At 60.2% G+C, this 56,833-nt stretch carries 52 protein-coding genes, 3 tRNA genes, 2 pseudogenes and 1 riboswitch (1 of these 58 cut by a window edge); of the genes and pseudogenes, 29 read left to right on the top strand and 28 right to left on the bottom strand.

The genetic code is table 11. The annotated features are described in order from the left end of the window. The 3 genes from V7747_RS17630 to V7747_RS17620 all read left to right on the top strand — a co-directional run. On the top strand, positions 1-95 hold the 3' end of the coding sequence (locus V7747_RS17630) for a TonB-dependent receptor (protein WP_335617320.1). The gene continues 2,155 nt to the left of window position 1, outside the view; the window shows 95 of its 2,250 coding nt (coding positions 2,156-2,250); the start codon falls outside the window, past its left edge; the stop codon is at positions 93-95. A gap of 70 nt (positions 96-165) precedes the next feature. Further along, positions 166-852 carry a Fe2+-dependent dioxygenase gene (locus V7747_RS17625; RefSeq protein ID WP_092288421.1) on the top strand — a complete coding sequence of 229 codons (687 nt, stop codon included), beginning with the start codon at positions 166-168 and terminating at the stop codon, positions 850-852. Next, positions 852-1,967: an alpha-hydroxy acid oxidase gene (locus V7747_RS17620; protein ID WP_335617319.1), complete on the top strand. Its 1,116-nt coding sequence runs from the start codon at positions 852-854 to the stop codon at positions 1,965-1,967. The genes V7747_RS17625 and V7747_RS17620 overlap by 1 nt, the downstream gene beginning before the upstream one ends. 9 nt (positions 1,968-1,976) lie before the next feature. On the opposite strand, the gene V7747_RS17615 is transcribed toward V7747_RS17620, so the two are convergent. From V7747_RS17615 to V7747_RS17600, 4 genes are all read right to left on the bottom strand, one after another. Next, positions 1,977-2,819: an ABC transporter ATP-binding protein gene (locus V7747_RS17615; protein WP_335617337.1), complete on the bottom strand. Its 843-nt coding sequence runs from the start codon at positions 2,817-2,819 to the stop codon at positions 1,977-1,979. Positions 2,820-2,901: 82 nt separating this feature from the next. Continuing rightward, positions 2,902-3,921 carry an ABC transporter permease gene (locus V7747_RS17610; RefSeq protein WP_335617318.1) on the bottom strand — a complete coding sequence of 340 codons (1,020 nt, stop codon included), beginning with the start codon at positions 3,919-3,921 and terminating at the stop codon, positions 2,902-2,904. Positions 3,922-3,980: 59 nt separating this feature from the next. Next, complete coding sequence (locus V7747_RS17605) at positions 3,981-5,366, bottom strand: CmpA/NrtA family ABC transporter substrate-binding protein (protein ID WP_335617317.1); 1,386 nt, start codon at positions 5,364-5,366, stop codon at positions 3,981-3,983. A gap of 37 nt (positions 5,367-5,403) precedes the next feature. After that, positions 5,404-6,639, bottom strand: a complete 1,236-nt coding sequence (locus tag V7747_RS17600) for an alginate export family protein (RefSeq protein ID WP_335617316.1) — start codon at positions 6,637-6,639, stop codon at positions 5,404-5,406. 591 nt (positions 6,640-7,230) lie between these two features. Continuing rightward, positions 7,231-7,332: riboswitch (guanidine-I (ykkC/yxkD leader) on the top strand. Between the two features lie 53 nt (positions 7,333-7,385). On the opposite strand from V7747_RS17600, the gene V7747_RS17595 reads away from it, so the two are divergent. From V7747_RS17595 to V7747_RS17545, 11 genes are all read left to right on the top strand, one after another. After that, positions 7,386-8,414 carry a putative urea ABC transporter substrate-binding protein gene (locus V7747_RS17595; RefSeq protein WP_335617315.1) on the top strand — a complete coding sequence of 343 codons (1,029 nt, stop codon included), beginning with the start codon at positions 7,386-7,388 and terminating at the stop codon, positions 8,412-8,414. 57 nt (positions 8,415-8,471) lie between these two features. Next, positions 8,472-9,290, top strand: a complete 819-nt coding sequence (locus V7747_RS17590) for an ABC transporter permease (RefSeq protein WP_335617314.1) — start codon at positions 8,472-8,474, stop codon at positions 9,288-9,290. Continuing rightward, on the top strand, positions 9,290-10,072 hold the full coding sequence (locus V7747_RS17585) for an ABC transporter ATP-binding protein (RefSeq protein WP_335617313.1): 783 nt from the start codon (positions 9,290-9,292) through the stop codon (positions 10,070-10,072). Before V7747_RS17590 ends, V7747_RS17585 begins: the two co-directional genes overlap by 1 nt. 26 nt (positions 10,073-10,098) lie before the next feature. Continuing rightward, positions 10,099-10,815 carry an urea amidolyase associated protein UAAP1 gene (locus V7747_RS17580; protein ID WP_335617312.1) on the top strand — a complete coding sequence of 239 codons (717 nt, stop codon included), beginning with the start codon at positions 10,099-10,101 and terminating at the stop codon, positions 10,813-10,815. Between the two features lie 11 nt (positions 10,816-10,826). After that, positions 10,827-11,468, top strand: coding sequence for an urea amidolyase associated protein UAAP2 (locus V7747_RS17575; RefSeq protein WP_233049014.1), 642 nt, complete (start codon positions 10,827-10,829; stop codon positions 11,466-11,468). A gap of 85 nt (positions 11,469-11,553) precedes the next feature. Next, positions 11,554-15,168, top strand: a complete 3,615-nt coding sequence (uca, locus tag V7747_RS17570) for an urea carboxylase (protein WP_335617311.1) — start codon at positions 11,554-11,556, stop codon at positions 15,166-15,168. Beyond that, the gene (atzF, locus tag V7747_RS17565) at positions 15,165-16,967 is read left to right on the top strand and encodes an allophanate hydrolase (protein WP_335617310.1); all 1,803 of its coding nucleotides are present in this window, start codon (positions 15,165-15,167) and stop codon (positions 16,965-16,967) included. The genes uca and atzF overlap by 4 nt, the downstream gene beginning before the upstream one ends. 99 nt (positions 16,968-17,066) lie before the next feature. Next, on the top strand, positions 17,067-20,897 hold the full coding sequence (locus tag V7747_RS17560; protein WP_335617309.1) for a DUF1631 family protein: 3,831 nt from the start codon (positions 17,067-17,069) through the stop codon (positions 20,895-20,897). A gap of 175 nt (positions 20,898-21,072) precedes the next feature. Beyond that, positions 21,073-22,506 (top strand): alanine/glycine:cation symporter family protein, encoded by a 1,434-nt coding sequence (locus V7747_RS17555; protein WP_335617308.1) that lies wholly within the window; start codon positions 21,073-21,075, stop codon positions 22,504-22,506. 53 nt (positions 22,507-22,559) lie between these two features. Continuing rightward, positions 22,560-23,963 carry an aspartate ammonia-lyase gene (locus tag V7747_RS17550; protein WP_335617307.1) on the top strand — a complete coding sequence of 468 codons (1,404 nt, stop codon included), beginning with the start codon at positions 22,560-22,562 and terminating at the stop codon, positions 23,961-23,963. Next, a complete protein-coding gene (locus V7747_RS17545; protein ID WP_335617306.1) occupies positions 23,960-24,988 on the top strand; it encodes an asparaginase in 1,029 nt (342 codons plus the stop codon). The genes V7747_RS17550 and V7747_RS17545 overlap by 4 nt, the downstream gene beginning before the upstream one ends. A 4-nt stretch (positions 24,989-24,992) precedes the next feature. Here the strand turns inward: V7747_RS17545 and V7747_RS17540 are convergent, their stop codons facing one another. Beyond that, a complete protein-coding gene (locus V7747_RS17540) occupies positions 24,993-25,811 on the bottom strand; it encodes a helix-turn-helix transcriptional regulator (RefSeq protein ID WP_335617305.1) in 819 nt (272 codons plus the stop codon). Positions 25,812-26,026: 215 nt separating this feature from the next. Here V7747_RS17540 and V7747_RS17535 point away from each other — a divergent pair, with 215 nt between their 5' ends. The 4 genes from V7747_RS17535 to V7747_RS17520 all read left to right on the top strand — a co-directional run bounded on the left by V7747_RS17535 (position 26,027) and on the right by V7747_RS17520 (position 29,879). Beyond that, positions 26,027-27,616 (top strand): peptide chain release factor 3, encoded by a 1,590-nt coding sequence (locus V7747_RS17535; protein ID WP_335617304.1) that lies wholly within the window; start codon positions 26,027-26,029, stop codon positions 27,614-27,616. Between the two features lie 108 nt (positions 27,617-27,724). Further along, the gene (locus tag V7747_RS17530; protein ID WP_335617303.1) at positions 27,725-28,519 is read left to right on the top strand and encodes a TatD family hydrolase; all 795 of its coding nucleotides are present in this window, start codon (positions 27,725-27,727) and stop codon (positions 28,517-28,519) included. A gap of 58 nt (positions 28,520-28,577) precedes the next feature. Beyond that, complete coding sequence (locus V7747_RS17525) at positions 28,578-29,042, top strand: hypothetical protein (RefSeq protein WP_335617302.1); 465 nt, start codon at positions 28,578-28,580, stop codon at positions 29,040-29,042. 18 nt (positions 29,043-29,060) lie between these two features. After that, positions 29,061-29,879, top strand: coding sequence for an SDR family oxidoreductase (locus tag V7747_RS17520; protein ID WP_335617301.1), 819 nt, complete (start codon positions 29,061-29,063; stop codon positions 29,877-29,879). 16 nt (positions 29,880-29,895) lie between these two features. Here V7747_RS17520 and V7747_RS17515 read toward each other — a convergent pair whose 3' ends face one another. Next, positions 29,896-30,927, bottom strand: a complete 1,032-nt coding sequence (locus V7747_RS17515; RefSeq protein WP_335617300.1) for a Leu/Phe/Val dehydrogenase — start codon at positions 30,925-30,927, stop codon at positions 29,896-29,898. Between the two features lie 112 nt (positions 30,928-31,039). Between V7747_RS17515 and V7747_RS17510 the strand changes: the two genes are divergently transcribed. Then, positions 31,040-31,882, top strand: a complete 843-nt coding sequence (locus V7747_RS17510; protein WP_335617299.1) for a Tim44 domain-containing protein — start codon at positions 31,040-31,042, stop codon at positions 31,880-31,882. A gap of 75 nt (positions 31,883-31,957) precedes the next feature. Here V7747_RS17510 and V7747_RS17505 read toward each other — a convergent pair whose 3' ends face one another. After that, positions 31,958-32,512 carry a response regulator transcription factor gene (locus V7747_RS17505; RefSeq protein ID WP_335617298.1) on the bottom strand — a complete coding sequence of 185 codons (555 nt, stop codon included), beginning with the start codon at positions 32,510-32,512 and terminating at the stop codon, positions 31,958-31,960. Further along, positions 32,505-33,779 (bottom strand): ATP-binding protein, encoded by a 1,275-nt coding sequence (locus tag V7747_RS17500; RefSeq protein WP_442909295.1) that lies wholly within the window; start codon positions 33,777-33,779, stop codon positions 32,505-32,507. The genes V7747_RS17505 and V7747_RS17500 overlap by 8 nt, the downstream gene beginning before the upstream one ends. Before the next feature lie 151 nt (positions 33,780-33,930). Here V7747_RS17500 and V7747_RS17495 point away from each other — a divergent pair, with 151 nt between their 5' ends. Continuing rightward, the gene (locus tag V7747_RS17495; RefSeq protein WP_335617296.1) at positions 33,931-34,638 is read left to right on the top strand and encodes an SIMPL domain-containing protein; all 708 of its coding nucleotides are present in this window, start codon (positions 33,931-33,933) and stop codon (positions 34,636-34,638) included. A 21-nt stretch (positions 34,639-34,659) separates the two neighbouring features. On the opposite strand, the gene V7747_RS17490 is transcribed toward V7747_RS17495, so the two are convergent. Both V7747_RS17490 and V7747_RS17485 read right to left on the bottom strand, forming a co-directional pair. Continuing rightward, the gene (locus tag V7747_RS17490; RefSeq protein WP_335617295.1) at positions 34,660-34,875 is read right to left on the bottom strand and encodes a hypothetical protein; all 216 of its coding nucleotides are present in this window, start codon (positions 34,873-34,875) and stop codon (positions 34,660-34,662) included. A 67-nt stretch (positions 34,876-34,942) separates the two neighbouring features. Then, the gene (locus V7747_RS17485) at positions 34,943-35,629 is read right to left on the bottom strand and encodes an energy-coupling factor ABC transporter permease (RefSeq protein WP_335617294.1); all 687 of its coding nucleotides are present in this window, start codon (positions 35,627-35,629) and stop codon (positions 34,943-34,945) included. Positions 35,630-35,793: 164 nt separating this feature from the next. Between V7747_RS17485 and V7747_RS17480 the strand changes: the two genes are divergently transcribed. After that, positions 35,794-35,970, top strand: a complete 177-nt coding sequence (locus V7747_RS17480; protein ID WP_335617293.1) for a DUF3094 family protein — start codon at positions 35,794-35,796, stop codon at positions 35,968-35,970. 94 nt (positions 35,971-36,064) lie between these two features. Beyond that, complete coding sequence (locus V7747_RS17475) at positions 36,065-37,387, top strand: NAD(P)/FAD-dependent oxidoreductase (RefSeq protein WP_335617292.1); 1,323 nt, start codon at positions 36,065-36,067, stop codon at positions 37,385-37,387. A gap of 206 nt (positions 37,388-37,593) precedes the next feature. On the opposite strand, the gene V7747_RS17470 is transcribed toward V7747_RS17475, so the two are convergent. The 6 genes from V7747_RS17470 to V7747_RS17445 all read right to left on the bottom strand — a co-directional run bounded on the left by V7747_RS17470 (position 37,594) and on the right by V7747_RS17445 (position 41,103). Then, positions 37,594-37,669 (bottom strand) — tRNA-Lys (locus tag V7747_RS17470). 17 nt (positions 37,670-37,686) lie between these two features. Next, positions 37,687-37,763, bottom strand: a tRNA-Pro gene (locus V7747_RS17465). A 13-nt stretch (positions 37,764-37,776) separates the two neighbouring features. Further along, positions 37,777-37,852 (bottom strand) — tRNA-Asn (locus tag V7747_RS17460). Positions 37,853-38,052: 200 nt separating this feature from the next. Next, positions 38,053-39,600, bottom strand: coding sequence for a phosphoenolpyruvate carboxykinase (locus V7747_RS17455; protein WP_335617291.1), 1,548 nt, complete (start codon positions 39,598-39,600; stop codon positions 38,053-38,055). A gap of 178 nt (positions 39,601-39,778) precedes the next feature. Continuing rightward, positions 39,779-40,660, bottom strand: coding sequence for an Hsp33 family molecular chaperone HslO (gene hslO / locus V7747_RS17450; RefSeq protein WP_335617290.1), 882 nt, complete (start codon positions 40,658-40,660; stop codon positions 39,779-39,781). 35 nt (positions 40,661-40,695) lie between these two features. Then, positions 40,696-41,103 (bottom strand): RNA-binding S4 domain-containing protein, encoded by a 408-nt coding sequence (locus tag V7747_RS17445; RefSeq protein ID WP_335617289.1) that lies wholly within the window; start codon positions 41,101-41,103, stop codon positions 40,696-40,698. Positions 41,104-41,205: 102 nt separating this feature from the next. On the opposite strand from V7747_RS17445, the gene rimB reads away from it, so the two are divergent. Both rimB and rimK read left to right on the top strand, forming a co-directional pair. Beyond that, on the top strand, positions 41,206-41,667 hold the full coding sequence (gene rimB, locus V7747_RS17440) for a retropepsin-like aspartic endopeptidase RimB (protein ID WP_092285794.1): 462 nt from the start codon (positions 41,206-41,208) through the stop codon (positions 41,665-41,667). Positions 41,668-41,716: 49 nt separating this feature from the next. After that, complete coding sequence (gene rimK, locus V7747_RS17435) at positions 41,717-42,622, top strand: 30S ribosomal protein S6--L-glutamate ligase (protein ID WP_335617288.1); 906 nt, start codon at positions 41,717-41,719, stop codon at positions 42,620-42,622. A gap of 81 nt (positions 42,623-42,703) precedes the next feature. Here rimK and yrfG read toward each other — a convergent pair whose 3' ends face one another. Continuing rightward, the gene (gene yrfG / locus V7747_RS17430; protein WP_335617287.1) at positions 42,704-43,363 is read right to left on the bottom strand and encodes a GMP/IMP nucleotidase; all 660 of its coding nucleotides are present in this window, start codon (positions 43,361-43,363) and stop codon (positions 42,704-42,706) included. Between the two features lie 81 nt (positions 43,364-43,444). On the opposite strand from yrfG, the gene nudE reads away from it, so the two are divergent. Together nudE and msrA are read left to right on the top strand one after the other, a co-directional pair. Then, a complete protein-coding gene (gene nudE, locus V7747_RS17425) occupies positions 43,445-44,011 on the top strand; it encodes an ADP compounds hydrolase NudE (RefSeq protein WP_335617286.1) in 567 nt (188 codons plus the stop codon). A gap of 82 nt (positions 44,012-44,093) precedes the next feature. Next, complete coding sequence (msrA, locus tag V7747_RS17420) at positions 44,094-44,741, top strand: peptide-methionine (S)-S-oxide reductase MsrA (RefSeq protein WP_335617336.1); 648 nt, start codon at positions 44,094-44,096, stop codon at positions 44,739-44,741. Positions 44,742-44,756: 15 nt separating this feature from the next. Here the strand turns inward: msrA and V7747_RS17415 are convergent, their stop codons facing one another. Then, positions 44,757-46,244 (bottom strand): HDOD domain-containing protein, encoded by a 1,488-nt coding sequence (locus tag V7747_RS17415; RefSeq protein WP_335617285.1) that lies wholly within the window; start codon positions 46,242-46,244, stop codon positions 44,757-44,759. A 135-nt stretch (positions 46,245-46,379) separates the two neighbouring features. Here V7747_RS17415 and V7747_RS17410 point away from each other — a divergent pair, with 135 nt between their 5' ends. Together V7747_RS17410 and V7747_RS17405 are read left to right on the top strand one after the other, a co-directional pair. After that, a complete protein-coding gene (locus V7747_RS17410; RefSeq protein WP_335617284.1) occupies positions 46,380-47,138 on the top strand; it encodes a helix-turn-helix transcriptional regulator in 759 nt (252 codons plus the stop codon). A gap of 96 nt (positions 47,139-47,234) precedes the next feature. Next, positions 47,235-48,101, top strand: a complete 867-nt coding sequence (locus V7747_RS17405; protein WP_335617283.1) for a DMT family transporter — start codon at positions 47,235-47,237, stop codon at positions 48,099-48,101. A 7-nt stretch (positions 48,102-48,108) separates the two neighbouring features. Here the strand turns inward: V7747_RS17405 and V7747_RS17400 are convergent, their stop codons facing one another. The 4 genes from V7747_RS17400 to V7747_RS17385 are packed head-to-tail and all read right to left on the bottom strand — an operon-like array spanning position 48,109 to position 50,381. Continuing rightward, positions 48,109-49,353, bottom strand: a complete 1,245-nt coding sequence (locus V7747_RS17400; RefSeq protein ID WP_335617282.1) for an AI-2E family transporter — start codon at positions 49,351-49,353, stop codon at positions 48,109-48,111. Beyond that, positions 49,350-49,622, bottom strand: a complete 273-nt coding sequence (locus tag V7747_RS17395; protein WP_335617281.1) for a hypothetical protein — start codon at positions 49,620-49,622, stop codon at positions 49,350-49,352. Before V7747_RS17395 ends, V7747_RS17400 begins: the two co-directional genes overlap by 4 nt. After that, positions 49,600-50,073, bottom strand: coding sequence for a hypothetical protein (locus V7747_RS17390; protein ID WP_335617280.1), 474 nt, complete (start codon positions 50,071-50,073; stop codon positions 49,600-49,602). Before V7747_RS17390 ends, V7747_RS17395 begins: the two co-directional genes overlap by 23 nt. After that, positions 50,070-50,381, bottom strand: coding sequence for a hypothetical protein (locus V7747_RS17385; protein WP_335617279.1), 312 nt, complete (start codon positions 50,379-50,381; stop codon positions 50,070-50,072). Before V7747_RS17385 ends, V7747_RS17390 begins: the two co-directional genes overlap by 4 nt. Before the next feature lie 360 nt (positions 50,382-50,741). Between V7747_RS17385 and V7747_RS17380 the strand changes: the two genes are divergently transcribed. Further along, positions 50,742-51,920, top strand: coding sequence for a saccharopine dehydrogenase family protein (locus tag V7747_RS17380; RefSeq protein WP_335617278.1), 1,179 nt, complete (start codon positions 50,742-50,744; stop codon positions 51,918-51,920). Between the two features lie 42 nt (positions 51,921-51,962). Here the strand turns inward: V7747_RS17380 and V7747_RS17375 are convergent, their stop codons facing one another. The 6 genes and pseudogenes from V7747_RS17375 to V7747_RS17350 form a co-directional block, all read right to left on the bottom strand. After that, the gene (locus V7747_RS17375) at positions 51,963-52,805 is read right to left on the bottom strand and encodes a 23S rRNA (adenine(2030)-N(6))-methyltransferase RlmJ (protein WP_335617277.1); all 843 of its coding nucleotides are present in this window, start codon (positions 52,803-52,805) and stop codon (positions 51,963-51,965) included. Between the two features lie 212 nt (positions 52,806-53,017). Next, a pseudogene (locus tag V7747_RS17370) lies at positions 53,018-53,137 on the bottom strand (transposase); the annotation flags it as partial. A gap of 145 nt (positions 53,138-53,282) precedes the next feature. Next, on the bottom strand, positions 53,283-53,516 hold the full coding sequence (locus V7747_RS17365; protein WP_335617276.1) for a hypothetical protein: 234 nt from the start codon (positions 53,514-53,516) through the stop codon (positions 53,283-53,285). A 413-nt stretch (positions 53,517-53,929) separates the two neighbouring features. Then, positions 53,930-54,769: a DUF637 domain-containing protein gene (locus V7747_RS17360; protein ID WP_335617275.1), complete on the bottom strand. Its 840-nt coding sequence runs from the start codon at positions 54,767-54,769 to the stop codon at positions 53,930-53,932. A 15-nt stretch (positions 54,770-54,784) separates the two neighbouring features. Next, positions 54,785-55,479 (bottom strand): annotated as a pseudogene (locus V7747_RS17355) (transposase). Positions 55,480-55,541: 62 nt separating this feature from the next. Then, entirely contained in the window at positions 55,542-56,672 is a 1,131-nt protein-coding gene (locus V7747_RS17350; protein WP_335617274.1) for a hypothetical protein, read from the bottom strand. Positions 56,673-56,833 lie beyond the last annotated feature (161 nt).

The raw sequence follows: 56,833 nt of genomic DNA, 5'->3' as shown, positions 1-56,833 counted from the left end.
ACGAGGACTACTACACCGCGGTTTACCGTGGCGGCAGTATCGTCTACAAGGGTGATGCCCGTAACGCTCAGCTGACGGCACGCTACAAGTTCTAAGCGCACATCAGGCTGAAACCAGCGGCGGCGAGGACAACTTCGCCGCCGCTCTATTGTCAGGGGAATGAATGTGATTATTCCGATTGCAGGCGTATTCAGCGCCGAGGATGTCGGCAAGATCCGCAGCCATCTGGACAACTGCGCCGACTGGCAGGACGGCAACGCCACGGCCGGTGGCCAGGCCCGTCAGGTCAAGCAGAACCAGCAACTGCCGCTGGACAGCAAACTGGCGCAGCAGTTGGGCGACATCATTCTCAACACCCTCTCGCAACACCCCACTTTCATCTCGGCGGGCCTGCCGCTGAGACTCTTTCCGCCGATGTTCAATCGTTACCGCAGCGGCGAAACCTACGGGCTGCACGTGGACAACGCGATTCGCTATGTACCCGGCAACCCCAACCCGATTCGCACTGACCTGTCGGCCACCCTGTTTCTCTGCGACCCGCAGGAGTACGAGGGCGGCGAACTGGTCATTGAAGACAACTACGGCGCCCAGCGCGTGAAGCTCAACGCCGGTGACCTGGTGCTCTACCCGTCTACCAGCCTGCACAGCGTCACCCCGGTGACCACTGGGGCAAGAACCTGTGCGGTGTTCTGGTTGCAGAGCATGGTGCGCAACAACCAGCAGCGCGAGACCCTGTTCGAGCTGGACCAAAGCGTACAGGCGCTGACCAGCGAACTGGGCGCCCACCACGACGAGGTGGTGCGGCTATCCGGCATCTATCACAACCTGATTCGTCAATGGGCGGATACCTGATGTCTGCACCCGAGACCCCGCGTGCGCCGCTGAGCGCCATTCCCGCCGATCTGGTCAGCGTGGCCGATTACGCGCGCTACGCCCCGACGTTTATCCCGCACCCGGTAATGGAATACATCGCCGGCGGCGGCGCTGATGAACTCAGCCTGAAGCGCAATCGCAACGCGCTGGATGCATTGCAGATACTGCCGCGCGCCCTGGTCGACTGCACCGCAGGCGGCACCCATACCCAGGTACTGGGTGAGCGGCTGCGCCACCCGGTGCTGCTGGCCCCGGTGGCTTTTCAGACGCTGGTGCATCCCGAAGGTGAGCTGGCCACGGCCGAGGCGGCCAGCGTGCTGGAAACCGGCATGGTCGCCAGTACCCTGTCGAGTGTCAGCCTGGAGGCCATCGCCGCGCGCTGCAGCGCGCCCAAGTGGTTCCAGCTGTACATGCAACAGAGCCGAGACTTTACCCTGCAGCTGGTGCGTCGCGCCGAAGCGGCCGGTTATACCCAGTTAATGGTGACGGTAGACGCCCCCTTGCACGGCATTCGCAACCGCGCGCAGCGCGCGGGATATGTGCTGCCGCCCGGCGTGGAAGCAGTCAACCTGAAGGACCGTCCGCCGCTGCCGAGCGCCAGCTTCGAGCCAAGCCAGAGCATCGTTTTTCAGGGCATGATGAGCGAGGTGCCCAAGTGGGATGACATCGCCTGGCTACAGCAGCAAACCCGCCTGCCAATTACCCTCAAGGGGCTGCTGCACCCCGCCGACGTGCAGCGCGCACAGGACATGGGGCTGGCCGGTGCGGTAATTTCCAACCACGGCGGCCGCACGCTCGACTGCGTACCCAGCCCCATCGAGATGCTGCCGCAGATTCGCCAGCGTGTGGGCCAGGACTTTTGCCTGCTGCTGGACGGTGCCATCGAACGCGGTACCGATGTGTTCAAGGCACTGGCCCTGGGAGCAGACGCCGTGCTGCTCGGCCGCCCCCAGCTGTATGCACTAGCGGTGGCCGGCAAGCTGGGTGTGGCACACATGCTGCGCATCCTGCGCGAAGAGCTGGAAGTGACCATGGCGCTGGCCGGCACGCCGACCATTGCCGATATTACCGCCGAGGCCCTGTTGCCGCGCTGAGCACCAGGCTCAGGTGCCTTCCGGGCGCCGCTGACGTTCATACAGAAAAGTCAGCACCTCGGAGCGCAACTGGTTATAGCGTGGGTCACTGGCCAGCGCCAGACGATCACGCGGCCGCGCCAGATCCACTTCAAGTACCTCGCCCACAGTCGCCGACGGGCCGTTGGTCATCATCACGATCTTGTCGGACAGCAACACCGCCTCATCCACATCGTGGGTCACCATGATCACGGTGTTGTTCAGATCGCTCTGAATCTCCATGACCGAGTCCTGCAAATGCGCGCGGGTCAGGGCGTCCAGGGCGCCAAAGGGCTCATCCATGAGCAGTACAGAGGGCTCCATTGCCAACGCCCGCGCGATCCCTACACGTTGCTTCATCCCGCCGGAAATCTCGGAGGGATACTTGTGAATGGCATGGTCCATGTGTACCAGCTTGAGGTTGTACTCAATCCATTCACGCATCTCTTTCTTGTTCTTGCGGCCCTTGAATACGGCTTTAACCGCCAGTTCGACGTTCTGGTAACAGGTCAGCCAGGGCAGCAGCGCGTGGTTCTGGAACACCACGGCACGTTCCGGGCCCGGCTCGTTGACCTCCCGGCCGTTGAGAATGGCGCCGCCTTCGGTGGCCTGTGCCAGCCCGGCGACAATATTCATCACCGTGGACTTGCCGCAGCCCGAGTGGCCAATGATGGAAACGAACTCGCCCTTGGCAATCTTCAGGTTGACGTTGTTCAGCGCGCGGAACGGCCCCTTGCGCGTCGGGAAGTCGATGGAGACCCCAGACAACTCCAGGAAGCAGCGGCTCCGGTCAGTACTCGATTGTGCGCCCTGCTGGTCGCTTGATTCGGTCATTTTCTCTGCCACATTCAGCTCGCGTTTGAGCATTTGCACGACGGACATGGTGTCACCTCGTATTCGTTGGTGTGGAACGGGTTCAGTGGCCGGCCGGCTTCTGGTGCGACAACAGCGCCTGCAGCGTGGTCATCAGCCAGTCCAGCAGAAAGCCGATAATGCCGATGGTGATCACCGCCACCATGATGCGGCCGAGCGAGTCGGAGCTGCCGTTCTGGAATTCATCCCAGACGAACTTGCCCAGGCCCGGGTTCTGCGCCAGCATCTCGGCGGCAATCAGCACCATCCAGCCCACCCCGAGGGACAGGCGCAGGCCGGTGAAGATCATCGGCAGCGCCGCCGGAATGGCGATCTTGAATACCTGGGTGACCCAGTTCAGACGAATCACCCGGCCGACATTGATCCAGTCCTTGTCGATCGAGGCTACCGCCACGGCGGTATTGATCAGCGTGGGCCAGAGCGAGCACAGGGTCACGGTCACGGCCGAGGTAATAAACGACTTCTGAAACAGCGGGTCGTCGCTGATGTAAACAGCGCTCACCACCATGGTCACGATCGGCAGCCAGGCCAGCGGTGAGACCGGTTTGAATATCTGCACCAGCGGGCTGATGGCGCCATACAGTTTGGGGCTCAGACCGCAGGCCACGCCCAAGGGAATGGCGATCAGACTGGCCAGCAGAAAACCGGTAAACACCGTGACCAGACTGGTGCCAATCTGATCAATGAAGGTCGGCTTGCCGGTGTAGTCGCGCCACTTGATCTCGGCGTCCGGATTGGCGGCCAGCTTCTTGGCGTTACGCTCCTCCTGCCGCGCGTAGAAGGCATCGGCTTTCTCGCGCTGCTGCAGGTGCTCGTCATACAGGTTGGTCGCCTGATGCCAGACGGCGACCGGGCCCGGCAATACGCCAAGGCTGGTTTTTACCTGCGCCGCGCCGGCCGACCACAGGGCCAGAAACACCAGCAGCGCGATCAGCGGCAAACCCACCTTGTTGAACAGATCGGCGGCCTGCTCGCGCACGTCTTCGCCTTTGCACAGCTTGACCATGGGCACCATCCAGGACAGCCCCGCCGTCTCCATGTAGCCAATCAGTTTGTTGCTCATGCGATCACCTCCATCGGTTGCGCGTCGGGTGGCGGCGCGGTAGGCCGCCCTGTCCCGGTTCAGATCTGGTCGTCACCCTTGAGGCCGATCTCGAACTGCTGCAGATAGGCGTTGGGTTTGCTGCCGTCGTAGGTCACCTTGTCGATGAACTCGGACTGCGGCGGCTTGAAGCCGGACTCGCTGGCAAAATCAGGGAAGGCGGACGCCGGAATCTTGCCCTCGGCGATCAACTCCTTGGCGGCCTCGGCGTAGATATCCGGGCGATAGACTTTTTTGGCGATATCCATGTACCAGCTGTCTGGCTGGGCTTCGCCAATCTGGCCCCAGCGGCGCATCTGGGTCAGGTACCAGATGGCATCGGAGTAGTAGGGGTAAGTGGCGTTATAGCGGAAGAACACGTTGAAGTCGGGAACCGAGCGCTTGTCGCCTTTCTCGTACTCGAAGGTACCGGTCATGGAGTTGGCGATCACCTCGGCATCGGCACCCACGTAGGCCGATTGCGAGAGGATTTTCACCGCTTCGCCGCGGTTGGCGTTGTTGTCCGCATCCAGCCACTCGGCGGCGCGAATCAGTGCCTTGACCACGGCAATGTGGGTATTGGGGTTTTCATCCGCCCACTGCTGGCTGACGCCAAAGACCTTTTCCGGGTTGTTCTTCCAGATTTCGTAGTCGGTGATCACCGGCACGCCAATGCCCTTGAAAACCGCCTGCTGGTTCCAGGGCTCGCCCACGCAGTAACCGGAAATAGTGCCGGCTTCCAGCGTCGCTGGCATCTGCGGCGGTGGCGTGACCGAGAGCAACGCATCGGCATTGATCTGGCCCGAGGTGTCACCCTTGGCCGGCGCGTAGTAACCGGGGTTGATGCCGCCCGCCGCCAGCCAGTAGCGCAGCTCGTAGTTGTGCGTGGAAACCGGGAACACCATACCCATGTTGAATGGCTTGCCGGCCGCCTTGTACTGCTCGATTATCGGTTTGAGCGCGGCGGCGCTGATCGGGTGCACCGGCTTGCCGTCAGCGTCCATCGGGATGTGCTTTTTCATCTCTTCCCAGACCGCATTGGACACGGTAATGCCGTTGCCGTTGAGGTCCATCGAGAAGGCAGTGATCACATCGGCCTGGGTACCAAAGCCGATGGTGGCACCCAGCGGCTGGCCGGCCAGCATGTGCGCACCATCCAGCTCGCCATCGATCACCCGGTCGAGCAGCACCTTCCAGTTGGCCTGGGCCTCCAGGCTCACATACAGGCCTTCGTCTTCAAAAAAACCCTTTTCATAGGCGATGGCCAGCGGCGCCATGTCGGTCAGCTTGATAAAGCCGAATTTCAGCTCTTCTTTTTCCAGGCCTTCTACCGCCTGGGCGCTGTGCAGCGGCAGCAAGCTGCCAACCGCGAGCGCGATAGCCAACGACAGGCCTGCACCAAAGGTCTTGCGGGTAAATTGCTTCATGGGATATCTCCGTTCGCAGTGTGGGTAGTCAGTCGGCTCAGAAGGCAACCTGTGCCATCAGCCAGAGTTTGTCGGTCTCGGCGAAGAGTTCGTCTTCTTCGTAGCGCGCGTATTTGCCCAGCAGCGTCACATCACCGAATTTCTTCGCCGCCAGCAGATTCAGTTCCTGACCGTAGTGGGCACTGCCCTGGTCAGCTGAAAAGTCGTGGTAAATCGCTTGCAGCTTGACGCCGAACAGGCTGCCCGAGAGCTGCACATAGAGGTCTTCAAGGCCATCGGCCGGGGTGGTCAGGAATTTGTCCGACCAGCCGTTGAAGGCGTGGCCGGTGGCATAAGGAGTTTGAAACGCCGAGTCATCGGCGCCCAGCAGTTCATAGCCGCCCAGCAATTGCACACCGCTGACGTTGATGCCCAGCTCGGCCAGCTGGTAGTCGGCGCCGATGTTCTGACCATCGGCATAATCGCTCTGGCGCGCATACTCCAGCGCGTAGATCAGATTGCTGCTCTCGCCGAGAGCCGGCTCACCGGTCAGGCGCAAGCCCAGTGTCTGGTTGGAGCCGGCTGGTGCATCATTGAAATCGAGAAAGTAGCCATAACCGGTGATCTTTACCCAGTCGAAACCGGCATACGACAGGTTGACCAGATGGGTGTCGGTGTCGATATCGCCCTTGGGCGAGTCTTCACCAAAGATGCGGTTGACGTTGTAGATGTAGGCATAGTTGAGCGTGGTATCGCTCAGGCTGGTGTTGTTGACGGTAAAACCGTCAAAGGTCTGCTCGTTCTGGCGCCAGCCGACGTTGCCGATAAAACGCGCGTTGTCGTAGATGATGCGCTGGCGACCAAACTTGAGGCCGGTATCCGGGACGCCGGCATAGCTCAGGTAGGCCTGATTGACCTCGGTCCCCTCCGGGTCTGCCACTACGGCGTAATCGGTATGGGCGCTGGGCAACCCGGTGGCATCGTTGTACTTGCCGCCGCCAATCTCGGTTACATCATCAAATTCGACAAAGGCGCCAAAGCCTTTGTAAGGCGCGGTGGCAAAGTTGAGACGGGTGCGCAGCGTTGAGGCGTTGGCCTCCTTGCTCACATCATTCTGATCGACGTACTCGTAGCGGTAACGCAGATCCAGTCCGACCTTGCCCTCGGTGACGGCTTCTTTCAGCGATTGTGCTTCCGTTACTTCCTGCGCCAGCACGGCAGGACTGAAGGCCACCAAAGAGGCGGCCAATACGCTGGCGGTGTTGATTGTCTTGAATCCGTTTTGCTTGATCATGAGCACCCTTTCCTGAAAAACGCGCACAAAAAAAGGCGCCCACGAACATAGCTGTAGAGAACAGGTATGTTGGTGGACGCCTTTGCCCGAAAATTCTGTGATTGATTCTGCTAGGTCTGTCGCCTCGCCCAGTCATTGAGCGCTGCGTCAGGGAGAATTTAGCAAGCGTTGTGCCACAGTTTTCAACTGACTGTTTTTTATGTTTTTTTAGAAAAAAGCAGATGCCATGACCAAGCGACCCTGCCATAGTCCAGTGCAGACTGTGCAGTCATCGCACTGCCGGTGTGCATCCAGAGCTGTTCAACAACCTTCGCTTTACGCCCTCCGCAGGCCGATGCGAGTCTCGCCTCTGCCACTGCATTTTCGACCGACACTGACCCGCCGCAGAGCCGCCTGGCGTCACGCGCCCCATAAATGAGCAGATACACCCGTGCGCCCCAAAATGAGGCACAAGCAACTCACTTCGCTCCGCGGTTATGCCGCAATGCCCGCCGTCAGGGCGCGTGAACTCTCGGACTTATTAAAACTGGTCTGCTATTTGCTTTGAAAATAGCGTTCGCACTCCTTAAAGCAGGCGCAACACACAATTTGCAAATAGAGCGCTAGGGTTCCGGCTGATCTGCTCAGTGACTGGTCCGAGAGCACTCGACCTTTCAGTCAAAGGTTACACGGCGGGACAAAAGCCCGGGAGACGATTGGCATAACAGCCAGGAGTGCTCCGCGTGTCACTGAATGAGAGGTTCAAGATGAAAAAAATTTCAGCACTGGTTCTATCCCTTCTGCTTTCCTCCACCGTCCAGGCGCAAGACAGTTTCAAGGTCTGCTGGTCGATTTATGTAGGCTGGATGCCCTGGGCCTACGGCGCAGAAAGCGGCATCGTCAAGAAGTGGGCCGACAAGTACGACATCGACATTGAAGTGGTGCAGATCAACGACTACATCGAATCCATCAATCAGTACACCGCCGGCCAGTTCGACGCCTGCACCATGACCAACATGGACGCCCTGACCATCCCCGCCGCGGGCGGCGTCGACAGCACCGCGCTGATCGTCGGCGACTTCTCCAACGGCAACGACGGCATCGTGCTCAAGGGCAAACAGCAGCTGGCTGACATCAAGGGGCAGAACGTCAATTTGGTGGAACTCAGCGTCTCCCATTATCTGCTGGCCCGCGCCCTGGAATCGGTCGATATGAAGGAAGCCGACGTGCAGGTGGTCAACACTTCCGACGCCGACCTGGTCGCCGCCTACGGCACCGATGACGTCACCTCGGTGGCCACCTGGAACCCGCTGCTGAGCGAAATCGCCAGCCAGCCCGACAGCCACAAGGTGTTCGACTCCTCGCAGATCCCTGGAGAGATCATCGACCTGCTGGTGATCAATACCGACACCCTGAAAGCGCACCCGCAACTGGGCAAGGCACTCACTGGTGCCTGGTACGAAATCATGCAGAAGATGCAGGCTGAGGAAGCCGTGCGCACCTTCCTGGCTGAAGCCTCCGGCACCGATCTGGCCGGGTACGAGGCGCAGCTGGCCAGCACCGAGATGTTCTATACCCCCGCCGCCGCCCTGCAACTGACCAACAGCGCGAAGCTGCAGCAAACCATGCAGTACGTGGCCGAGTTCTCCTTTGATCACGGTCTGCTGGGCGAGGGTGCACCGGACGCCGGCTTCATCGGCGTCGAGATGCCCGCCGGCACCTACGGCGACAGCAACAACGTCAAGCTGCGCTTTGACCCCAGCTACATGCAACTGGCAGCCGACGGCCAGCTTTGAGCTGAGCCATCGCCTTGAATTAACCGGGGGCGAAAGCCTCCGCCGCAAGGAAACACCATGAAGCGACTGATCAATCTGTCCCCCGCACCCGCCACGCGGCTGTTCATCGGACTGCTGCCGTTCGTGCTGTTGCTGCTGGTGTATATAGTGGCGTCCGACGCGCGGCTGGAGGCCAACCCCAACGACAAGCTGCTGCCGGCCTTCAGCCAGATGGGCGACGCCATTGACCGCATGGCGCTGGAGCCGAGCAAGCGCACCGGCGAATACCTGTTCTGGCAGGACACGGCCAGCAGCCTCAAGCGCCTGGCCATGGGTGTGGCGATTGCCGCCGCCATCGGGCTAGCGTTGGGTCTGCTGACCGGCGCCCTACCGCTGATCAACGCCAGCATGAGCCCGTTGCTGACGGTGGTCTCGCTGATTCCACCGCTGGCCATTCTGCCGGTGCTGTTCATCGTCTTCGGGCTGGGTGAGCTGTCCAAGGTAATGCTGATTGCCCTGGGCATCACCCCGTTCATCGCCCGTGACCTGCAGCGCCGCACCCAGGAAATCCCCAGCGAGCAATTGGTCAAGGCGCAGACCCTGGGCGCCAACACCAGCCAGATCATGGTTCGCGTGCTGCTGCCGCAGCTGATGCCCAAGCTGATCGACGCGGTACGACTGTCGCTGGGCGCCGGCTGGCTCTTCCTGATCGCCGCCGAGGCCATCGCCTCGACTGACGGCCTGGGTTACCGCATCTTCCTGGTGCGCCGCTATATGTCGATGGATGTGATTCTGCCGTACGTGGCCTGGATTACCCTGCTGGCGTTTGTGTTCGATTGGCTGCTGGCCACCCTGAGTCGTCGCCTGTTCCCCTGGAACGTGCAAGGAGGCCACTGATGATTGAAGTAAAGAACGTCGGCAAAAGCTACGACGGCAACCCGGTGCTCGAACGCCTGAACGTCACCGTCAAGGAAGGCGAGTTTGTCACTCTGGTGGGCGCCTCCGGCTGCGGCAAGAGCACCTTCCTGAAAATGCTGCTGGGCACCGAATCACCGAGCAGCGGCGAGCTGCTGCTAGACGGCAGGCCGATTGCCTCGGAACCCGGACCGGACCGCGGCATCGTGTTCCAGCAGTACTCGGTGTTCCCGCACATGACCGTGCTGGAGAACGTCATGGCGGCGGTCGGCTTTGCCCAACGCGGGCTGACCGGCTACCTGTTCGGCAGCAAGCGCAAGCAGGCCCGCCTAGATGCCGAAGCCATCCTCACCGAAGTCGGCCTTGGCCACGCGCTGAAGAAGTACCCGCATGAGCTGTCTGGCGGGATGAAACAGCGTCTGGCGATTGCTCAGGCGCTGCTCGGCAAGCCGCGCATCCTGCTGCTGGACGAACCCTTTGGCGCACTCGATCCGGGCATCCGCGCCGACATGCACGAACTGGTGCTGCGGCTCTGGCAGGAACACAAGCTGACCATCTTCATGGTCACCCACGACATTAAGGAAGGCTTTCACCTCGGCACCCGCCTGTGGGTGTTCGACAAGCTGCGACATGACCCGCACGCACCGCAAGCCTACGGCGCCACCATCACCTACGACCTGCCGATCGACCATAGCGCCCGGCAGCCGGCGCCGCAGACCACCGAACAAACCATTGCCCCGCTGCTGGCCGACGCCGCCAGCTGAGCCACCGAATCACGGAGACAAGGCAGATGACTCTGAACACCTACACAACTGAAATCGCCGGCGCCAGCCACTGGTCCCTGCGCGTGCGCAAGGGCACCCTGGTGCGCCTGACCGACCTGGCCGGCGATGCCAATGTCGGCATGCTGTTCTACAACCCGGAAAACCTGCTGGAGCGCTATAACGCACCAGACACCCTGAAGGGCCAGCACACCTTCAAACTGACCCGCGGCAACTGCCTGTACTCCGACATGGGGCGCATCTTCGCCTCCATCGTCGAAGACGATCTGGGCTGGCACGAAAGCGTTTGCGGCAACAGCAACGCCGCTCAGGTAGCCGAACGCTGGGGCGCGCGTGACTACCAGAACGCCCGCAACGAATGGCACCAGAACGGCTACGACGCCTTCCTGGTCGAGCTGGCCAAGTACGGTCTGGGCCGCGCCGACATGGCCGCCAACCTGAATCTGTTCAGCAAGGTCGCCACCGACGATGAAGGCCGCATGCAACTAGTCTCCGGTCACAGCCAGGCCGGCAGCCAGGTGGCCCTGCGCTTCGAGATGGACACCTTGGTCGTGCTGCACACCTGCCCGCACCCGCTCAGCAGCGCCGACAGCTACCCCTACACGCCAGTGCGCATCGAGCTTAGCCAGGCCGCGCCGGTCAGCGATGACGACTTCTGTCGCAACTTCCGCCCGGAAAATCAGCGCGGCTTCCAGAACAACGCCCTGTACCACCTGGGCAAGTAAGCGAGGACACCATGATCAAGCACAGCTCCCGCCTCCCCGAACAGGCCCTCTCCCGCACCACCATCGGCGCTGGCGATTACTACATCGGCATCGTCAAGGCCGGCCAGACCCTGCGCCTGCTGGACCTGGAAGGCAATCAGGCCGCCGACACCCTGTTCTTCAGCGCCGCCAACCCGGTCGAGCGCTACAGCGCCACCGACACCATCCGCGAGCAGGGCAACGTCTACCTGACCGCAGGCTCGGTGATTCGCTCGAACGAAAACAACCCGATGCTGGAAATCGTCGCCGATACCTGCGGCCGTCACGACACGCTGGGCGGTGCCTGCGCCAGCGAAAGCAACACCGTGCGCTACGACCTGGAAAAGCGCTGCATGCACTCGTGCCGTGACAGCTGGATGCTGGCCGTGGCCGAGAACCCGCAATACGGCATCAGCAAGCGCGACATCACCCACAACATCAACTTCTTTATGAACGTCCCGGTGACCGCCGAAGGCGGCCTGACCTTTGAGGACGGCATCTCCGGCGCTGGTAAGTATGTCGAGCTGACCGCGCTGATGGACGTGGTGATCCTGATTTCCAACTGCCCGCAGCTGAACAACCCGTGCAACGGTTACAACCCGACGCCAGTTGAATTGCTGGTTTGGTCTGAGTAACCCGTACCACGAGACATCACAGCTTCAGTGGACGGCCACTGTCGTAAACAAAGCAGCCTGGGACGGCCCGGCAAAGGCTAGCGACATGTTCAACAAGGTTCTGATCGCCAACCGTGGCGCCATCGCCACCCGCATCATCCGCACCCTGCGCAAACTGGGTATCGGCTCAGTCGCCGTCTACGCCGAATGCGACGCCGACAGCCTGCACGTGCGGCTCGCTGACGAGGCCTACAGCCTCGGCGAAGGCGCCGCTGCCGACACCTATCTGCAGGTCGACAAACTGCTGGCCATCGCCGCCGACACCGGCGCCCAGGCCATCCACCCCGGTTACGGCTTTCTCAGTGAGAACGCCAACTTCGTGCGCCGCTGCGAGGCCGCCGGGATCGCCTTTATCGGCCCGACGCCCGAGCAGATGCTCGCTTTCGGTCTCAAGCACCGCGCCCGTGAACTGGCCGAGCAGGCCAATGTGCCGCTGCTGCCGGGCACCGATCTGTTGACCGATCTGGCGGCAGCCAAGGCAGAAGCCGCGCGTATCGGCTATCCAGTCATGCTCAAGAGCACCGCCGGTGGCGGCGGTATCGGCATGCAGCTGTGCCACAGCGAAGACGAACTGGCCGGTGCCTTCGACAGCGTCAAGCGTCTCGGCGCCAGCAACTTTGCCGACGACGGCGTATTCCTGGAGAAATTCATCGCCCGCGCCCGCCACATTGAGGTGCAGGTGTTTGCCGACGGCAAGGGCAACGCGCTGGCACTCGGTGAGCGCGACTGCTCCAGCCAGCGCCGCAATCAGAAAGTAGTGGAAGAATGCCCGGCACCGAACCTGAGCGACTCGGTCCGCAGCGAGCTGCACGCCACTGCTGAAAAGCTGCTGTCCAGCGTCAGCTACCGCAACGCCGGTACCGTCGAGTTCATTTACGACGCCGACAGTCACCAGTTCTACTTCCTTGAAGTAAACACCCGCCTGCAGGTGGAGCACGGCGTGACCGAAGAGGTGTTCGGCGTTGATCTGGTCGAGTGGATGGTACGGCTGGCCGCCGGCGAGGAGCTTGAACTGAACGCGCGCCGCGCCAGCCTTGCGCCCAAGGGCCATTCCATTCAGGTGCGTCTGTACGCCGAAGACCCGTTCCGCGACTTCCAGCCCTGCGCCGGCCTGCTCAGCGAAGTGGCTTTCCCCTCCGGTGACGGCATCCGCATCGACCACTGGATCGAATCCGGGCTGGAAGTACCGCCCTACTTCGACCCGATGCTGGCCAAGGTCATCGTCCACGCCGAAGACCGCGCCGCCGCGCTGACCAAGCTGCAGGACACACTGGACGCCACCCGCCTGTACGGCAGCGAAACCAACCTCGACTACCTGCGCGCGCTGACCCGCGACCCGGCGCTGCTGGCTGGCGAGGTCACCACCCGCTACCTCAACAGCTTCCGCTTCCAGCCGGCGCGCATCGACGTGCTGGCTGGCGGCACCCAGACCACCATTCAGGACTTTCCGGGCCGCACCGGCAGCTGGGATGTTGGCGTGCCGCCGTCCGGCCCCTTCGACAGCTACGCCTTCCGCCTTGGCAACCGCCTGCTGAACAACCCGGCCGACGCCGCCGGACTGGAAATCACCCTGCAAGGCCCAACCCTGCGTTTTGCCAGCGCCAGCCAGATCGTGCTGAGCGGCGCTGCGATTGACGCCAAGCTGGATGACCAGCCGATTGCCGCCTGGCAGGTGATTGATATTGCCGCAGGGCAAACCCTGACCCTCGGTCGCATCAAGGACGCCGGTGCCCGAGCCTATCTGGCAGTGCTCGGCGGTCTGCAATGCCCGGATTATCTCGGTTCCAAATCCACCTTCACCCTCGGTCAGTTCGGCGGCCACAACGGCCGTGCGCTGCGCACCGGTGACGTGCTGCATCTGAGCGCAGGTGTCAGCCCGGTTGCGTCTGCCGAAGTACCCGGCGAGCTGCGCCCGGCGATCAGCAACCAGTGGGAGCTGCGGGTGATCTACGGCCCGCATGGCGCACCGGACTTTTTCACCGCCAAGGACATCGACAGCTTCTTCGCCACCGACTGGGAGATCCACTACAACTCCAGCCGCACCGGCGTGCGTCTCATAGGTCCGAAACCGGAGTGGGCACGCGAAGACGGCGGTGAGGCCGGTCTGCACCCCTCCAACATTCACGACAACGCCTACGCCTTCGGCACCGTCGATTTCACCGGCGACATGCCGGTCATCCTCGGCCCGGATGGCCCATCGCTGGGTGGCTTCGTCTGCCCGGCCACCGTCATCACCGCCGACCTGTGGAAGCTCGGCCAGCTGCGCGCCGGCGACAAAGTGCGCTTTGTACCGGTCAGCATTGAGCAGGCGGTCGCGCTGGAAGCGGCGCAGATCCAGCAGATCGACGCGCTGGCCGCCACGCCGGTTGAATGGCAGCCGGTGGCGGTAGACACACCGATTCTCAAGCGCCTGCCAGCCGAGCAGTTCGGTGACGAGATCGTCTACCGCGCCGCTGGCGACCACTTCCTGCTGGTCGAATACGGCGAGCAGATGCTGGATATCCGCCTGCGTTTCCGCGCCCACGCGCTGATGCAGTGGCTGCAGCAAAACCCGGTGGCTGGCCTGCGTGAGCTGACCCCGGGCATCCGCTCGCTGCAGGTGCATTTCGACAGCCAGCAATTGAGCCATGACGCCCTGCTCGATCACCTGCTCAAGGCCGAGCAGGCACTGTCGGAACGCCTCAACGAACTGGCCGTACCCTCGCGTATCGTGCACATCCCGCTGTCCTGGGACGACGAGGCCTGCCAGCTGGCGATCGAAAAATACACCCAGTCGGTGCGCAAGAATGCGCCCTGGTGCCCGAGCAATCTGGAGTTCATCCGCCGCATCAACGGGTTGGACAGTATCGACGACGTCAAGAAGGTGCTGTTCGAGGCGTCCTATCTGGTCATGGGCCTCGGCGACGTCTACCTCGGCGCGCCGGTGGCCACGCCGACCGACCCGCGCCACCGTCTGGTGACCACCAAGTACAACCCGGCGCGCACCTGGACCGCCGAAAACTCGGTCGGCATCGGCGGCTCCTACCTCTGCGTCTACGGCATGGAAGGCCCCGGCGGCTATCAGTTCGTCGGCCGTACCCTGCAGATGTGGAACCGCTACCGCCAGACCCGCGAGTTCAGCAAGCCCTGGCTGCTGCGCTTCTTTGACCAGATCCGCTTTTATGAAGTCAGCCACGAGGAGCTGCGGCAGATTCGCCGCGACTTCCCGCAGGGCCGCTATCCGCTGCGCATCGAGGAAAGCCACTTCAGCCTCGCCGAGCACGAAGCCTTCATCAACGACAACGCCGACGACATCGACGCCTTCAAGCAGCAGCGCAACGCCGCCTTCGCCGAAGAGCTCCGCCAGTGGCACGCCAACGGCCAGTTCAACTTCGAAAGCGAAGAGCTGGAGAGCAGCGATGAGGATGTCAGCTGGCCGGAAGACAGCGTCGGTGTCGACAGCCCGGTATCCGGCAGTCTGTGGCAGGCCGAGGTCAAGGTCGGCGATCAGGTCAAGGCAGGGCAAACCCTGCTGATTCTCGAATCCATGAAGATGGAAATCCCCTTACAGGCGCCGTGCGACGGCGTCGTCACCCACGTATTGCAACAGGCCGGTGGCCGCGTACAGGCCGGCCAACCGCTGGTGGTATTGCAGGACGCCGCCCAGGAGAACAACGCATGACAATCGATATGAGCATCAGCGGCCTGAAACAGGCCTATGCCAATAACAGCCTGACACCGACTCAACTGCTGGCCGGCATCCGCGAGCAAGCCGCCGCGCTGGCTGACCACAACATCTGGATTCATCTGCTCAGCGAGGCCGAGCAACAGCCCTATCTCGACGCACTGGCAGACAAGGACCCGGCATCCACACCGCTGTGGGGTGTGCCCTTTGCCATCAAGGACAACATTGATCTGGCCGGCATCCCCACTACCAACGGCTGCGAGGCGTTTGCCTATACGCCGAGCGCGTCGTCACAGGTGGTGCAGCAGTTGATCGACGCCGGTGCGATTCCCGTCGGCAAGACCAATCTCGACCAGTTTGCCACCGGCCTGAACGGCACCCGCTCGCCCTACGGCCCCTGCCACAACGCCTTCGACTTCGACTATATAAGCGGCGGTTCCAGCGCCGGCTCGGCGGTCTCGGTCGCCAAGGGTCTGGCCACTTTCAGCCTGGGCACCGATACCGCTGGCTCCGGCCGGGTGCCCGCGTGCTTCAATAACCTGGTCGGCCTGAAGCCCACTCGCGGCCTGCTGTCGGCCAGCGGCCTGGTGCCAGCCTGCCGCAGTCTGGATTGCATCAGCATCTTTGCCCTGAACAGCGACGATGCCAATAGCGTGCTGAGCTGCGCCGAAGGTGTTGATGAAGAGGACGGCTACAGCCGCGCCAACCCCTTCGACAACCGGGCCCGCCACTACGGCCTGCGCAGCGGTCCATTGAAAATCGGCGTATTGCCCGCCGAGCAACTGCAGTTCTTCGGTGACGCGCACTACGCTGCGGCCTACGCGCAGACCCTTGAGCAACTGCGCGGTGATGACATCGAACTGGTCACCATCGATTACACCCCCTTCAACGAAGCCGCCCTGCTGCTCTATGAAGGCCCCTGGGTGACCGAACGCTACCTCGCCGCCCAGCCGCTGATCGACGACAATCCCGAGGCCATCTTCCCGGTGGTGCGCGAGATCATCGCCCCCGGCGGCAAGCCGCCAGCCACTGCGCTGTTCAAGGCACAGTATCGGCTGGAAGAACTGAAAAAGGCTTGCCATGACCAGCTGCAAGGGCTGGATTGTCTGCTGACACCCACCGCCGGACGGTTGTTCACCATCGCTGAAATGCTCGACGAGCCGATCCTGCACAACAGCCAGCTGGGCTACTACACCAATTACATGAACCTGGTCGACATGACCTCGGTCGCCGTGCCCACCGCCTTCACCCAGGCCGGCCTGCCCTTCGGCGTGACCCTGGTTGGCCCGGCGTTCAGCGACCGCGCGCTGCTGTCAATCGCCAACCGTGTGCAGCAGCACCTGCCATTGCCCGCCGGCAGCAGCCAACAGCCACAGCCGGCGCTGAGCAGCCAGCCGGTCGGCGCCCGAGACTGCATTGACGTGCTGGTTTGCGGCGCCCATCTGGATGGCCTGCCGCTAAACTGGCAGTTGCGCGAGCGCGGCGCTGTGCTCAAGCGTCACACACAGACCGCGCCGCATTACCTGATGTATGCCCTGGCCGGCGGCCCTCCCTTCCGTCCGGGATTGATTCGCGACGAGGACACCGGCGTCGCCATCGAGGTGGAAATCTGGTCAATCCCCAGCAGCGAATTCGGCAGCTTTGTTGCCGGCATACCCGCGCCGCTGGGCATTGGCAAAGTGCAGATTGCCGATGGCAGTTGGGTCTGCGGCTTCATCTGTGAGCCTTATGGGCTCGCAGGCAGCACTGACATTTCCGCCCTGGGCGGCTGGCGGGCGTATATGGCACAGCGCTGACCAGGAATGCCGGAAGGCTGCGAAAAACGCAGGGCGAGACTTTTCCGCAGACAGCACATAAGATAGCCAGTGACCATGTAGTCAATCTGGGTGCAGTTCATGGAAAAACGGAAATTCCCTCGCCAGATGTGTGCAGTCGATGCTGTGCTGTCGATGGCCGAAGGAGAAAGCCATCACTGCCTCATCAGCGAATACAGCCAGGGCGGTTTACAGATCACCTTTGATGCCGCGATTGCCGGCGGCATTCTCAAGAGCCTCAATCAGCTCGCGGCCCAGCAGGGCAAAGCCAGCATCAGCTTTCGGCAGGCCAATCAACATTTGCGCCTGCCGGTGTCCATTGTGCATTTCACCGCGCAGAGCGCCGGCTTACAGCTGCATAACCCGGACCCGTCGATCTACCGTGTGCTGCACCACCTCTCGGCCGCCCAGGCAGACAACAACACCAGCAGCTCACTGACTCGCAACCAGCCGTTGCTCAGCGACCGCCACCGCAAGACGCTTATGCAGGCGGCCTGCACCGTACTGCACAACTACCTGCGCGACCAATACACCGGCTTTTGCCAACAGCTGGAGCAGGCATTATTCAGCGCTGCCGACCAGCAAACCAATAATGCCGCGCAGCAACACTTCTTTGTAGCCATCCGCCAATTTCGCAAAGAGCGGCAAGGCATTTTTGCCGCGCTGAGCCGCAGCATGATTGCCGAGGCGATGGCCGTCAGCAAGGGCGAAACCAGTGCCCTGCCACATGCCGCCGGCACGGACCGCAAACGTGCCTCGCCACTGGAGCTGGTAACCAAAAACGATTTCGAAGACTGGCTGCTGGTCCGCGTCGCCATTTCCAAGGTCGAGTTAAAGCTGCGCGAAGCGCTGATAGAACTGCAGATTCGCGTCGACGCCGCCTTTGGGCAACGTGACGGCAAACGCACCTACAATCCTTTCTCACCCGCCGCGCTGTGCAACGGCTTTTTCGATCAAGTGCGCCACCTGCAGCTGCCCTACGCCCAGCTCGAAGTCGTGTACGCAGTACTGCAGAAAACCCTGCTCAGCGACCTGGACGGCTTTTATCAGCAACTGAATCAGGTGTTCATCGACGCCGACATCCTGCCTTCGATAGACGTCACTCAGTACCTTGCCGAGCAGGCCCTGCAGAAACGACCAGCGGCGCCCGCAGAAAAAGCCGAGCAACCCACAAGCGAGAACTCGCCCACTGCGTCGATGCCCAGTCCGGATTCGACCAGCACCAGCAACGGCAACGCCGGTGGGCGAGCACATTCCCAAACCGTCGCCAGTCCGGGGGCCTCGGCCTATGGCACGGTAACGCAGTTGCTGGGCCTGCGGCGGCAGGCGCGTGGTCACGTGGGCAACAACGCCAGCGCTGCACCCGGAGAACAGCAGGCCGTCGCCAGGCAACTGGGCCAGCTGCAGCAGAGCCTGCTCAACGGCAGCGTACAGTTGCAGCAGCCCGGCGCCCTCAAGGACTTGATCCAGCAGGCCAAGGGCAATACCAAGGCGCTGTCCGATCAGGAGCAGGACGCCGCCGACACCATTGAGGGGCTATTCGACAGCATCCTGCAGAGCGACCGTATCTCCGGCGAGCTGCGCGAGGAGTTCAGCAAGCTGCAGGTGCCGCTCTTGCGCGCCATGTTGCAGGACCCGGAAATCTTCTCGGCGCAGAATCATCCAGCCCGGCAGGCGCTCAATTACATCGCGCTACTATCGGACCGCAGCAGCACCAACCTGGCCGCCAATACACCGGTCATCCTGGATACCATTCGCAGCATTCTGGGTGACAAGTCAGAGGGCAGCGGCTTCAGCCAGAGTATCGACAAGCTGGATCAACTGGTCAGCCGCGAAAAGCGCCTGATCGAACGCAATCTACAGCGCATTCGCCAGGGTTGTGACGGCCAGCAGCGCTTGCGCCACGCCAACCGTCAGATTCAACATGAACTGGGACGCATGCTGGCCGAGCCGGTACCACAGCCGGTGATTGATCTGATCGAGCACGGCTGGCGAGCCCTGATGCGCCTCAGTTACCTGCGCGAAGGGGTCGCCAGCCGCTCTTGGGAAATCACCCTGCAGGTGATCGAACAACTGGCAGCCCAGGGCGATCCGAAGCGCCTGGCACGCCTGGACAGCGTGATCAGCGACGCCGACATGCTGCGCCTGCTGGAAAAGGGCCTGTCCAAGGTGCCGGAGGACCAGTTCAGTCATGGCCGGCTGTTGCAGCAGCTGCGTGATATGCAAAAAGCCGCGCCGGGCCAGCTAGAGCTGATCGCCTATGACCCGCCGGGACAGGCCGAACCAAGCCTGCAGGAGCGACTCGACGCGCTGACTGACGAGGACCCGACATGGCAACGCTGGATCAAACGGGTACGCAGCTTGCGCACCTCGCAATGGTTCGAGCTCAGCCACGGCAAGCTGCAGGAAAAACTGGTGCAACTGGCCTGGATCGCGGACGACGACAGCCTTTACGTGTTCGCCAACCACCAGGGCACGCAGAAGCTCGAGCTACCCCTAGAGCGCGTTGCTGCCTTGCTGCGCGACGGCCACCTGGTGCTGCTCAGCGACGCCGCCCTGCCGGCGGTAGAGCAAGGGCTTGATGCGCTGGTGCAAAAGGTCTACGACAAGCTGGCGTTTGACTCCTGCCACGACCCGCTAACCGGTTTTCTGACCCGCAAGGAATTTTGCCGCACGCTGGCACAGAGAGTGGCGGCAACCGATGACGGGGAACGCCAGTTCAGCCTGATATTCCTCGACATCCTGCAGTTCAAGATCATCAACAACACCTGTGGCTATGAGGCTGGCGACATCTTTCTGCGCGAGCTAGCCCAGCGCCTGAAGCAGTTTATGCCCGTCGATGCCCTGATCGGTCGCATGGGCGCGGACCAGTTTGCCCTTCTGCTCAATGAAGACGCCGAGACCCTGGGCTACAACAGCGCGCGCGAGCTCAAGAAAATGATTGAGAGCCAGCGCTTTGCCTACGAAGAGCACAACTTCGTCATCAATACGGCGCTGGCCCTAGCGGGCTTCAACCAGGGTAACCAGAAGGTCATGGAGCTGTTGCGCTCGGTCGAGGCGGCCACCAGCCTGTCGAAGAAGACCGGTTACAAGGATGTGCAGATGGTGCGGCCCGGCGACCAGCAGCTGGAAAAGCTCGACGAAATCATGGCCTGGGTCAACCGCATCAACAAAGCGCTGGACAACGACAACCTAAAATTGCGCTGCCAGCAGATCACCCCGATCAACGGCAGCCCGCGCACCTTGCCGCACTATGAGGTGCTGCTCAGCGTGCTGGATGAACAGGGCGAGGCCGCGCCGCCGGCGGAGTTCATCCGCGTCGCCGAAGAGTACAACCGCATGGCCGCGGTGGACCGCTGGGTGGTTGAACATGTGCTGCAATGGATGCATCAGAACATGGACGATCTGCACCTGTTCGGCGGCTTTTCGATCAACCTGTCCGGCCACAGTATGAATGACGAGACCTTTCTCGACTTCATCTTCGATGCCCTGGTGCGCTACCCGGTGCCGCGCAACAAGCTGGTATTCGAGATTACCGAAACCGTCGCGGTGACCAATCTCGACGACGCCGCCGATTTCATCAAGGAAATGCGCAGCATCGGCTGCCGCTTCTCGCTGGACGACTTTGGCGTCGGGCAATCGTCCTACTCCTACCTCAAGCGCCTGCCGGTAGACTTCATCAAGATCGACGGCAACTTCGTGCGCGACATCAATACCAACGACGTCGACTACGCGCTGGTCAAATCCATCACCGAGATGGGCCACTACCTGAAGAAGAAGGTGATCGCCGAGTACGTAGGCAGTGAGGACATCCTCAACACAGTGACCCATGTGGGCGTGGATTATGCCCAGGGCTACCACTTTGGCGCGCCGCTGATGCTGGATCAGCTTGATCTGAACCGGCAACTCTAGAATCTCGGCGAGCCTCTCGCCGAGCATCAAAAAACAATGCTATATGACGCACTAATAGCATCAATCAGCGCCAATACGTATCAGCTTACAAACTACTCAAGCGAGTTTCTCTCCGTTTCAATGAGCCTTCGCGTTTACCAATAAAAATCGGCTCAACCGAGTGAAGGAGTAAGTCATGCTGTCCGTTCTCAGCGATATGTTGTGGAGCAAGGTTCTCATTGCGTTGTTGATTGGCCTTGGCGTGTGGTTCACCCTCGCCTCGCGCTTCGTGCAATTTCGGTATTTTGGCAAGATGTTCGGCATCCTCACTGCCAATCACCATGAGGCCGACAAGCGCCACCTCAGCTCCTTCCAAGCTCTGATTCTATCGGTTGCCGGTCGCGTTGGCGGCGGCAACATCGCCGGTGTGGCGGTAGCCATTACTCTGGGTGGTCCCGGAGCGATTTTCTGGATGTGGGTAGTGGGCCTGATGGGTATGGCCACCAGTTTCTTCGAGTGCACCCTGGCGCAGGTCTACAAGACCGCCGAGCCCGACGGTGCCTTTCGCGGCGGCCCGGCGCACTATATCGAGCGCGGACTGGGCAAGAACTGGAAGTGGCTGGCGGTGATCTATTCGATCCTGCTGCTGGTAACCTTCGGTATCGGCTTCATTGCGCTGCAATCCTATGCGGTTGCCACCTCCCTGCAGGACGCCTTCGACATCCCTCTTTACTACAGCGGCATCGGTCTGGCGCTGGTGGTTGGCCTGATCATTTTTGGCGGAGTCAAGCGCATCGCCCAGGTCGCCGAGGTGCTGGTGCCGATCATGGCCGGCGGCTATCTGCTGATTGCCATTGTCGTGCTGGGCCTCAACTTCACCGCCATTCCCGATACCCTGATGCTGATCGTCAACAGCGCCTTCGGTCTGGGACCGGCGGTGGGCGGCGGTATTGGTGCGGCCATCATGATGGGCGTCAAGCGCGGCCTGTTTTCCAACGAGGCAGGCCTGGGCAGTGCACCGAACGTGGCGGCGGTCGCCTTTGTACCGCACCCGGCCAACCAAGGTGTGGTGCAGTCGTTCTCGGTCTTCATCGATACCATTCTGCTGTGTACCTGCACCGCGCTGATCATCCTCATGGGCACCGCCTACGACCCCAGTCTTGCTGACTCCAGCCAGGGCGTGGCCCTGACGCAGGCTTCGCTGGCCACCCATATTGGCGAATGGGGCCGGGTGTTCGTGAGTATCGCCATGTTGCTGTTCGGCTTCAGCACCGTGCTCTACAACTACTATCTGGGCGAAAACAGCGTCAGCTACCTGACCGGTGGACGGGGCAACGAATTCCTCATGAATGGCTTCCGGGTGGTGGTGATCTGTCTGTGCTGTTTGGGCGCAATCATGGATCTGGGTACCGTGTTCGGCTTCGCCGATCTGACCATGGGGCTGCTCGCGCTGGCCAACCTGATCGCCCTTGCCATGCTGTGGAAGAAAGGTCTGCGGGTAATGCAGGACTACGATCGCCAGCTCAAGGGTGGTAACCCGACGCCCGTGTTCCGCGCCGAGGACTTCGCTGATCTGGACCTGGACCCCGAAGCCTGGCCGCGCAATCCGAACAACCCACAGCAAGCTTGACCTGACCCGGCGCCTCCTCTGCGGGGCGCCTTTTCCCTTTCGGTGAAAATGACATGAACACCCGCTCAGAATACGATCTGCTCGGTTATCAGGATGTGCCCAGCGATGCCTGGTACGGCATCCAGACCCAGCGCGCCGCGGCCAACTTTGCCATCACCGGCGTGCCTATCTCCCACTTTCCGGAACTGATCCGCGCGCTGGCGATGGTCAAGCAGGCTGCGGCACTGACCAACCAAGACTACCGGCTGCTCAGCGCAGAAAAGACCGACGCCATTGTCTCGGCCTGCCAAGACATCGCCCAGGATCAGTATCACGACCAGTTCATCGTTGACGTGATTCAGGGTGGCGCCGGCACCTCGACCAACATGAATGCCAACGAGGTCATCGCCAACGTCGCGCTGGTCAAGCTCGGCCATCAACGCGGCGACTATCAATTCCTGCACCCCAATGATGACGTCAATCGCTCACAATCGACCAACGACGCCTACCCCACCGCGGCCTGCCTGGGGATTCAATTCGCCGCCGACGCCTTTGTTCCGGCGCTGGCCTCGCTGAAATCCGCGCTGGAAGACAAGGGCCGCGAGTTTGCACATATTGTGAAGATGGGCCGTACCCAGCTGCAGGACGCGGTCCCCATGACCCTGGGTCAGGAGTTCGATGCCTTTGCGGTCACTCTGGGTGAGGATATCGACCGCATCAGCGAGGCCTGTGCCCTGCTTTGCGAGGTCAACCTGGGCGGCACCGCCATCGGCACCGGCATCAACACGCCAGATGGCTACTCGGCCAAAGTGGTGGCGTGTCTGGCGCAGGTCTCGGGCAAGCCACTGGTGCCGGCGACCAATCTGGTCGAAGCCACCTCCGACATGGGCGCCTTTGTGTTCTTTTCCGGAATCCTCAAGCGCCTGGCGATCAAGCTGAGCAAGATGAGCAACGACCTGCGTCTGCTCTCCAGTGGCCCGCGTACCGGCCTGGGTGAGATACAGCTGCCGCCCATGCAGCCGGGCTCCTCGATCATGCCTGGCAAGGTCAACCCGGTCATCCCCGAGGCGATGAACCAGACCGCCTATCAGGTGATTGCCGCCGACCTTGCCGTCACTCTGGCCGCCGAAGCCGGCCAGCTGCAGCTCAACGCCATGGAGCCCATGATCATCTACAATCTGCTGAACTCCCTGAAAATGCTCAAGGAAGCCTGCCAGATGCTGGAACATCGCTGCATTCGCGGCATCATTGCCAACGAGCAGGCGTGCGCGGCACACGTGGACAACAGCATCGGCATCATCACCGCACTGGTGCCGCACATTGGCTACAGCAATGCCTCTCGCATCGCGCACACAGCGTTAATGACCGGCAGTACGGTCAAGGCGCTGATCATCGCCGAGAGCCTGATGTCGGAAGCACAGCTGAACCTGTTGCTCAGCCCGCAGTCCATGCTGGCCCCGCACAAGGAGGTCTCATGAGCGCGGCGGTGCTGGTCCTTTACACGGGCGGCACCATCGGCATGACCGCGACAGACCGGGGCCTGACCCCCACCCCGGGGCTGCGCGCAAGAATTGAACAACAGTTCGGTGCCAGCCTGGCGGAGCTGCCCAGTTTCGAGCTGCTGGAGCTGGAGCCGCTGATCGACAGCGCCAACATCACCCCAGCACACTGGCAGCGGCTGGCCGCCCTGCTGGCCGAGCATTGGGAACATTATCAGGGCTTTGTCATCCTGCACGGCACCGACACCATGGCCTACAGCGCAGGCGCCCTGGCGTTCATGCTGGGCGCCTGCCAAAAAAATGTGCTCTTCACCGGTGCCCAGGTTCCGTTGGGACTGCCGGGCAGCGATGCCGCCGACAACCTGCGCCAGGCGCTGACGCTGGCGGTCGGACCGCGCATTCCCGACGTCAGTCTGGTGTTCAACGACCGTCTGCTGCGCGGTAGCCGTATCCGCAAGGTCAGTAGCAAACGTTTTGCGGCGTTCGACAGCCCGAACGAAGCCCCGCTGGGTAACCTGACCAACACGGCCACCCTGCATCACCAGCGCATGCTGAGCGCGGACGCAGCATCACGCGCGCCCCAGCTGGCAGCGCAACTGAACTTTCAGCCGGGCGCCGTAGCCCTGCTCACACTGCATCCCTGCATGCCCAGCGCGCTGTACGACGCGCTGTTGGCCGACCCCAAGTGCCGCGCAGTGGTATTGCAAAGTTACGGCGCCGGCAACATCCCCAGCCGCGATCAGGCCTTCAACGCTTTTCTCTGCCGCGCGCGGGCGCGCAACAAGGTGCTGGTGAACATCAGCCAGTGCCTGGACGGCGGCGTTAGCCCCGGCACCTACGCCGCTAGTGCGTCGCTGCAGGAACAAGGCGTGCTCAATGGGGGAGATATGACGCCCGAGGCGGCGTTCTGCAAATTGCACTGGCTGATCGCCGGTGGTCGCGACCAAGCGACTGTGCGCGAGGACTGGGCAGAGCTCTACTGCGCCGAGCGCTCACCTGACTGAGCGCTCAGAAGCGCGCCCGAAAATGCCAGTCGCCGGCGACAATATCATTACGCACCGAAGCGCGAATATCTTCATCCAATTCCGGATCATCCGCCGCGTAGAGGCCGCACAGCGATAGCACCCGCTGGCGGTCCACCCGTGTACCCAGATACTCGTACAGCACACGGGTGCAGCAGGGAACACGCTCGCCACTGCCGGATACGCCCAGGCGCAGCCCGGTAATCCGATCCACCCGGTTCTGGAACGAAGGATAAAGAATGGTTTGCGTCATCTCGAAATTGGTCAATGTTTCATAATCGAGCAGAAAGATGCGGTCAGAGAGAAACTGCACCAACCCCTTGTAAACACCGTGAAACGGTTTGCCGCCACGCTTGGGTTTGATGCGTTCGGTGCGCTGGTAACAGGCATTGCCGTCACGCCGCTCGATGCACACCAGGGTGCGCAGAATACTGCCCGGATAAGCCATGGAGAGGTAATACTCGAAGTAGTAGCCAAGGTACTTTTCCAGCCCTGCCTGCCCCACGCTGTTCAGGTGCGCCAGATGCTCCACCTCGGCCGTCGGTGCTGCCGGACGCGGCTGCGGCTGCTGCTGCGGCCGCACCTGCACCAGCCGCTGGAACTGGCCATGAGGCAACAGTATCTCGTGGACTTCTACACCAAAGAAGTCACAGAGCCTGCGCATGGTGCTATCCGACGGCTTGTTGCTGCCATTGAGGTAACGGTTGAACTGTGGGCGATTGATGCCCAGGCGGCGGCAGACTTCGGCGGTGGATTTATAGTAACTGCACAGCAGCCGCAGATTGTCGCCAAAGTCGTCGGGCATGGGGGCTCTCCGTTTTTTGCGCCATACTAGACAAAGGCCGCGCGCTTGGAAACTCGAAGATGCCCTGCTCGCATCAGCGCTGACCGGGTCATTTGTCCGCTGTCGATTGTGTCTGTGTGCCGGATCAGGGAAAATGGCCGCCACTTTTCGTTCAAGCCAGGCGCCACGCCGCATCCCGGTCGCGCCGGCAGTCAAATTCTGGAACACCTCAGCTGATGTCGAACTCCCCGATCGCCAAGGAAGTCGGTAAGCGCCGCACTTTCGCCATTATCTCGCACCCTGATGCCGGTAAGACCACCATCACCGAGCGCCTGCTGCTGATGGGCCAGGCAATCAGCGTAGCCGGCACGGTCAAATCGCGTAAATCCGACCGCCACGCCACCTCCGACTGGATGGCCATGGAAAAGGAACGCGGTATTTCGGTGACCACCTCGGTCATGCAGTTCCCTTATCGCGATGCGATGGTCAACCTGCTCGACACCCCCGGCCACGAAGACTTCTCGGAAGATACCTACCGCACCCTGACCGCCGTGGATTCGGCGCTGATGGTGCTCGATGGCGGTAAGGGCGTCGAACCGCGCACCATCGCGCTGATGGACGTGTGCCGTTTGCGCGACACGCCCATCGTCAGCTTCGTCAACAAACTCGACCGCGACATCCGCGATCCCATTGAGCTGCTTGATGAGATTGAGGAAGTGCTCAACATCAAGGCCGCACCCATTACCTGGCCCATCGGTTGCTATCGTGACTTCAAGGGCGTGTATCACCTGAGCCGCGACTGCATCATCGTGTATGAGCCAGGCCACGGTCACGAGCGCACCGAGACCAAGATCATCGAGCGCCTGGATTCGGACGAAGCCCGCGCGCATCTGGGCGATCTCTATGACGATTTCGTCGACCAGCTGGAACTGGTGCAGGGCGCCTGCCACGAGTTTGATCCGGCGGCGTTTCTCAAGGGCGAGATGACGCCGGTGTTCTTCGGTACCGCCCTGGGCAACTTCGGCGTCGACCAGGTGCTGGATGCGATCGTCGACTGGGCTCCACCGCCGCAGTCACGCGCCAGCCATGAGCGCACCGTTGAGCCCGTTGAAGCGCCCTTCACCGGGTTTGTGTTCAAGATTCAAGCGAATATGGACCCCAAGCACCGCGACCGCATCGCCTTTGTGCGCATCTGCTCCGGCCGCTACGAAAAGGGCATGAAGCTGCACCATGTGCGCACCGGCAAGGACGTGCGCATCGCCGACGCCTTGACCTTCTTCGCCGCCGAGCGCGAGCACCTGGAAGAAGCCTGGGCCGGCGACATCATCGGCTTGCACAACCACGGCACCATCCAGATTGGCGATACCTTTACCGAAGGCGAGAAGATCGGCTTCACCGGTATTCCGCACTTTGCCCCGGAACTATTCCGTCGTGTGCGCCTAAAGGACCCGCTGAAATCCAAGCAGCTGCGCCAGGGCCTGCAGGAGCTGGCTGAAGAAGGTGCAACTCAAGTGTTCTTCCCTGAGCGCAACAACGACATCATTCTCGGCGCCGTGGGTGTGCTGCAGTTCGACGTGGTCGCCGCGCGCTTGAAGCAAGAGTACAAGGTGGAATGCCTGTACGAGCCGATCAACGTCTGGTCCGCGCGCTGGGTTGAGTCCAGCGATCGCAAGAAGCTGGAAGAGTTCAGCAACAAGGCGACCGACAATCTGGCCGTCGACGGCGGCGGCCACCTGACCTATCTGGCGCCAACCCGCGTCAACCTCAGCCTGATGGAAGAGCGCTGGCCCGAGATCAAGTTCCGCGCCACCCGCGAGCACCACTAAGCGACCAACGATGAGAAGCCCGTTCCGCTCTTGGGTTCGGGCTTCTCATCGTTTTCGCCCCAAGGTTTCCCGCTTGCGGCTTGCAACCCGCGCGCGTAGCGTTATCCCATGCGCTATATAGACACCCATACCCATATCGACTTTGCCGCCTTCGACCACGACCGCGACGCGGTACTGGAAGACTGCCTGCGCCTCGGCGTCCAGCGGCTGGTGGTGCTGGGCGTCACCGCCAACAACTGGTCGCAAGTATGGCAGCTGAGCCAGCAACACCCCATGCTGCACGCGGCCTTTGGCCTGCACCCGATGTTCTGCGCCGAACACCAGCCGCAGCACCTTGACCAATTGCGCCAGCGGCTGCAGGACTGCACAGACAACAGGCAGCTGTGTGCGGTGGGCGAATTCGGCCTGGACTTCTATATCGAACAGGCCGACCGCGAGGCACAGCAAAGCCTGTTCGAGCAACAACTGGCCATAGCAGCCGACTTCACGCTGCCAGCACTGCTGCACGTGCGCCGTGCCCACGCCCAATGCATCGCCACCCTGAAGCGATTCAGACTGCAGCGCGGCGGCATCATCCATGCCTTTACCGGCAGCCGCGAAGAGGCGGCCGAGTACATCAAACTGGGCTTCAAGCTGGGCCTGGGCGGGGCCGCTACCTGGCCGCAGGCCAAACGCCTGCACCGCACCATCGCCGACCTGCCGGCGGCGAGCATGGTGCTGGAAACCGACTCACCCGACATGCCGCCCGGCTTTGCCGCTGGGCAACGCAACAGTCCGCAACACATCCCGCAGATTGCCGAATCTCTGGCTGCACTGCGTGACGTGCCCCTGCCGCAGTTTGCCGAACAGTGCTGGCATAACAGCTGTGAATTATTCGACTGGGCCGACGCGCCGATGCCTTGACCCGCCCCCTCTGTTACAGTCAAAGGCCTGTGCCACAAGCCATTAGAGGAGAGGTCCCGTGCCATTTCTTGGCGTTGCCATTTTTTTTATCTGGCTGGTTTTGCTGCTGCGTTTTCCACGCGTGATGCTACCGGTCAGCGGCGTGCTGGCCGGTCTGGGCCTGTTGTTGGGGCTAGCGGTAGGCTTTCTGCAGTGGCAGCAGGCACAACGCATCGACCAACTGGACTTCGAACTCACCTATCAACCGCAGCAATGCGAGTTCGGTAAACCCCTCGCGGTGCGCATTCGCAACCAGAGCGCCTACCCGGTCCAGCAGCTGCATTGGCAGCTGGTCGCCAGCCAGCCGGGCCATGAGACCAATCTGCTGGATGCGGGCGTAGTGCTGGCCTTTTCCAGCGCGCCGCGTTTGGCGCCCGGTGAGCAGCGCCTGCTCTGTTACAGCGTGCCCCGACTGCGGCGGGGCTTCCGCGAGGCAGAGCTGGAATACCGCGTCGATGCGGTCAGCGCAGAATTTATCCGCTAACCAACAAGGACAATAACAATGAACCAAGAAGTCGCGTTGATTACAGGTTGCTCCACCGGCATCGGTCAGGCCCTGGCCCACGCCTGTCTGGATGCCGGCTATCAGGTCTGGGCCACCGCCCGCAATCCGGAGACGCTGGCACCGCTGGTGGCCCGCGGCGCGGTTGCCGTCGCTCTGGATGTGAACGATGCGGCTCAGCGCCAGGCCTGTGCCGAGCGCTTGCGTAGCGAAGCCGGGCGTCTGGATCTGCTGATCAACAATGCCGGTTACGGCGCCATGGGGCCGATCATGGATGCCGACCGCGACACCCTGCTCAAGCAGTTCGACACCAACGTGTTTGCCCCTTTGCAGCTGGTACGCGAGACCGCTGACCTGCTACGCGACAGCAAGGGGCTGATCGTCAACATTGGCAGTGTGTCAGGCGTTACTACCACGCCCTTCTCTGGCGTTTACTGCGCCTCCAAGGCCGCCCTGCACGCCATTTCCGATGCCCTGCGCATGGAACTGCACCCCTTTGGCATCGGCGTCCTGACAGTGATGCCCGGCGCCATTGCTTCGGACTTCGGCAACAATGCCAGCGCTGCCATCACAATGTCGGAGAGCTCTTGGTTCAAACCCTGGGAGAAAGCAGTGCAGGCGCGCGCCAAGGCATCACAGAACGCACAATCCACCAGCGCGAAAGACTTTGCCAAAGAGCTGCTGGGTTATGTGAAAAATCCGGTGCGACCCGAGCAGGCGTTGATTGGTCACAACGCACGCAGCATGGTTCGCCAGAAGCGTTGGCTACCGCTGTCGATCCTCGACAAACGCATGCGCAAGCGCTTCAAGCTGGAGTAATCCCGGGGCGCCCAGCCTAATATGGCGTATCGGGATAGAGAATGCGCTCGGCTTGCCGATCAGCCACCTCGGCGGGTGATCGGCCTTCAGCTTTGCTTTGCGCAAAGACGCTGTCGAGCCGTTCGCCAATCTGCCGGACCCGCGCGGCGATCTCGCCGTGCGCCACGCCCCGGTGCGTCAGGGCCACATGCAACAGACCGCCAGCATTGATCACGTAGTCGGGCGCATAGAGAATCCCGCGCGCATCCAGCTGATCCGCCATATCGATATCGACCAACTGGTTGTTTGCCGCCCCGGCAACCGCAGCGCAGCGCAACAGGCCAATGCTGCGCTGATTGATAGCGCCGCCCAGCCCGCAGGGCGAAAAAATATCGCAGGGCGCCTCATAGACCGCTTCCAGAGCCAGCGGCTGCGCACCCAACTCCTCTTCGGCCAAACGGACCTTGCCGTGGTCCAAATCACTGACCATCAGCTCGGCGCCCTCGGCGTGCAGTAGCTGCGCCAGCGCATAACCGACATTGCCCAGGCCTTGTACGGTGATGCGCACCCCATTGAGGGTGTCCTGCCCGAGCCGCGCCCGCACAGCAGCGCGAATGCCCGCCAGCACGCCCAGCGCGGTATGCGGCGAGGGGTCACCGGCCTCGGTGGTACTGGTCACGTGGCTGGTCTGCTGGGCGATACAGTCCATGTCGGCGCTGCTGGTGCCGCTGTCCATGGCCGTAATGTAGCCACCGCGCAGGGATTCAATGCAGCGCCCGAAGGCTTCGAACAGCGCGGCGCGGTTGGCGACGTGCGGTGGCCGCAGGATAACCGCCTTGCCGCCACCCTGTTCCAGGCCTGCCAGCGCTGCCTTGTAGCTCATGCCACGCGCCAGCCGCATGGCATCGGCGATGGCATCATCCAAGCTGTTGTAGGGCAGATAGCGACAGCCGCCCAACGCCTGACCCAAGCCGGTGTGGTGAATGGCAACAACCGCTTCCAGCCCGGTTTGCTGATCACTGAAAAGATGCAGAGCTTCTAGCCGCTCCGACCGCATGGCTGCAAACATGAACGCCCTCCTGCTTTTCCACAGTGTCTGAAATAACCATACACACTAATTATGCTCATTGCCCGTGACGCTTTGGCAAACTTGCCGCCTGACCGAACCCGGAGATTGCACAATGCGTTGGATACTGCCCTTTTTTACCCTGATGCTGATGGTTGTTGTCAGCGTGCCCGATGCCGAAGCCCGCCGCATGGGTGGCGGCAAGAGTTTTGGCAGTACCCCTGCGCACCAGAGCCAACCGGCACAGCGCCAGCAAGCCCCCCGTGAGCAAGCCACAGGGCGCCAGCAACAGGCAGGCGCAGCAGCCAGCTCAGGCGCCAGCCGTTGGCTAGGGCCCTTGGCCGGCATTGCCGCCGGCGGCTTGCTGGCTGCCATGCTGTTTGGCGATGGCTTTGAAGGTATTCAGCTGTTCGACATCCTGTTACTGGGCCTGATTGCCTTTGTGCTGTTCAAGCTGTTCGCTCGACGCCCACAGGCCAGCCTGCAACCCGCCGGCGGTCCAGACATGCGCAGCGCACAGGCACCCGTCTTCAGCCGCACCGCAGCGGCCAGCGCCCCCGCCAGCAGCGCCGAGGTGCTGCGGGACGCACCGGCCTGGTTCGACGCCCCCCTGTTCTTGCGCGGTGCCGAGGAGCACTTTCATACCCTGCAGCGTCACTGGCGCGATGGCGACCGTGCCGCCATGGCCGAGTACCTCGACCCATCGCTGCTGCAAGTGTTGATGCAGACCCGCGAAGAGCAACCGCCGGCGGCCAACGGCTTTGTCGAGCAACTCAGCGCGCGCCTTGATGGCATCAGCCAGCAGGACGGACGGACCCTGGTAACGGTGAGCTTCAGTGGCCTGGATCGCGACTATCCGGAGCACGAGGGTGAGTGGTTTGATGAGAGCTGGGCATTGGAGCGCGCAGACGGTGAGAACCAGCCTTGGGTGATTGTCGGCATTCGCCAGAACGCATAACGCGAGCAGCGAAAAAACAAAAAGCCCGTTCCGGTTATGGTTCGGGCTTTTCTTTTGTCTGCACAACGATGGCGCCTAACGCCGCACCGGTCGCTTCTGCAATTTGCGCTGCAAGGTGCGGCGGTGCATGCCGAGCGCCCGCGCGGTGGCCGAGATATTGCCGTCGTGTTCCGCCAGTACGCGCTGAATGTGCTCCCACTGCAGACGGTCGACCGACATCGGGTGCTCCGGCACCAGGGTATCGGGGTCCGCCTGTTCGGACAGCAGTGCGGTCAACACATCATCGGCATCGGCAGGCTTGCACAAGTAGTTGCAAGCGCCGCGCTTGATCGCCTCAACCGCCGTCGCGATGCTGGAATAACCGGTGAGAATCACGATCTTCAGCTCCGGATACAGCTCCAGCAGGCGCGGCATCAATACCAGCCCGGAATCACCCTCCATCTTCAAATCGAGCACCGCGTAATCCGGCTGACGCTCGCGGGCGATCTGCATCGCCTCCTCGGCGCCACTGGCGGTATCTACCCGCAAGCCACGACGGCTCAAGGCCCGCGCCAGCACCCGTGTAAAGGTTGGATCGTCGTCCACCAGCAACAGCAACGGCTGCTCCTCCGGACTTAATTCATCACTCATGCCTGATCTCCTGTGCAATCGGCAATGTTACTTCAGTCAAGGTACCACCCTCACTCTGATTGAACAGCCTTACCGTACCGCCAATCCGCTCAACCGCCGCCTGACTGAGAAACAGGCCCAGACCGAAGCCCTTCTTGCCCTTGGTGGTGAGAAAGGCCGTGCCCAATTGCTCGGCGATGTGGAGCGGCACACCCGGCCCGCGGTCACGAATGTGCAGAGTGATGTAGCGCTGATCCCAGGCCAGACTGATACGCAGCTCCTCCGGGCAAGCATCAGCGGCATTGTTCAACAGATTGAGCATGGCCTGGCCAAGCTCCGGACTGGCCCGCAGGCTAGGAACATCACCAGGTGGGAGCGCGACCCACTGCCAGGAGACCTCCGGGCGCATCAGTTGCCAGCGTGCCAGCAGCGCGCGCAGCCAGTCATCCGCAGGCGCGACCCGCTCCGGCTGACGACGATTGTCTTCGGCGCTGCGCACCATATGTTGCAAGCTCTCCTTGCACAGCCTGACCTGCTCCTGCAGCACCGCCAAATCCTCCTGCAGCTCGGGCTCGGGATAATCCTTGCGCAGATCCTTGAGCAGCACACTCATGGTCGACAACGGCGTTGAAAGCTCGTGGGCAGCGCCGGCCGCCACGCTGGCAATACCCAGCAGCTGGGCGTCGCGGATACTCTGCTCGCGGCGCTCGGCCAGGTGTTCTGCGTGCTGACGCAAGGCATCGGCCATGCGCACCACGAACAGACTGATCAGCCCGGCGCTCATGGCAAAATTCAGCCACATACCGATGACATGCAGGCTCACCAGCCCCCCGCCCAGGGGCACATCAAAGGCCGTCAACGGCACATACCACACCAGCAGGGCGCTGTAGGAGGTCACCGCCACAATCGCCAGCACGGCGGTGAAGAACCACGGCAGCGTGGCCGCCGCGATGGTCAGCGGCACCAGGTAGTAGGATACAAAGGGGTTAGTCGGGCCGCCGGAGTAGTACAGCAGCACGCTGTGGATGAACATGTCGAACAACAACTGCAGGCCATACTCCAGACTGGTTACCGGCCAGTCGCGGCGCAGCCGCAAGAGAGTCAGAATGCTGACCAGTGCCGAACCGCCCAATGCCAGCAGCAGGGGCGTCCAGGGCAGCGGAAACCAGCCGCTGAGATAGGCCGCCATCACCGATACGCTTTGCGCCAATAGCACCAGCAGCCGAATGAGAATCAGCCGCCAGAGATTTTGGCGGGATGGCGACAGGGCCAAGGTATTGGGGCTCATGATTGATCGCATGGGTATGCCAGACTCCAGTATAGGCGCGCACTACGGCCGCTTCGCGCGACACAGGGTCGCACAAAGCAGCGATTCAGGGGAACGGGGAACCAGCGCAACGCCAATCTGTCTGATTCAGCAACATCAAGGAGACCTACTAATGCGTTCACTTCATCTTCCCTTGTCCGGCCTGTTTCTGGGCATGAGCTTGCTGGCTGCCACCGCGCAGGCCGAACCACTTCGCTACAACCAGGTATCCCTGCATGCGCAGGTCGAAACCTCGGTCAATCACGACAACATGAGCGTGACGCTATTCACCGAAGCGCAGAACGAAGACCCGGCCAAGCTCGCCGAACAGATCACTCGCACACTCAATGATGCCTTGAGCACTGCACGCAAGCAGGAGAAAGTCGAGGTCAGCAGCGGCAACCGTAGCAGCCAGCCGGTGTATGACGAGAAGCGCGAAAATATTATTGCCTGGCGTGAACGCGGAGAAATCGTGCTCGAAGGCAGCGACTTTGCCGCCATTTCAGCGCTGACCGGCGAGCTGCTGAGCGACCTGAGCCTTGCCGACATGCAGTTCAGCCTGTCGCCGGAAAGCCGGAGCAGTACCGAAGACGATCTGATTGCCGAGGCCATCGAGGCATTCAAGTCGCGCGCCAACATTGCTACCCGCAGCCTGGGCGGCGCTGGCTACAAGATCGTTAACCTGAATCTGAATACCCAGTTCATGCAACCGATGCGCTACCGCGGCCAGCAGAAAATGGCCATGGCTGCCGATATGGAAATGAGTGCACCGGCCGTCGAAGGTGGCCAGTCTGACGTGACTGTCAGTGCCGACGGCACCATCGAGATCCAGGGGCTTTAACCCCCGGGCATGCGCCCCGGATCAGGGGCGCATGAAAGCGTATTCTTCGTCTTCATCCAAGTTGTCAGCGAGAAATTTCAGCTCGCTGGCAATATCGTCCATGCTGCGCGCACGGCGATACACCGAAATCACCTCGGTCATCATCGCGCGAGCGAACGCCTGCTCGTCGTAACCCTCGCCTGCTGCCTGCTCGATACCCTGCGCCATCACCACTTTTGCCAATTTATATGCCGACATACCTGATCTCCTTGCAAAGAAAGACTGTATTTCACCACACCCCGAGCACGGCTGACGTTGATCTGGCTCAGGATTTGTCGTTGGAATCGAACGGCTCCTGCAGATAACGGTCGGTGTTGAAGGTATCGACCCAGTCGGGACAGAACACGATCAACGCGGCTACCGCGGTGCCATTAATGAAGCCTTCAGGGAACATCACCAGCAGCAGGTAACCCACCAGCTCCAGCATACTGGCCGGCGGCTGCAGCGACCCGGACCAACTGAGCAGCCCCATGCCGACCAGCACGGTGGCCACTGCGGCCAGCCCGGCGGCAAAAAAACCGCTGATAAAAATATAAAGGAACAGGTTACGTGGCTGAAAGGACTCCAGCGTACGACTGAGCAGCAGGGTCACCGCCACGGGTACCAACACCCGCAACAGTCCGTTCACCCCCAAGGCACCGATATCGTCGAAACCCAGCAGGCATAACCCGACCTGCGCCAGCGTGCCGGCCACAATTGCCAACGGCCAGTCGAGCATCAGCATCACCGCGGTCATGCCGATGAAATGCACCGTCAGGCCGTTATCAAACTCGCGGCGCACCAGCCATAGCGCAAACAGCGCAAACACGCTGCCGAAGAACAGGTGATGACGCCGCGTATCGGTGACCAGCTCTACCCAGCGAACCTGACACAGCGCTGCCAGGAGCGCGAACCCATACAGCAGCGTGCCCAGCAGCAACTGGACAGGCGTCAACAAGGCAGCAGAGAGCATGGGCACCTCCGAATCATCTGGCCCAGCATGATAGCAGGCACGTACCGGAAACTCAGCCGGGGCCGGCGCAGATGCAATAAGTGCAGCGGCGTACTAGAATGACCCCATAGTCAGTCAAGCCTCCGCGCAGCACAGTACTGCGCCGTCCACAAAAAGGTCATGTCATGTCCAGCCGCCTGAATCCGCAGGACCAGCAACGGGTAGACAGCTATCTGGAGTCACCGATACATCAAGTGCCGCGCCGCCCTTTCAAGGTGTGGATTCTGCTTGCTCTGGTCGCCGGCTCGGTGCTGATACTCGGCCTGCTCTCGCGCCTGCTCGGCCAGTTGGTGGTCGCTTAACGGACAAGCCCTTGCGCGCCAGCGGCTGATGACCCCTGCCCTGCCTTACAGCCTGACTGACGCCCGGCTTCTTATACTTGCGTGAGTAAAACCTATGTCCGACGCACCATCCGTTAGTCCGCCCACCCGTATCCTGATCGTTGGCGGCGGCGCCGGCGGCCTTGAGCTGGCCACCAGCCTGGGCCGTAAACTTGGCAAAAAAGGCAAAGCCAAGGTCACCCTGGTCGACACCAACATGACCCATATCTGGAAACCGCTGCTGCACGAGGTCGCAGCCGGCTCGCTCAATTCCACCGATGACGAACTCAACTACGTCGCCCAGGCCAAGTGGAACCATTTCAACTTTCAGCTCGGCGCGATGACCGGGCTGGATCGCGAGCAGCGCCAGATCACTCTGGCGCCACTGTTCGATGAACAAGGTAACGAACTGGTGGCCAGTCGCACCTTGGATTACGACTACTTGGTCATCTCGGTCGGCAGCACCACCAACGACTTCAATACCCCTGGCGCTGCCGAGCACTGCCTTTTCCTAGATACTCGTGCTCAGGCCGAGCGTTTTCATCGCGCCCTGCTCAATCAGTACATGAAAACCCAGGCGACCGACCTGCAGGTGCCGGGGCAGCAGATCAACGTCGCGATTATTGGCGCCGGCGCCACCGGCGTTGAACTGTCGGCGGAACTGCACCACGCCGCCCAAATGCTGCAGGCCTACGGTTTTGACCGCATCAAACCCGAAGACCTCAACATCAACATCATCGAAGCCAGCGAACGCTTGTTGCCGGCATTGCCCGAACGTATCAGCGGACCGGTTACCCAGGTGCTCAAAGACTTGGGCGTTAAGCTGCATACCGGTTCAGCGGTGAAGGAAGTGGCCGCAGATCGTCTGATCCTGGCCAACGGCGAAGAGGTGCCAGCAACGCTGAAGGTGTGGGCCGCAGGCATCCGCGCGCCAGTCTTTCTCACCACGCTGGGCTTGCCGACCAACCGCATCAATCAGCTGGAAGTCGAGCGCACGCTGCTGGTGAAGGGCGAGGATCGCATCTTCGCATTCGGTGACTGCGCAGCCTGCCCGATGGGTGACGAGGGCCGCTTCGTCCCGCCGCGCGCGCAGGCAGCCCACCAGCAGGCCAGCCTGCTGGCCAAAAACCTGCGCAAGATACTGGAAGGCAAGCCGCAGGAGGAATACAAGTATCGGGACTATGGCTCGCTGATCTCCCTCTCGAGCTTCAGCGCAGTGGGCAATCTGATGGGCAATCTGACCGGTAACGTGATGCTCGAAGGCCGCCTGGCCAGAATGTTCTACGTCTCACTGTACCGGCTGCACCAGATGGCGCTGTACGGCCTGCCACGCACCCTTATGCTGATGTTGAGCGACCAGTTCGGCCGCTCAACAGAACCCCGCCTGAAACTGCACTGAGGCGCTCAGGGGCGCGCCTCGGTGCGCCCCTCCCTGCCCAGCACTGAAAGCCCGCTCACCAGCCATATCAGCTTGCATACCTCTCCTGCGATGACAGCAAAATGCAGACGCGCAAAAGCACAGCACAGAACGCTGAAGCAGTGAAAAAATCAATTGTGATTGGTGCTAACGGGAAAGAGTGCGAGAGGACTACAGAGAGGTTTGAGTGGTGGGTCGTGTAGGATTCGAACCTACGACCAATTGGTTAAAAGCCAACTGCTCTACCAACTGAGCTAACGACCCATCATGCTCAAAAAAAGTGGTCGGGGTAGAGGGATTCGAACTCTCGACATCCTGCTCCCAAAGCAGGCGCGCTACCAGGCTGCGCTATACCCCGATCCTGCTTGAAGTGGCTCCGCGACCAGGACTCGAACCTGGGACCCAATGATTAACAGTCATTTGCTCTACCAACTGAGCTATCGCGGAATTACCTTCAAACGCCTCAACCTGGGCCGTGGTTGGTAACACATAACCCCTGCTGAGGCGCGCCATTTTACCGACCAGCACAAAGCTGTCAACCTTTTTTAAGCCTTTTATTTCAATACGCTATGACAACCCCCGCCCAGCTGCCCAGAAACACAAAACCCGCCGGAGGGCGGGTTTTGTCAAACGCTGCAGAATGCCGCTCAGCCCAGCTGAGGGCCAGCTGCAACGATACTGTCGGCCACGTCGAACTTCTTGAAGTTCTCGACGAACAGCTTGGCCAGATCAGCCGCTGCCTTGTCGTACGCTGCCGGATCTGCCCAGGTGTTACGCGGGTTGAGCAGTTTGGTCTCAACACCCGGAACCGCCTTGGGCACATCGAGGTTGATACCGGGCAGGTGCTCGGTCTCGGCACCGATCAGCGCGCCGGACTGAATAGCCGAAATGATGCCGCGCGTGGTCGGAATGCTGAAGCGGGTACCTTGGCCGTAAGAACCACCAGTCCAGCCGGTGTTAACCAGGTAAACCTTGCTACCGAAGGCGTTGATGCGCTTGATCAGCAGCTCGGCATACTCACCAGCCGGACGCGGGAAGAAAGGTGCGCCAAAGCAGGTTGAGAAGGTCGACTTGATGCCGCCACCGGAACCCATTTCGGTCGAACCCACCAGCGCGGTGTAACCGGACAGGAAGTGATAGGCCGCTTGCTCGTTGTTAAGGATGGATACGGGAGGCAGTACGCCGGTCAGATCGCAGGTCAGGAAGATAATGGCATTGGGTTCACCGGCACGGTTGGCTTCAACACGCTTCTCGACGTGCTCCAGCGGGTAGGCGGCGCGGGTGTTCTGGGTCAGGCTGACATCGGCGTAGTCGGCGGTACGGGTGGCAGGATCGATCACCACGTTCTCGACGATGGAACCGAACTTGATGGCATTCCAGATCACCGGCTCGTTCTTCTGCGACAGGTCGATACACTTGGCGTAGCAACCACCTTCGATATTGAACACGCTGCCTTCAGCCCAGCCGTGCTCGTCATCACCAATCAGATTGCGCGACTCGTCGGCGGACAGGGTGGTCTTGCCGGTGCCGGAGAGGCCGAAGAACAGCGTGGTGTCGCCGTCATCACCGACGTTGGCGGCGCAATGCATCGGCAGCACATCCTTGGCCGGCAGCAGGAAGTTCTGAACCGAGAACATTGCCTTCTTCATTTCACCTGCGTACTGCATGCCGGCGATCAGTACCTTGCGCTGGGCAAAGTTGAGAATCACGCAGCCATCACTGTTGGTGCCATCGCGCTCAGGCTCACAAGTGAAATGAGGTGCATTGAGGATCTGCCAATGCTCCTTGCCGGCCGGATTGTAGGTTTCCGGGTTGATGAACAGCGTGCGGCCAAACACATTGTGCCAGGCAGTCTCGGTTTCCATGACGACCGGCAGGTAATGCTCGGGATCTGCCCCCACGTGAACGTGTGACACAAAGCTTTCACTGGCGCCGAGGTAGGCTGCAACACGATCCCACAGGGCATCGAACTTGTCGGCCGGGAACTTGCGGTTGATCGGCCCCCAGGCCACAGCATCCTGGGTGGAAGGCTCTTCCACGATAAAACGATCCATCGGAGAGCGGCCGGTACGTTCGCCAGTCTTGACTACCAGTGCGCCGTTATCAGCCAGCTGGCCTTCCTTGCGCTGAATAGCCAGCTCAATCAGCTGAGCAACGCTCAGGTCGGTGTACACAGTGTTGGTAGCTTGCGTCATCAAACATAGTCCTCTTCGACTTAGACCGAATATTCCATAAAGACCGACAATCCGGCCTCAGCACGTGGGGGGGGTGTAAGGTTTATTTATCATCCATTGATACAGCGCCGACACTGCGCGCAGGCGCGCCATTATGCCAAAAAAAATCACAACACGCTAAGCGTCGTCTTTCCGCTGGTCAGTGCAGCTGACGGGCGTGCTCATCGGCGGCGGCAAAGAGCGCCTCGACCGCCGGTTCATCATAGCGATAACGCGCATTGCAGAACTGGCAGTCCACCTCTATCTCACCGCCCTGTTCCCGCAGCAATTCGAGCACATCGGGCTTGCCCAGACTCACCAGCGCGTTGCCCGAGCGCTCGGCTGAACAGCTGCATTCAAAACGCAATGAGCGTGCGTCAAAGAGTCGCAGCGGATCTTGATGAAACAAACGGTGTAACACCGTTTCATTGTCCAGACCAATAAGCTCTTCCGCACTCAGCGTATCAGCCAGCACGTTGAGATGTTGCCAGGTGGCGGCGCGCTCCTCCGGATCAGGCTGGCGGTCAACCGGTAGTGCCTGCAACAGAAAGCCGCGCGCCATGCGGCCATCGGCCTGCAGGCGAAACCGCGTGGGTAGTTGCTCGGAGTTGGCAAAGTAGCCGTCCAGCGCCGTCGCCAGTGAACCGCCCTCCAGTGACACTATGCCCTGATAGCGCTGCCCGTTATCAGGGTCGATGGTGATGGCCAGCACACCGCCGGGCATCAGCTCATCAAGCCCGCTGCCCTGCAGGTCGTCGGCGTAACGGGCGATACCGCGTACCGCCTGATCACTGGAACATTCGACCATCAGCGTGGAGACAGGGCCTTCAGACTTGGCCTGCAACACCAGCAAACCGTCGAACTTGATGGTGGTAGAGAGCAGGACCGCTGCGGCGAGCAACTCGCCCAGCAGCGCCTTGACCGGTTCGGGATACGCATGTTTCGCGAGAATCTCGCGATAGCTTTGATCTGCCGAGACCATTTCGCCCCGTACATCAGCGTTCTCGAAGAGAAATCGTTGGGTAATATCCTGCGACGCCATGCTGGACTCCTCGCAAAAGGCGGAATTATAACCAATCAGTCGTCGCTAGGTGCATTACGTTCATCGCGGAAACGATGAATCTGGCGACGCTGTTTCTTGGTCGGCCGATGCTCGCTGATCAGCCCACCCGCGCCCAACGCCTTGCGCTGCAGGGCTGCAGCCTCGCGGCGGGTAATACTCTCGTCACTTTCGGCATACAGCGTCTGGGCCTCGGGGGCACCGCGGCGCTGCTCGCTCAGCACCAGTACTGACACATCACGCACGTCGAAGCCCTGGCGTATCTGCAACTGATCGCCAACACGAATTTCCTTGCTGGGCTTGCAGCGCTCGCCCTGACACTGCACCTTGCCACCCTCGATAGCGGCCTTGGCCAGCGACCGCGTTTTAAAGAATCGCGCAGCCCAGAGCCATTTATCCAGCCGCACCTTGCCATCTTGCTGCATAAGGTCTGTACTCCCCTTTCGGCCTGCAGTTTAACAGGCTTGTCGAAACCCGTGCGTTACCGCATGATGCGCGCCATTGGCCCAGGGTCTGGAGAAACAGCCATGAAAACCTTTGACCATTTGACCGTAATTGGCCTGCGCGAGTGGGTCGGGTTGCCGGCGCTCGGCATCGATCAAATTCTCGCCAAGATAGACAGTGGCGCCAAGACTTCTTCGCTGCACGCCAGCAATATTGAAACATTTGAACGCGACGGTGAGACTTGGGTGCGCTTTGACGCCCACGTTGGTAGCCGCAGCAAGCAGCGCACCCGCCAGTGCGAAGCGCAACTGATAGAACTCAAACGAGTCAAAAGCTCGAACGGCCACCTGCAGGAGCGCCACACCATTCGTACGCAGATGGTGCTCGGCGACAAGTGCTGGCCGGTGGAATTTACTCTGACCTGCCGCAAGGCCATGCGTTATCGCATGCTGATGGGCTGTACCGCTATGCTCGATGGCAACCTGGTCATCAACCCAGGGTTACGCTTCGTGCAGGACAAGCCGCAAACCCAAGAATTTGCCTGAACCCACACTGGCACCCCCAACACCGCACCAAGGCTTTAAAGGAAACACCATGAAAATCGCGGTCCTGTCACGCAACCCCAATCTGTACTCTACCCGCCGCCTGGTGCAGGCGGCGACCGAACGCGGCCATGAAATTCGCGTGATCGACACCTTGCGTGCCTATATGAATATCGCCAGTCACAAACCTTCGATCCACTACAAAGGTCAGGAACTGGAAGGGTTCGATGCGATCATTCCGCGCATCGGCGCCTCTATTACCTTTTACGGCTCGGCGGTGCTGCGCCAATTTGAAATGATGGGCGTGTACCCGCTGAATGAGTCGGTGGCCATCAGCCGCTCCCGTGACAAACTGCGCTCACTGCAACTGCTCGCGCGCAAAGGCGTAGGCCTGCCGGTCACCGGCTTCGCCCATTCGCCGGATGATATTCCAGACCTCATAAACATGGTCGGCGGCGCCCCGCTAGTGATCAAGCTGCTGGAAGGCACCCAAGGCATCGGCGTGGTCATGTGCGAAACGGAAAAGGCCGCCGAATCGGTACTGGAAGCCTTTATGGGGCTCAAGGCCAACATCATGGTGCAGGAATACATCAAAGAAGCCGGCGGCGCAGACATTCGTTGCCTGGTCGTCGGCGACAAAGTCATCGCGGCGATGAAACGTCAGGCCAAGCCGGGCGAGTTTCGCTCCAACCTGCACCGCGGCGGCAGCGCCAGCCTGATCAAGATCACCCCGGAAGAGCGCATGACCGCCGTACGTGCGGCCAAGGTCATGGGACTGAACGTGGCGGGTGTCGACATCCTGCGCTCCAACCATGGCCCGGTGGTGATGGAGGTCAACTCATCACCCGGCTTGGAAGGCATCGAGTCGACCACAGGCAAGGATGTCGCCGGCCTGATCATTCAGCACATAGAAAAGAACTGGCGGCCCAACAAGACTAGCACCAAGGGGTCTGGCTGATCGCCAGGACCGGCCTCCCGGCGAAACCCCTGCACTTCGATCGGGGCGACAGGTGACTGCGGGATTATGCTTTTCGGGCTCTTATTCGAGCCCGGAGATCAGGACCGCGTAATCTTCAACCGCGTCAAATTCTTCGGTATCGCGCGCAGCGCCGCGACTATCGGGCTCACGTACCGCCAGCAGATGAGCTATACCGTACTCTCCCGCCGAGCGTAGCACGCCCAGACTGTCATCAATGAAGAGCGCGCGATCAGGGTCGAACGGCATATCGGCCTGCAGCGCTTGCCAGAAGCTCTGAGTTTCCTTGGGATAGCCGTAGTCGTGCGAACTGATCAAGCGCTGGAAATAGGTCCGCAGCTCGATACGTTCCATTTTCAACGACAGCGAATCCCGGTGCGCGTTGGTGATCAACACCACCTGCTTGCCGCTGCGCTGGAGTGCCTGCAAAAACGCCTCGGCGCCGGGGCGCAGGCTGATCAGGTGGGCAATCTCACGCTTAAGCTCAATGATCGGCATGCCCAGCTCACGGGTCCAGTAATCCAGACAGTACCAGTCGAGCTGCCCCTGGATGCTGCGCATCATCGGATAGACCTCGGCCTTGGCCCATTCCAGCGTCTGCCCATGATGGTGGGCGTAACTGGCGGGCATGTGCTCCAGCCAGAAATGGTTATCAAAGTGCAGATCCAGCAGGGTGCCGTCCATATCCAGCAGCACGGTATCAATCTCGTTCCAATTCAGCATATACGGTCGATCGGCAGTTGGGCTTGGGCTTCAGGTGCGGCTATGATACCCAAGCACCAGGCCAATCACCACGGAGTCCGCATGCCGCAAAAGCCAGAAACCCTCGAAGCTCGCATTGTTGCCAAGAGCCGCCTGTTCACCGTCGAGCAGGTACAACTGCGCTTCAGCAATGGAGTGGAGCGTACCTACGAGCGGCTGGTCAACAAGGGGCAGGGTTACGGCGCCGTGATGGTGGTGGCCCTGCAGGATGCGCGCACTGCTTTGTTGATTGAAGAGTACTGTGGCGGCATGGACAGTTATCAGCTGTCGCTACCCAAGGGCCTGGTCGAGCCCGGCGAAGACGTGCTTGAAGCCGCCAACCGCGAATTGATGGAAGAAGCGGGCTTTGGTGCCGAGCAACTGGAACTGCTCACCAAGCTCTCATTGTCACCCGGCTATATGAGCCAGGAGATCAGCGTGGTACTGGCGCGCAATCTCTATGAGAAGCGCCTGCCCGGCGATGAGCCCGAGCCAATCCGCGTCGACAGCATTGACCTCTACCAGCTCAGCGAGCTGACCCAGCGCGAGAATTTTACCGAGGGCCGAGCGCTGGCCGCACTCTATCTGGTGCGCGATCTGCTGGAGCAACGCGGCGAACTCACGCGCTGAGCCTGTAACAAACCGGCCCTGCGCCGGTCAGATGGTTATCCGGCAGGTCTACCCTGCCCTTGTTTCTCTGTGACGGGAGCCGCTGATGTTTTTTCAACGCACACCTGAATACAAGCTACGCATGCCGACCGCCGAAGAGGCGCTGCCCGGCCGCGATCAACCTCTCTCGACCAGCACCACTCACAGCGTCCTCGGCACCCCCATCCAACCGCCATTCCCCGAGGGCATGCAGCAATTGATTGTTGGCATGGGATGCTTCTGGGGTGCTGAGCGCCGCTTCTGGCAGGTACCGGGCGTTTACACCACCGCAGTAGGTTATATCGGCGGACTCACGCCCAATCCGACCTACGAAGAAGTCTGCTCAGGTCGCACCGGGCACAACGAAGTGGTGTTGGTGGTCTTCGACCCGGAACAGGTAAGTCTGGAGCAACTGCTGAAGGTATTCTGGGAATCCCACGATCCGACTCAGGGCATGCGCCAGGGTAACGATACCGGCACCCAGTACCGCTCAGGACTTTATGTGACTGACATGGCGCAGCGCGCCAAAGCCGAAGTCAGCAAGGCGCTGTTCTCCAATGCGCTGGAAGACGCTGGCAAGGGCAGCATCACCACTGAGATCATGCTGGCACCGACCTTTTACTATGCCGAGCCCTACCACCAGCAGTACCTCGACAAGAACCCCGGTGGCTACTGTGGCCTGGGTGGCACCGGCGTGTGCCTGCCAGGCTGAGCGACTAGCGACGCCTCAGCCCTGACTGAGACGCCGCAACGTCAGCCCGGCCAGCTCGGCCACCTTGCGCAGCACCGACAACTGGGTGTCCGCCATCGGCCGGCCAGACAAGCGCATGTCGACATACAGCACGCCGACCTGACGCTCGCCTGCCAACACCGGTGCCACCGCAAAGGCGCCTTCGCCAACTTGCTCGAGCAACAAATCGCCGAGCGGTTGGTCCGCCAGTTCGAAGGGGGTAACAACTTGCATACTGCGCTGCTTGAGCGCCCTGGCAAAAGCGAGCGTTGAGGTCGGATCATGTGGCAGGGTAAAGCCTTGAAGCCAGCCCTCGCTGCCCTTGCCCGCGACCTTGCGCGCCTTGAAGCAGCTTTGCCGCTCCGCCAGCACAGCCAGCATTACCCGCTCGAAACCCGCCCCCCGGTGCAGCGCCTGCATCAAGCTGGACAGCGCGGAATCAACATCGGTAGGCATACGCGCCATCAAACGCAGGTTTTGCAGCGACAATTTGAGCAGTTCAAGGTCGGGTTGCAGCAACGGTGCGTCATCCATTGGCACGATTGGCCTGACCTCCTGAGCGGACGATTCACGCTGCATCTGCAGCAAATCCGATAGATCCAGCGGCAGGTCGTCGGTACGGGGAATCCAGGCTTTGAGATCGCTATTGGCGCAGGTACCCGCAATGCGCACGGCCTCCTCGCCACTGCCCAGCATCTGCCGCCAGGCTTCCTCGGGCGGCAAACCGGTCAGACTGCCGATGGGTTCGATCAACGCCTGTACGGCCGGACTGGTCCAGCCATCTGCGGCCACCGCGTCCGCCAGTTCCGCACCCAGAGCCACGGCGATGGCTGCCGGGCCGCGTGCGGCCTGACTGGCCTGCACCAACTGGCCGATTTCGCCCATATTCCAGCTTTTCAACAGCCCCAGGGTCAACTGATCAAAACCGGTACCCAACATACGTTTGACCAGTTTCTCGCGATCCACCGAGACATCAGCCAATGCGCCAACCAGCTCATCCGCCGGCTTGCCGCCGCGGCTCCAGAAAGCGAGCTCACCCAGGTTCAGCAACAGGGTGGCGATAAAGACCTCTTCCTTTTGCTGTTGACAGACGTGCTGCGCCAGATTGCGCGCCTGGACCGCGCCGTGAAAGGAACGCGCAAGCAGGGACTGCAACTGCTCGCGCGGCGACTCCTTCAGCAGTCCGTCGAGCAGACTGACCGACAAACCGATCATGCGAACCTGATCAAAGCCCACCACCACCACTGCGCGCGAAATGGTCCGCACGACTTCCCGGCCCGGATTGCAATACACGCTATTGCTGACCCGCAACACCTTGGAAGTCAGGGAAGCATCGCGCATCAGCACCTCGGCCAACTGGCGAACCGACGCCGTGGTCGATTGCGACAACCTCAGCAGGTCGTGCACCACCACGGCCATGGCGGGCAGCTCGGCATTATTCAGCTCATCTATCCACGACCTGAGGCCGTGGGTTTTATTATTCACGCTCGCCACCTGCGCCTTCATCTCACACCAAATGATAGCAATATAACATTCAACTATGCCTGTCAGTGCCCTCCGTTACCAGCTCGCAACAGACGCGTGGTTTCTATCGTTTATTGCTCCTTATACAATAGCCGCATGCTCACCCCTCGACTGAACATACATCATTATCCCATCGCGGCTGCCAGTCACACGCATGCCGACCACAGCCAATTGGTATTCGGCTTACACGGCACGCTCGATCTGGAGTTCGCCGGGCGGGGCGCCTGCGTCGACAGCGCAGCGGTGGCCATTATTGCACCCGGCGAGGATCACACTTTCCTCAGCCGCGACAACGGCCGCTGTCTGGTGCTGGATGTTGCGCCACACCAACCACTCGAGGGCCTGGTGCTGGGCAGCGATCAGCAACGGCGGCTGCTGGAGAGCGCTGCGTTGCGCGCACTCAGCCCACAGCAAAGCAGCCTGGTATGCAGCCTCGCTGATCTCATCAGCCGTCAGCCGGGCCTGGCCACAGCAGGTGCGAGCCTGCTACTGGCGAGCTTGCTGCAACAGCCTGCCAGCAGCGGGCGCCTGCCAAGGGCCGCACTGGATGCTTACATAGAGGCGCATGTGGCGGAAAAAATAACCGTGAGCGACCTTGCACGAGTGGCCCACTGCTCGCCCTCACGTCTGCGCCACTGGTTTGCCCTGGAATTTGGCTGCAGCCCGACCGACTACCTGCGCGTGCGTCGCCTGCGGCTGGCGCGGCAGCTACTTGAGCGTGGCCGCGAGCCGGTCGCTCTGGTTGCTGAGCGTTGCGGCTACATCAGCCAGAGCGCCTTTGCACAGGCATTCAAGCATCAGTGGGGGCTGTCACCCCGGGCAGCTCGGCAACAAGCCGGTACTAGACGGCAATAACAGGCGACTGACGACAATTTTCGCGCAGCTGGCGACAGTAGCGGTCGGCACGGATAGCTACACTGAGAGCCCATTGACCGCTACTGATTGAGCCAGATGCCCGAACTTACGCACCAGCGCGCCCTGATCTACATGCATATTGCCGCCCTGCTGTTTGGCTTGACCGGCATCTTCGGCAAACTGGCCAGCGTTGGCCCCGACGTGATCGTGCTGGGCCGCGCGCTATTCGCGGTACTGGCGCTAATGATGTTCGCCCGCTATTTTCGACATGCCATGCTACGCGGGCTCAGTCCCGTCCGCTTGCTGCAGCTCGGCGCGTGCGGCGTCTTTCTGGGCGTGCACTGGCTAACCTTTTTCCACGCCATCGACCTGTCCGGTGTAGGCATTGCGACCCTCGGCTTTGCCAGCTTCCCCGCCTTTGTAGTGTTGCTGGAATGGCTGATGTGGCGCGAGCAGCCCAGTCGGATGGATATGCTCAAGGTCACTTTGGTCTGCATAGGATTGATATTGGTGCCGCCGAGCTTCGATCTGCAGCAGCGCGGCGCCGCCGGCCTGGCATGGGCACTGTTGTCAGGCTTTTGCTTTGCTGCGGTTTCGGTCGGCAATCGGCTGACTAGTGGCAAACTGCACCCAGTGCAGATTGCTTGCTGGCAGAACGTCGTGATCGCACTCTGTTTGCTGCCGTTCAGCAGCAAGGCAATGCTGCAGATGCCGGCGCTGGATTGGCTATGGATCGCCCTGCTGGGAGTGCTTTGTACGGGTGTTGCACATGGTCTGTTCGTCACCAGCCTGACTGCACTGAAGGCAAGGGTGGCGTCACTTTTCTTCGCGCTAGAGCCGGTCTACGGCATCCTGCTGGCGTGGTACCTGTTTGGCGAAGAACCCAGCCTGCGGATGCTGCTGGGCGGCGTGCTGATCATTAGCGCGCTCATGCTGGTACAGCGCGCGCCAAAACCGGCCTGAGCCCTGGCTAACGCGGCGGCTCAGGCACATCTTCACTGCCCGGTGTTTCAATCAGCTGCACCCAGTGCGGCAACACTCTCAGCCGCGCTGCCGCCAGCTTCAGACAGACCAGCAGCGGCACCGCAATTAGCACGCCAACCACACCCCAGACCCAGCCCCAGGCAATCAGCCACAGCATCAGAATCAGCGGGTTCAGGCGCATGTTGCGACCGAGCACCGTTGGCGTGATGAACTGCGCCTCCACCAGATTGATGCTGAAGTAAATGAGCACCGGCAACAGCGCGGTCAGTACTGGGCCGTACTGCACCACCCCGGCCAGACACAGAACGGCAAGGCCGATAATCGGACCAACGTAGGGCGCGAAATTCAACAGCGCGACCATGACTCCCCATAACAACGCATCTTCAACCCCGAAGGCCCAGAGCGCCAAACCAGTCACCACACCCAAGGCTGTATTGATCACACTAACGGTCAAGATGTACCGGGACAGCTCATGCTGCACTTCGGCCAGCAGATCGTTTGCAGCCTCCTTGTCACGGACCTGCGGGAAGACATGAATGAAGTTGCTGTACAACAAGGGCCCGAACACCAGCATGAACAGCACCAGAATCACGAACGTCGTGAATTGCGCCAGCACCAGCGGCGTAGCGCCCAGTAACTGGACCATCAACTCGACACCGCCCTGCATGACACGGTCCGAGACGGCGTTTTCAGATGAGGCTGGCTGCACCGGTGCCGGCGATTTATTTTCCTTAGCCTCCTCCGGCTCATCGTCATCGCGGAACCAGCCGAACAGTTTAAAACCTTCTTTTTCCTGGATTTCCAGCTGCTTGGGTGCGGGTTGTACGGGTGCCTGCGCCTTGTTGGGCGAGAGTTTTTCGCTGAACTCATCCAGCTCATCGGTCAGCTGCGCCGACAGCTCAGGAATACGTTTGACCCATTTCTCCGCCGGTTCGGCCAGTTGCATGCCCAACAGCGAGAACGGCACGCCAATCAGCGCCAACAGTATCAAGGCGGAAAGCACTCGGGGGATGTGAAACCGCTTAAACAGCCCTACCAAGGGGCTCAATAACAGTGCGAAGAGCGCCGCCACTACGACCGGCAGCAACAGCGTCTTGGCAAAATACAGGGTATAGATAATGGCCAGTGCAAGCAGCCAGTACAGCGCCATTTGCACTGGGGGCACCTTCTTGCGCGGCCCGGTTATCTCCTCGATTTCATTCTCCGGAGCCTCCTGCTCCAGTTGGCTCATTCGCGCGCTCCCAAGGAGCGACCTAGATTGAAAGCGCTCTGCGCCATCGGGAACAGTCGCACCCCTGTGAGGCCCAGCGTATAGGTGCGCCCAATACCCATTCGGTTGGCGATCACGCCAATCAGCGCACCACCGCCCAGCAAAAACAGCGGCGGAACTCGGCCCAGCGTATGCCGCGTGTGCTGCGCCAGCATACTGACAACCTCGGCACGCAGATTAAACTGACGATCCAGTTGGTCTATCTTTTCAATTAGTTGTTGGCGGCTCACCTTGCACTCCTTGCAGCAAACGTCTGGCATGGGCCTTGGTACGGCGGAAACCCAATTGCCTCCGATAGCGCAGCCCCAGCCACAACAGCGCGGCGACGACAATCAGTTGCATGACAGCAATGGTCGCCAGCCCACCCGCCACCGACGTAGTGGACTCGTATACCAGCCACCCGGCCAGCACACTGAGCGACATCCAAGCCAACAACAGCATGGGCACCAAGGCCAAGGTAACCAGCACCAGACGCCGGGCATCGCCCAGCGTCAGTTGCAGCTCAAGCCGAAACAGGTTGGCCAGCTCACCACCTGCCGCCAATGAGTGCTGGAACCACGCCGTGAGCTGTTCCAGCAGCTCCTGTGGCAGAGCCTCATGCTGTGACTGTGTGCTGTCTGCCGCCGACTGCTCATCAGGCTCCTGCGGTGGCGGTTGTTGTGCGGCAGAGGCGTCACTCATTTGCGGGACAGTACCTGCGAGATAACGAAGCCGGCGACAAAAGCGATACCCAATGTGGCCAACGGTTTCTCCTTCATGTAGGAACTGGCTTGGGCGCTTAACACCTCAGCCTTTTCCCGTCCCTTTATCATCTGCTCAACCGCATCATGCTTGAGATCAACACCCGCAGCCTCGGCCGCCAGCTTGAAGTGACTCTTGGCTTCCAGCAGCTTTTCATAGGCATCGGAAACCGCCGCCTTGCTGGCAGCCAATTCCTTTTCCTTGCTGGTGGTAGTGCTTGCGGTGTTTGCTGAACTTGCAGTCGCCATGGTGGTTCTCCTTGTTCTTTCAAACAGTATGGGACGCCCCATTGGAACGCCCGTGCTTATCCAGACCCAGCCTAATACACAGACTGCAACGGCGCCATGCGGAGCCTCGAAGCACAGGCCATGCACTGGCTTTATCATTCGCCATTCGCGCTGACGAAACCCGACTTTGCCGTCTTTACCTGCAGCTGATAAGAAATCAACCTGCGTCTGTCCAACGATGCAGCGGCGTCAGACTGTGCCAGACTGATATGACCAGCAACAACGACGCCGTACTGAAATTACGACCGGATATCGCGCAGCGAGTTCAGCCTGTCTGCGCGCAGCGTGATCCGGCACACACCCCATCAGCAGGAAGAACGCATGAAAACCGCTACCGAATTCGACATCATCGTCTACGGCGCAACCGGCTACACCGGACGCCTGGTCGCTGAATACCTCAGTCAGGAATACGCCAATGACAAGACGCTGCGCTGGGCCATGGCAGGCCGCAGCCAAGCCAAGTTGGAAGCCGTGCGCGACGAGATCGGCGCCCCCGCCGATATACCGCTGGTGGTTGCCGACACTGAAGACGCCGCCAGCCTGAAAGCCATGGTTGAGCGTACCAAGGTCGTGCTGACCACCGTTGGCCCCTATCAGCTGTACGGCTCCGAGCTGGTTGCAGCATGCGCCGCCGCCGGAACCGATTATGTAGATCTGTGCGGCGAGCCAGCCTGGATGCGCCAGATGATTGATGCCCACGGTGACACGGCAAAACAGAGCGGTGCGCGCATCGTATTCTCCTGCGGCTTCGACTCCATCCCATTCGATCTGGGCGTGTACTTCCTGCAGCAGGCCGCGCGCCAGCAGCTGGGCAAAACCTTGCCGCGCGTCAAGGGCCGGGTACGCAAGATGAAAGGCACCTTCTCCGGCGGCACCGCCGCCAGTCTCAAGGCCACGCTGATTGCCGCCAAGCAGAACCCGGAGATCTATCAACTGCTGGGCAATCCTTTCGCGCTGACCCCCGGTTTCACCGGCCCGGCGCAACCACCGGCAGCCAAGCCCGAGTTTGACGAGTCGCTCGGCAGCTGGGCCGCGCCCTTTATCATGGCCGCCATCAACACGCGCAACGTGCATCGCTCCAACGCGCTGCTGGGTCACGCCTACGGTGAAGACTTTGTCTATGACGAGATGCTGCTTACCGGCCCTGGCGAGCAGGGTGAGAAGATTGCCAACGCGGTGGCAGGCGACAAATCACTGTCTGGCGATTCGGCGCCCAAGCCGGGTGAAGGTCCGAGCAAGGAAGAGCGCGAAACCGGCTTCTATGATGTGCTGTTTATTGGCGAAGGCAATGGCAGCGAGAAACTCATGGCCAGCGTCTCCGGCAAGCGTGATCCGGGTTATGGCTCAACCTCGCGGATGATTGCCGAGAGCGCCATCTGCCTGGTGCGCGATGCCACCGATACCGCAGGTGGTATCTGGACCACCGCGCCGGCAATGGGCGATAAGCTAATCAAGCGTCTGCAGGAGCATGCCGGCCTGACCTTCAAGCTGGAATCCTGATTCATCACACAAGGCGGGCACAACGCGTGCCCACCTTGTGTGTCAGGGTTCGCCCGCCAACCAGTCCAACCGATAACTGCCCTCGCCCGACTGCGCCAAGGTGCGCGACAACCAAGGCAATACCTGCTCCAACTCCTCCCAGATCGGCCATGGCGGATTAACCAGAATCAAACCCGAGCCGTTAAGCCCCAGCTGGTTATCCACCGGGCGAATATTCAACTCGACCCGCAAGGCCTTGGGTACGCCGGCATCGGCAATCTGCTGATAGAACTCACGCAGCAGGCGCTGATCCTTGATCGGATACCAGAGTGCAATCACCGTCTGGCGCATACGTTGGATGGCGATCTGCACCGCGCTGACACAGCGCTGCAGGTCATCGGTTTTCTCAAACGGCGGATCAAGCAACCACAGCGCGCGCTTCTCCGCCACCGGCAAAAACGCCTTGGGCAACTGGTAGCCGTCACGCTGATGCACTGCCACCTGATCGCTGTAGGCAAAATGCTGTTTGAGCGTCTCGGCATCGTCGGGGTGCAGCTCGCTGAGGATCATGCGGTCCTGCGGGCGCAGCAAGTCGGCGATAAATTGCGGCGAGCCAGGATAGAAACGCAGGCTGTCGTCCTCGTTATGCGCCGCTACCGCAGCGCGAAAGTCTCCGAGCCACAACGGCAGATCGTCGCGCTGCCACAGTCGGCCGATGCCATCCTGAAACTCACCGGTTTTGCCGGCACTTTCACCTTGCAGATCATAGAAAGCGGTACCGGCGTGGCTGTCGAGGTAACACAGCGGCGCTTCCTTGCGCTGCATCAGCTCGAACAGGCGGCGCAGCAAAGCGTGCTTGAGAACATCGGCGTGGTTGCCGGCGTGATAACTGTGACGGTAGTTCATTCGGGGTCTGCGCTATGGCTGTGCGTGTGGCGGGCATTCTAGCAGGCCGAACCAAGTGTAATCAGCTGCCGACCAACTATTAAGCTCTGTATGTCGCCTACCCGCCAGCAGGTAGGATTCGCTTTCAAAAATGCTGGACCTGCAACGCTCTTTGAATCGCCACCACTGATGCAAGGCGGATAAAAAGCAAGACTTGCCCCCAATTCTCTGCTGATGTCCGTCAGATCACGCTGAAAGTCATCGGCGCACGCAAACACAACCTGACGATTATGGCCTCTCTGTACGATATGGTGCGGGTAGTTCGGCAGCACCATGCGACCCATCCTGGGCATCTACATTCTCCTTGAAAATAAATCTGTTCCCTTTTTTTGCTTTTTCCGTTTATACCCGGGGCGGTTCAAGTTGCTTTTGCACCATCAGCCTTTTATGCGCTCTAAGAACTCGACCATTGCCTGTGGATCACGCTCCACAAGCTCTTCAATCAAATCTTCCGCTGCCCAATGCAGAATCATGTCCCCTCCCCCCCCCATCCTTGCAGAGGATGAGATCACGTGACAAAGAAGAGTCAACAACATTGACTTCTCTATCATTGAGTGCCATCAGACCGCCGTAACCATCATAAGGAATGACCCAGTAAAAGCGCTCGTTCTCTATCCAGTAAATCCCAAACACCTGTACAGGCTCTGCTCGCCCAATTTCGCGAATAATCATATCCACATCACTCAATAGTCCTACCGGGCTGCAGCATAGGGGGCAGCTGCTGCGGCGTAGTAATTTTCATATCGTATGCTTTTCCGGTTGCGGAGTTGTATTGGTAGTGGAGGGTTATATTTTCTCCGCTAGGCAGACGGTGGCTTACTTCCTTTTTTCTCCACCCCTCACTCCGCGGGAAGTCTTTGTCGCCCGCTAGTTTTGTATCACGACCGGCTGAGGGATGTTCTATCACTCTGTTCCACAAAGTCTGTTCGTTCAAATCTCTTGGCGTCGTTGACTGATAGCTCTTTGCTGTTGAATGCGTTGCATAGTCTGGAAGGCCAGCAATCAATGGGGTCAGAGTGATTGATTTTTTGCGGTATCTGCGACTGGGTCAAACTGATGCTGAAGGAAAGTACCTATACAGGTCACTAGTTCGAAGCACGACACCGTAGCAAGACATCAAGCCAAGCCATGACGTCACGAACAAATACTGGGGCTTGGGCGAGCAACAGTTTAGACCAAAACAGGGCGGCGGGCGAGACAACGGGGACAGGGCTGAGGTAGAAAGTCTGCTGTGTTTCAGAGCATAAAATCAATGACACTGACCCCATTGGTTCTGCGGTTCCCAAGTGCCTTAGTGTTGCTTCATCAATAACTACGCCTTTTTCGTCGATGACTTTTCGGAACTGCTCATCAACAAGATAGGCCTGAGCTTCGGCTAGGCGACGCTCAGCTTCAGCAGGGCTGATTCCTAGTTCCTCTGCCAACATCTCTGCCTGGCCTTTGATCAACTTCACTTCTTCTGGGTGCAACTGTCGGTTGTATGCGGTGGCGTTCTTCGCAAGCTCTGCAGCCTTGGCGTAGTCTCCGCCGGTGGCTGTAGCTGAGGCGATACCGATCAACTGAGATACCGCAAGCTCCAGACTCTTATCGTCCTTGATTACGCCGGCCAACTGCTCGATCAAAGCTTCATTGGCCCCGGCTGCAAGCGCACCTGTTTCAAAGTCACCACCGGTGGCTTCGTTAAGCATTCCACCGACGATAGCGTGCAGCGCAATTTTTTCTGGGCTGCCGTCCACCCACCCGTTAGCAGTAGAGGCGTTGCCGACAGCATTGAATCCAGTAGCCTGCAACAGGTGGTAGACCTGATTGGTGAGGGACAGCTGTAAGTTTTCACCCAGACTTCCACCATTGACCGCAGTCTGCGCGACCGCTTGAACAGATCCCTGCGCTCCCAGGTATGCACCGAACTCGATAAAAGGGGACAAGAAAAGGGGACAGATTTATTTTTCGCGCTTCCTCGGCCTGCCTTGGCCCCTCATCTCGAGCCGAGCGCCAGTAATTCGCTCTATTTCATCGATAAAACGACCCCGCCAGTCAACTGGCATCGGTTTACCGCTTCGCGAATCAGCCTTAATTCATTATCTGGAATACCGGCACTCACAAACTGCTCATATCGCTCCTGCCGACCAGATGCTGTCGGGGCCAGATATTCATAACAGGGGTGCACATCGAGCAGGCCACTGATAGGCGACGACTGCATCCTGTACGGGAAGCTTGACCAAGGGTAATCCGCTGCCCGCCCAACCATTCTTGCCCTGACCGGGTTAAGCTCTATGTATCGACAACACGCCAGCAGGTAGGATTCGCTATCAACGATGCTGGATTTGTAACGCCCTTCCCATAACGTACCAGAGCGTCCTTCCAGGCGATTGCGGTAACGGGTAGCCCTGGCGGCCAATGCTTTCATGAGCTGGCCAAGGCCAGATGCGCTCTCCGGGCAGACCAATAGATGAACATGATTGGTCATCAGGCACCATGCATAGAGTTTGATGCCACATTGCAATTTTAGCTCTCTGATGTCCGTCAGGTAGCGCTGAAAATCATCGGCGCACGCAAATACTACCTGACGGTTGTGGCCACGCTGCACAATATGGTGCGGGTAGTTCGGCAGAACCATGCGACCCATCCTGGGCATCTACATCCTCCTTAAAATAAATCTGTCCCCTTTTCCTCTTCATTTAACCCAATCATCTCACGTCACTCCGCAAGGCTTTCATATTCTATATAACCAGGATAATTACACTCGCCAAGAATAAAATAATCCAACCAATCAGGGGACTTGCTAGAAGCGCGAGCAAACATGCTAAAGCTTTTGCAATCATCACTCTTGAAAGGTTTAACAATGTCGTAGCACTTACGGCTCATTAGCGTAGCAAACTTTGATGGCTCTGCATCTCTCAACCCATCAAGGCGGGGATCTAAAATCAGACCACGGCACATTATTGTGACTTCAATGTCTGACTCTAGTGAAATTTCCGATATTAGCTCCATTGCAAGAGCATGCCGACCCAACTCGGCATGAATTATTGCAATTTCATCTGGCGCACTTGAGTGTGTACCAGCCCGCACAGACAGGGCGCTGATCCGCTGCTCCAGTATTTGACTATATTCTTCTGTGCCAGTCTCTATTCTTTCAGACAAAGCAAGAAGCGCTATATTATAAGGTACAGACACATCAAACTTAAACTCGGCTTTAATAAACCCCTCTCTGGCGATTCGCACTGCCGAGCGCAGCAAGTCGGTTGAGTGCTGAGTTTCAACAATCTGAGCAGCCGCTATGTATCCGTAGGCAGCTCGCATGTAGTTTAGCCCTTTTTTCTTATCGCCCTCATTCATCTCCAGACTGATATATTCATTTATCAGAGACTCCCCTAACTCCAAAAAAGCCGGATCATCAAAATCTTTCAGCTGTGCTTCCATCATTCGTGCAGCCCCCCTTCTCAAGGTTGCTGTATCACGGAACCTGCCGCCCAGCATTACTTCACGATAGTGCTCCACTCCTTCAATCGTATTAGTCACGAGCGCAGCTTTACAAGATTCTTCAGACTGGAATTTAACCCATGCCAACTGGTCGACCGCGTTAAACAACTGATAATCGGTATACTCATCTTGCATCTTCAAAGCATGTAAATATTTATAGGGCGGGAGCTCATGATACTCTGAACAGCCTTTCTCCAGTCGAGTTATTTGAACAACAACATCAAACTTACCCTCACTAGCACTTGCTGAAGGCGTTAATAACCAAAGAAAAAATAGAAAAAAACTAAAGATATGACCACACTTCATTTTCCATACTTTTTGGCATGTGGTTGTAAAATAAACGATCACTAGCTCACTCCCGAACCCTTAAAATTGGCGCAACACTTAGAACAAATAACAAAAGGGCAGATTTTTTCCGGTAAAAAAGGGGCAGGGCGGTCTCAATGACCAAGTGCAACACCTAAAGTAAGGTGTTGCCATGTCAAATCACTACACACATTTGCGCATTG

The sequence above is a fragment of the Halopseudomonas sp. genome (assembly GCF_036960865.1).
Taxonomy (GTDB): domain Bacteria; phylum Pseudomonadota; class Gammaproteobacteria; order Pseudomonadales; family Pseudomonadaceae; genus Halopseudomonas.
This window is presented reverse-complemented; position numbering and strand designations above follow the sequence as displayed.

What these genes read in the sequence shown, in the direction of transcription:
- V7747_RS17510 (WP_335617299.1), top strand. Translation starts at nt 31,040, where the DNA reads ATGCGTTGGATACTGCCCTTTTTTACCCTGATGCTGATGGTTGTTGTC.
- rimK (WP_335617288.1), top strand. Translation starts at nt 41,717, where the DNA reads ATGAAAATCGCGGTCCTGTCACGCAACCCCAATCTGTACTCTACCCGC.
- V7747_RS17400 (WP_335617282.1), bottom strand. Translation starts at nt 49,353, where the DNA reads ATGAGCCAACTGGAGCAGGAGGCTCCGGAGAATGAAATCGAGGAGATA.
- V7747_RS17375 (WP_335617277.1), bottom strand. Translation starts at nt 52,805, where the DNA reads ATGAACTACCGTCACAGTTATCACGCCGGCAACCACGCCGATGTTCTC.
- V7747_RS17610 (WP_335617318.1), bottom strand. Translation starts at nt 3,921, where the DNA reads ATGAGCAACAAACTGATTGGCTACATGGAGACGGCGGGGCTGTCCTGG.
- V7747_RS17620 (WP_335617319.1), top strand. Translation starts at nt 852, where the DNA reads ATGTCTGCACCCGAGACCCCGCGTGCGCCGCTGAGCGCCATTCCCGCC.
- V7747_RS17390 (WP_335617280.1), bottom strand. Translation starts at nt 50,073, where the DNA reads ATGAGTGACGCCTCTGCCGCACAACAACCGCCACCGCAGGAGCCTGAT.
- nudE (WP_335617286.1), top strand. Translation starts at nt 43,445, where the DNA reads ATGCCGCAAAAGCCAGAAACCCTCGAAGCTCGCATTGTTGCCAAGAGC.
- V7747_RS17475 (WP_335617292.1), top strand. Translation starts at nt 36,065, where the DNA reads ATGTCCGACGCACCATCCGTTAGTCCGCCCACCCGTATCCTGATCGTT.
- yrfG (WP_335617287.1), bottom strand. Translation starts at nt 43,363, where the DNA reads ATGCTGAATTGGAACGAGATTGATACCGTGCTGCTGGATATGGACGGC.
- V7747_RS17520 (WP_335617301.1), top strand. Translation starts at nt 29,061, where the DNA reads ATGAACCAAGAAGTCGCGTTGATTACAGGTTGCTCCACCGGCATCGGT.
- V7747_RS17505 (WP_335617298.1), bottom strand. Translation starts at nt 32,512, where the DNA reads ATGAGTGATGAATTAAGTCCGGAGGAGCAGCCGTTGCTGTTGCTGGTG.
- V7747_RS17550 (WP_335617307.1), top strand. Translation starts at nt 22,560, where the DNA reads ATGAACACCCGCTCAGAATACGATCTGCTCGGTTATCAGGATGTGCCC.
- V7747_RS17515 (WP_335617300.1), bottom strand. Translation starts at nt 30,927, where the DNA reads ATGTTTGCAGCCATGCGGTCGGAGCGGCTAGAAGCTCTGCATCTTTTC.
- rimB (WP_092285794.1), top strand. Translation starts at nt 41,206, where the DNA reads ATGAAAACCTTTGACCATTTGACCGTAATTGGCCTGCGCGAGTGGGTC.
- V7747_RS17380 (WP_335617278.1), top strand. Translation starts at nt 50,742, where the DNA reads ATGAAAACCGCTACCGAATTCGACATCATCGTCTACGGCGCAACCGGC.
- V7747_RS17545 (WP_335617306.1), top strand. Translation starts at nt 23,960, where the DNA reads ATGAGCGCGGCGGTGCTGGTCCTTTACACGGGCGGCACCATCGGCATG.
- V7747_RS17535 (WP_335617304.1), top strand. Translation starts at nt 26,027, where the DNA reads ATGTCGAACTCCCCGATCGCCAAGGAAGTCGGTAAGCGCCGCACTTTC.
- V7747_RS17590 (WP_335617314.1), top strand. Translation starts at nt 8,472, where the DNA reads ATGAAGCGACTGATCAATCTGTCCCCCGCACCCGCCACGCGGCTGTTC.
- atzF (WP_335617310.1), top strand. Translation starts at nt 15,165, where the DNA reads ATGACAATCGATATGAGCATCAGCGGCCTGAAACAGGCCTATGCCAAT.
- uca (WP_335617311.1), top strand. Translation starts at nt 11,554, where the DNA reads ATGTTCAACAAGGTTCTGATCGCCAACCGTGGCGCCATCGCCACCCGC.
- V7747_RS17555 (WP_335617308.1), top strand. Translation starts at nt 21,073, where the DNA reads ATGCTGTCCGTTCTCAGCGATATGTTGTGGAGCAAGGTTCTCATTGCG.
- V7747_RS17615 (WP_335617337.1), bottom strand. Translation starts at nt 2,819, where the DNA reads ATGACCGAATCAAGCGACCAGCAGGGCGCACAATCGAGTACTGACCGG.
- hslO (WP_335617290.1), bottom strand. Translation starts at nt 40,660, where the DNA reads ATGGCGTCGCAGGATATTACCCAACGATTTCTCTTCGAGAACGCTGAT.
- V7747_RS17560 (WP_335617309.1), top strand. Translation starts at nt 17,067, where the DNA reads ATGGAAAAACGGAAATTCCCTCGCCAGATGTGTGCAGTCGATGCTGTG.
- V7747_RS17385 (WP_335617279.1), bottom strand. Translation starts at nt 50,381, where the DNA reads ATGGCGACTGCAAGTTCAGCAAACACCGCAAGCACTACCACCAGCAAG.
- V7747_RS17455 (WP_335617291.1), bottom strand. Translation starts at nt 39,600, where the DNA reads ATGACGCAAGCTACCAACACTGTGTACACCGACCTGAGCGTTGCTCAG.
- V7747_RS17540 (WP_335617305.1), bottom strand. Translation starts at nt 25,811, where the DNA reads ATGCCCGACGACTTTGGCGACAATCTGCGGCTGCTGTGCAGTTACTAT.
- V7747_RS17410 (WP_335617284.1), top strand. Translation starts at nt 46,380, where the DNA reads ATGCTCACCCCTCGACTGAACATACATCATTATCCCATCGCGGCTGCC.
- V7747_RS17605 (WP_335617317.1), bottom strand. Translation starts at nt 5,366, where the DNA reads ATGAAGCAATTTACCCGCAAGACCTTTGGTGCAGGCCTGTCGTTGGCT.
- V7747_RS17500 (WP_442909295.1), bottom strand. Translation starts at nt 33,779, where the DNA reads ATGAGCCCCAATACCTTGGCCCTGTCGCCATCCCGCCAAAATCTCTGG.
- V7747_RS17365 (WP_335617276.1), bottom strand. Translation starts at nt 53,516, where the DNA reads ATGATTATTCGCGAAATTGGGCGAGCAGAGCCTGTACAGGTGTTTGGG.
- V7747_RS17445 (WP_335617289.1), bottom strand. Translation starts at nt 41,103, where the DNA reads ATGCAGCAAGATGGCAAGGTGCGGCTGGATAAATGGCTCTGGGCTGCG.
- V7747_RS17595 (WP_335617315.1), top strand. Translation starts at nt 7,386, where the DNA reads ATGAAAAAAATTTCAGCACTGGTTCTATCCCTTCTGCTTTCCTCCACC.
- V7747_RS17495 (WP_335617296.1), top strand. Translation starts at nt 33,931, where the DNA reads ATGCGTTCACTTCATCTTCCCTTGTCCGGCCTGTTTCTGGGCATGAGC.
- V7747_RS17485 (WP_335617294.1), bottom strand. Translation starts at nt 35,629, where the DNA reads ATGCTCTCTGCTGCCTTGTTGACGCCTGTCCAGTTGCTGCTGGGCACG.
- V7747_RS17585 (WP_335617313.1), top strand. Translation starts at nt 9,290, where the DNA reads ATGATTGAAGTAAAGAACGTCGGCAAAAGCTACGACGGCAACCCGGTG.
- V7747_RS17405 (WP_335617283.1), top strand. Translation starts at nt 47,235, where the DNA reads ATGCCCGAACTTACGCACCAGCGCGCCCTGATCTACATGCATATTGCC.
- V7747_RS17600 (WP_335617316.1), bottom strand. Translation starts at nt 6,639, where the DNA reads ATGATCAAGCAAAACGGATTCAAGACAATCAACACCGCCAGCGTATTG.
- V7747_RS17480 (WP_335617293.1), top strand. Translation starts at nt 35,794, where the DNA reads ATGTCCAGCCGCCTGAATCCGCAGGACCAGCAACGGGTAGACAGCTAT.
- V7747_RS17490 (WP_335617295.1), bottom strand. Translation starts at nt 34,875, where the DNA reads ATGTCGGCATATAAATTGGCAAAAGTGGTGATGGCGCAGGGTATCGAG.
- V7747_RS17530 (WP_335617303.1), top strand. Translation starts at nt 27,725, where the DNA reads ATGCGCTATATAGACACCCATACCCATATCGACTTTGCCGCCTTCGAC.
- V7747_RS17575 (WP_233049014.1), top strand. Translation starts at nt 10,827, where the DNA reads ATGATCAAGCACAGCTCCCGCCTCCCCGAACAGGCCCTCTCCCGCACC.
- V7747_RS17580 (WP_335617312.1), top strand. Translation starts at nt 10,099, where the DNA reads ATGACTCTGAACACCTACACAACTGAAATCGCCGGCGCCAGCCACTGG.